Origin of the sequence: Emcibacter sp. SYSU 3D8 (genome assembly GCF_039655875.1) — a bacterium.
In the GTDB taxonomy this organism is placed as follows: domain Bacteria; phylum Pseudomonadota; class Alphaproteobacteria; order SMXS01; family SMXS01; genus RI-34.
The window spans coordinates 678890-736354 of sequence record NZ_JBBYXK010000001.1 but is presented as its reverse complement, the minus strand read 5'-3'; the positions used below and the strand labels follow the sequence as shown (position 1 = coordinate 736354).

Below are 57465 nucleotides of genomic sequence, written 5' to 3'. Positions count from 1 at the left end.
CTAGACAGCTGCGTAAGGGCAGCAGTGCGTCTACTACACACCCTGTCCACTATTCATGCTGACCGCGAAATCCGACACGAACGGGTTCCACTTGCGCTCGTTGCCGAAGGTCGACGTGCCGCCGTGGCCGGGGACGAAGGTGATGTCGTCGCCGAATTTCCACAGCTTGTTGGTGATGGCGTCGATCAGGTGGCCGTAATTGCCCTGCGGCAGGTCGGTGCGGCCGATGGAACCCTGGAACAGCACGTCGCCGACGATGGCGATGCGCGATGTGCGGCTGATGAACACGACGTGGCCGGGCGTGTGGCCGGGGCAATGCACCACGTCCAGCACTTCCTCGCCGACGGTGACGGTGTCGCCGTCCTCGAGCCAGCGGGTCGGCACGAAGGTGCGGGCCTCGGGGAAGCGGTATTGTGCCGCCGACTTGGGCAGGGCGTCGATCAGGAACTGGTCGCGCCGGTGCGGGCCTTCGATGGGCACATTCAGTTTCTCGGCCAGATCGGCGGTGGCGCCGGCGTGATCGAGATGGGCATGGGTGATCAGGATCTTCTCGATGGTGACGCCGTTTTCCTCGGCGACCGCGAGGATCTTGTCCAGGTCGCCGCCTGGATCGGTGACCGCGCCGCGCATGGTTTTCTCGCACCAGATCACACAAGAGTTCTGGGCAAACGGCGTGACGGGATTGATGGCGACCTTCATGGCATTGTCCTGCGCGTATCCGTTGTTTAGACACACATAGCGCCGACGGGGGCGCAAAACCAGAGGAAGCGATGCTTGCGCTGCTGCAACGGGTGACGGAAGCCGCCGTTTCGGTGGCCAATCCAGAAGGTAAATGGGAGACGGTCGGGGCGATCGGTCCGGGCCTTCTGGTGCTGCTGTGCGCCGAGCATGGCGACACCGGCGACGACGCCCGCTATTTCGCCGGCAAGATCGCCCGCATGCGGCTGTTCCCGGACGACGCGGGCAAGACCAATCTGTCGGTGCGCGACGTGAACGGCGCGGCGCTGGTCGTCAGCCAGTTCACCCTGGCGGCCGACTGGCGCAAGGGCAACCGTCCCGGTTTCTCCCGCGCTGCCGCGCCGGATGAGGCGAGGGCGCTCTACGAGGCATTCTGCGCGCTGCTGGCGGCCGAGGGCGTGCCCGTCGAGACGGGCCGCTTCGCAGCGTCCATGCAGGTGTCGCTGGTCAACGACGGCCCGTTCACCATCTGGATGGATTCGCGGGAAGCCTGAGCGCCGCCGTGTTACCGTTGACGGGCCTGAGGACACAGGGGAGACGTCGCGCCATGACCGAGACCAGCACGAGCGCGTTGGCCTACTTTACCGATATCGGCAGGATCCTGGCCATTCTCGGCGCCGTGGCCACCTTCGCCTGGGGCGTGTTCCAGTTCACTACGGTCCAGCACCAGCAGGCCGAGACGCGCCGCATCGAGGCGCGCAAGCCGTTCCTCGACAAGCAGCTTGTACTCTACACCGAAGCGACGAAGAATGCCGCCACCCTGGCCACGTCCGACGACGAGGCTGAACTGGCCAGGGCGGCACAAGCATTCTGGTCGCTGTACTGGGGCGAACTGGCGCTGGTCGAGGATCGGGGCGTGGAAGCCGCCATGGTCGGTTTTGGCCGTGGCCTTCAGGCCGGCGCGGACAAGGGCGAGATCAGGCAGTTATCGCTGAAGCTGGCCCATGCCTGCCGGGAATCGCTTGCCGAGTCCTGGGGCGTGGCCGACTGGCATAAGGACCGTTAGGGAGAGAATTGTGAAAGTTTACGGCATCCAGATCCTCGTCGACGATATCGCCGCCGCCCGGGCCTTTTACGTCGATACGCTCGGCCTGAAGCTGGCCTGGGAGATCGCCGAAGTGGGCGCGTTCGGCGTGGAAGTCGAGCCGGTGCAGTTCATCGTCACCAGATCGGACGGAGAATCGGCCATGGGCGGCTCGCCCGGCCGCTTCGTCGGCGTGTCGATCATCGTCGAGGACATGGACGCGACCTACCGCGACCTCACCGCCAGGGGCGTGCCGTTCGTGGGCGAGCCCGAGACGCAGCCCTGGGGCGGGACACTCGCCTATTTCCGCGATCCGTCGGGCAACACGCTGACCTTGATGGCCTAGGATTGCGCGCAGGGAGGTTGCGAATTTCACCGCAGCGTGTAGTACCTGTTGCGCGTGCATGAGCCAGATACGACCGATGCCCCGATGACCGCCAGCGACCGCAATTCCATCGGCCAGTCCGTGATCGACGCGTGCCGCGCCATGACGGCGCTGGGCGTCAACCACGGCACGTCCGGCAATGGCTCGGCGCGCTGGCTGGCAGGCTTTCTGGTGACGCCGACGGGCCTGCGCTACGAGACGCTGACGCCCGCCGACCTGGTCTATGTCACCCTCGACGGCCATGCGCACGGCGCGCGGGCGCCGTCGAGCGAATGGCGCATGCATTGCGACATCTACCGGGCGCGGCCCGAGATGAACGCGGTGCTGCACGCCCATCCGCCCTATGCCACGGCGCTGTCGTGCCTGCGCGAAGGCATTCCGCGATTCCATTACATGGTGGCCGCGGCGGGCGGGCCGGATATCCGCTGTTCGGACTACGCGCTCTATGGCAGCGCCGAGCTGTCGTCAGCCATGGTGACGGCGCTGGAAGGCCGGAAGGCCTGCCTGCTCGCCAATCACGGCATGATCGTGTGCGAGACCGACATGCAGCGTGCCCTGTCGCTCGCCGTCGAGGTCGAGGCGCTGGCGCGGCAATATTGCATCGCCCGCCAGACCGGCACGCCCGTGCTGCTGACCGAGACCGAGATGGACGAGGCGCTGGCGCGCTATGCGACATACGGCAAACAGCCTGGGGGCACGGAATGAAGGTCGAAGGTACGCCGCAGCGGCCAATCAGATTGCATCACGACGGCTGGTCGGTGGACATCATCGACCAGACAAGGCTGCCGCACCGGCTCGAGATCGCGACCATGCGTACGCTGGATCATGCCGCCCACGCGATCGAGGCCATGCAGGTGCGCGGCGCGCCGCTGATCGGGGCGACCGCCGCCTATGGCATGGCGCTCGCCATGCGCGCCGATTCCAGCGACCTGGCCATGGGTATTGCCGCCGACCGCCTGCTGGCGACGCGGCCGACCGCGGTCAATCTGCGATGGGCGGTCGAGGAGATGCTGGGCGCGCTGTTCACCGTGCGCCCGAACGAGCGGGTGGAAGCGGCGTACCGCCGCGCCGCCGAGATCTGCGAAGAGGACGTGGCGACCTGTCAGGCCATCGGCGCCCACGGCCTGACCCTGATCGAGCAGGCCGCCGCCGGCAAGCAGGGCGCGGCGGTCAACATCCTGACCCATTGCAACGCCGGCTGGCTGGCCTGCGTCGACTGGGGCACGGCAACCGCGCCGATCTACATGGCGCACGATGCCGGTATCCCGGTCCATGTCTGGGTGGACGAGACACGGCCGCGCAACCAGGGCGCGTCGCTGACCGCCTGGGAACTGGGCCAGCACGGCGTGCCGCACACGCTGATTTCGGACAATTCGGGCGGCCACCTGATGCAGCGGGGCTTCGTGGACATGTGCATCGTCGGCACCGACCGCACGACGGCGACCGGCGACGTGGCCAACAAGATCGGCACCTATCTGAAGGCATTGGCGGCGCACGACACCGGCGTACCGTTCTATGTGGCGCTGCCGTCGACGACCATCGACTGGACCCTGGATGACGGCTTCGCCATTCCCATCGAACAGCGCGCGGGCGAGGAACTGACCCAGCTGACAGGCCGCACCAAATGGGGCGAGAACGTCACCGTATCCATCGCGCCCAAGGGCACGCCGGTGCGCAATGACGCCTTCGACGTGACGCCGGCGCGTCTGGTGACCGGGCTGATCACGGAACGGGGGATCGCCGAGGCGAGCAGGGAAGGGCTGAAGGCCCTGTTCCCGGAGCGGTCACGCTAGTTCCGGCTGGTCTGGGGCTTTCATCCCGCCGCCGCAGGCAGAACGTGTATCGGATGCCCTGGCGGGGAGAGACGCCTAGCGCGGACCGAGGGCCGCCCGGCCGGAGTCACGGTATTGCCGCGTACGCTGGTCGAGCTCCGCGTTGCAGGTCTCAGTCATGCCCGAGTCGCCGTTGCGGTGAGCCCGGACGAGCATCTCCACCAATTCCCCGCGGGTGCGCCGGGCGAACAGGTTCACGGTTCCGGGATGATTGGCGAGGTGCGCGGTCATGGGATCCACTCTGTGTTGATCTTACTTTCGCCACAATATCGCCGGCCTTCGCCTCATTCAATGGATATTTCAACTTTGAATTGAATTCATCTGCAACCGATCCCTCCCGAAGATTGCCGGGATTAACCGGCCTTCCAGCGCACCTCCGGCCTGTCGCGAAACGCGAAGCGGTCGAGGTGGCGCACGATGACATCCTGCAGCCTTCTGTTGATATCGGCGTCGGCCGCCTGGATGGAGATGGTCAGCGCCTTCTGATCGGCCTCCAGCAGACAGGTGTTGCCCTCGAATTCCATACGGCCCGCGGTCTTCGAGAACTCGACCGGTATCTTGTGTGCGAAGTGTTTGCAGAGTTGCTGCAGGTAACGGCTGGCAAATTCGGTTTCGATCGTCGCGCTGGACCGGGTCATGTGGTTCTCCTTCAGGCGCCGCGGATCTGTTTGGTTGCGGTGCGGATGATGTCGACGATGCTGTCCACCTGGGACTCGTCGAGCGCACGCTCGAACGCCCGGTGACGCAAGGCATCGCGCAATTCGTGCAGGGCGTTGCGCATCTCACGGTGGCGGTGGCGGTGCTTCCAGAAGGCGGCGACATCGCCTTCTGCTTCCGCCGGCTGGGCTTCCCTTTCGGCATGGGCCCTGTCCATGCGCGCAAAAATATCGTCGACGGTGGCCTTGTTGGCCTCGATTGCCAGCAGGCCGTCCGCCGTGACCTCGAACAATTTCTTCGTGCCCTCGCTCCGGGCCACGCGCGCCCAGCCCAGTTCCTCGAGCAGGGTGAGGGTGGGGTAGATTACGCCGGGACTGGGCGTGTAGGCGCCGGCGACCCGGTCCTCGATCTCCTTGATCAGCTCGTAGCCATGACTCGGCTTTTCCGAAATCAGCTTGAGCAGCAGGAAGCGCAGGTCGCCGTGGGCCAGGAACCGGCCGATCCGGCCGCCGCCGCGGCGCATGGCCTCCTGACGGTCCTCCCGCTGGCCATGGCGCATGCCGCGTGCGTGCGACCGGCCGAACAGGGCGTCCTTGAAGTGATGGTGCATCTGGATCCTCATCGTTATAGATATAACGATATATTCGTTATAACTAATAAACAGATATATCTGAATCAGCGCGGCGGCAAGTCCGGAATCGACCTGGGTCTTCCGGTGCCGGTTGACGTGGCGGGGGTTTGGGTCACATAGTGGGCTCGTTCCAGGGGTGCCCGCAGGGCTGAGAGGACGCGGGGAAGAGCCGCGCAAACCCTTCGAACCTGATCCGGGTCATGCCGGCGAAGGGAAGGAGCTTCCGGACACTCCATTTCCCGCACATGGCCTATTTTTGAGCGCGGAGTACCAGCATGAACGACCTCAGCGAAGCCCCGAAGATTTCCGTCACCACCGGCCCCATTCCCGGCTCGCGGAAGATTTATGTGGGCGGCGACCTGCGCGTGCCCATGCGCGAAGTGGCGCTGCACGAGACGGCCAAGGAGCCGCCGGTGAAGCTGTACGACACGTCCGGCCCGTATTCGGATCCGAACGTCAAGATCAACATCTATGAGGGGCTCGAACGGCCACGCAGCGCCTGGATTCTGGAGCGCGGCGGCGTCGAGGAATATGAAGGCCGGCACGTGCGTCCCGAGGACAATGGCGGCGCGTCGGGCAAGAGCCTGGTGTCCGAGTTCCCGAATCTGCGCCGCCCGTTGCGCGCGGTGGGCGACGCCATGGTGACCCAGCTCGAATTCGCCCGCGCGGGCATCATCACCAAGGAGATGGAATACATCGCGGTGCGCGAAAATCTGGGCCGCGAGCAGGCGCGCGAGGAGATGCTGCGCGACGGCGAATCATTCGGCGCCGAGATTCCCGACTACATTACCCCGGAGTTCGTGCGCAGCGAGATCGCGCGCGGCCGGGCGATCATTCCCGCCAACATCAACCATCCCGAAGCCGAGCCGATGATCATCGGCCGCAACTTCCTGGTGAAGATCAACGCCAATATCGGGAACTCGGCGGTCACCTCGTCGGTGGCCGACGAGGTCGACAAGATGGTGTGGTCGACCCGCTGGGGCGCCGACACGGTCATGGACCTGTCCACCGGGCGCAACATCCACAACATCCGCGAATGGATCATCCGCAACTCGGCCGTGCCGATCGGAACCGTGCCGATCTATCAGGCGCTGGAGAAGGTGAACGGCGTCGCCGAAGACCTGACCTGGGAAGTGTTCCGCGACACGCTGATCGAACAGGCCGAGCAGGGCGTCGACTATTTCACCATCCATGCCGGCGTGCGCCTGCATTATGTGCCGCTGACCGCCAAGCGGGTCACCGGCATCGTCAGCCGCGGCGGCTCGATCATGGCGAAGTGGTGCCTGTCGCACCACAAGGAGAGCTTCCTCTACGAGCACTTCGAGGACATCTGCGAGATCATGCGCGCCTACGACGTGAGCTTCTCGCTGGGCGACGGCCTGCGTCCCGGCTCGATCGCCGACGCCAACGACGCCGCGCAATTTGCCGAGCTGGAGACGCTTGGCGAACTGACCCAGGTGGCGTGGAAGCACGGCTGCCAGGTGATGATCGAGGGCCCCGGCCACGTGCCCATGCACAAGATCAAGATCAACATGGACAAGCAGCTGAAGGAATGCGGCGAAGCCCCGTTCTATACTCTCGGCCCGCTGACCACGGACATTGCGCCGGGCTATGATCACATCACCAGCGGCATCGGCGCCGCCATGATCGGCTGGTTCGGCACCGCCATGCTCTGCTACGTGACGCCCAAGGAGCATCTGGGCCTGCCTGACCGCGACGATGTGAAGGTGGGTGTGATCACCTACAAGATCGCCGCCCATGCCGCCGATCTTGCCAAGGGCCACCCGTCCGCCCAGGCGCATGACGACGCGCTCAGCCGCGCCCGCTTCGAGTTCCGCTGGGAGGACCAGTTCAACCTGTCGCTGGATCCGGAAACGGCCCGTCTGTTCCACGACCAGACCCTGCCCAAGGACGCTCACAAGGTGGCGCATTTCTGCTCCATGTGCGGCCCGAAATTCTGCTCGATGAAGATCACCCAGGAAGTGCGCGACTATGCCGCCAAGGGCATGGACGACATGGCCGAGGTGTTCCGCAATTCGGGCGGCGACGTCTATCAGGAACTGGACGAGCTGAAAGCCGTGGCCGACAGCAACAAGGCGCTGCTCGCGGGGGAGTAGGGGCTCCGCTCGCACCGCTTCTCATATCGTCATCCGGGCCTTCGCCGGATGACGACCGAGGGTGAGGCTACCAGTAATCCCGCATGATCTCGGCGGCCCAGTCCGGCTCGCGGATCTCGCCGCGCGGGGCGAAGCCTTTCATCCAGGGCTTGATGTCCAGCACCGGCGTGCCGTCGATGGCGTCCAGGCCGCGCACGGTCAGCGCGGTCCCCTGCACCCTGATCAGCGGGCAGGTGCACAGCCCCAGCCGGTTGGGCCGGTCCTTGCCGCGCTGGGCGAAGATCCCGACCTCGGGCCAGTCCTCGCGGCCTCGCGGATGCCGGGCGCCGGTGTTGACCTTCTCGTCGCTGACCAGGTGGAAGGCGAACAGCACTTCGATATGGGAGAAGGCGCCGAGGCCGGCGAGTGCGTCGGCGCCGAACCGGCCGTCGAGCACGATGCGGCTCTCGACGGCATCCCAGCCGTCGTCGATCGGCTCGGTCCGTTCGTTGCGCACCGTGCCGATGGGCTCAAGCGTGATACGGTTCATCTACGGCTCCCGGTGAGACAGCACCCGTAGTTCGACGTGGAACCGTCCGGGATCGTGTTCGAACACGATACCGGCGGTGCGCTCGGAATGCATCGGCAGAAAATCCAGCATCACCTGGCGCGCCTCGACCTCCTGTCCGTCATCCGTCATGGCAGCCTCTATCGTCACGTCGGCGGCGGTCGATCCGCCCTCATTGACCGCCTTGATCTCGGCCAGGTAGCCACCGCTGGCCGGCCGCACGGTCTCGATCGCCACCGAGATGTCGGGCGGCGTCCCCTTTTCGGTGAGCGCCAGGTGGACCATGTAGCCGATGACTACGAGCACCAGCAGCGCACCGGCGATGGCCACCGCCCATTCCGACCGCGGGATGCTGGCGGCGTCCTGCCAGGGGGATTTCTCGGCGGACATGATTGCTCTCCTAAAGGATCAGCCGGGCGGCGGCGGCGCCCATGGCGGCGGGAAAGCCGAGGACCAGCATGGCCATCGCCGTTTCCTCGAGGCCGGTGCCGTCGGTCCTTCCGAACAGCCACAACGCGATCAGGCTGACCAGCAGCGCGACGGCATAGCCCGTCATCGTGTAGCGGATGAACACGCTCCAGAACGGCACGCCCTCCGGGCGCCGCTCCTGTTGCCCGCTGAACCCCACCGCATAGGTGAACGCGTGCATCAGCGCCAGCGTCAGAAGCGCGAGGATCAGCGCGTGTACCGTGGTCATCTGGTAACTGATCAGCACCATTTCCTCGGTCGGCGCGATGTTGAAGGCGAGGAACAGGCTGCCGACGAGCATGATGAACAGCTTGCTGGCATAGCTGCGCACCCGCTCCTCCACCTGCTCGTCGTTCTGGCCCATCTGGTTCTGCGCCAGCATGGCGCCGATCGCGCCGGGGAGCGCTTGCACCGATACCTTGCCGACGATCTCGTGGACCGACATGCCCGGTTCGATCACCGAGAACAGCAGCATGATCCCGCCCGCGGCCACGAAGCCGACCGCATAGGCGACGAAGGCATCGACCAGATCATTGACCCAGCCGAAGGTCCTCTCGAAGCCGATGTAGTGCGACAGGCCGACCAGCAGCGGAATGCCGCTGGCGAGGAAGACGGCCAGCCGCAGCCGGTCCATGTGGAAGCCCAGCCACCACATCTCCATGGTCATGAACATGGGCAGCGAGAACAGGATGGCGCCGCCGAACGCGCGCGCCAGGCCAACCCGGAAACGGCTGTCCTCGCTCCGGCCGATGGGCTGCGCCGTCATCTTTCCGGCCTGGCGCAACGGTGCATCACCGGATCACGCCTTCTTGCCGCGCCGGCCGCCGATCTGGCCGACGACGATGCCGCCGATGATCAGTCCCAGCGCGACGACCGCGTTCCAGGTCAGCGGCTCGTTCAGGAAGGTGATGCCCAGGACCACGCCGATGACCGGGACCAGATAATTGGTGAAACCGGCGAAGGTCGGACCAGCGGTGCGGACCAGGTAGATCAGCACCAGGGTCGGCAACGCGGTCGAGAAGATAGCGAGGCCGAAGACCGCGGCGACCGGTGGCCACGATACCTGTTCGGGAAGGGCGCCGCCACTGTCCGCCAGCCAGATGGGCACGGACACCAGCGCGGCGATCCACATGACGCCGAAGCCGACCGGGATCGAATGAAAGTCGCTGGCCTTGTCGGCGAGGATGGTGCCGCTGGCCAGCCCCAAAGCCGCCAGCAGGATGGCGGCGGCGCCCCACGCCGCGCCTTCGCCGCCGGAAAGCTGCAGGCCGCCGAACAGCACCACAATGCCGGCAAACCCCACGGCAATGCCGATGGCCTTCCACAAGTGGAACCGCTCGCCGCGCACGAAGGCCTGGGCCAGCATGGCCGTCACCAGCGGCACGATGCCCATCAGGATGGCGGCGGTGCCGGTTTCGACCCGCGTCTGGCCCCAGTTGATCAGCAGGTAGGGGGTGACGTTGCCGATAACGCCCATGGCCGCCATCAGCAACCAGACCTTGCGGCCGCGCTCGACCCGCTTGTGCCGGATCAGCAGCGCCGCGGTGAAGAACAGCGCCGCGATCAGCATGCGGCCGGCAAGCGCCTCGACGGGCGTGAAATCACGCAGGGAGATCTTCACCATCAGGAAGGACGAGCCCCACATCAGCGCCAGCGCCACGAGCAGGCCGGCGTGCCACAAATGGCGGCGCCAGCCGGGACGCGGCGCGGACATGGGTTTCGATTCGATCGGCATAGCGCGGGATGACATGACCTCGACCCTCCGGGCAGTCAACGTACGATGCCGGGATTTGTGCCTGACCGCACCGCTCTTTGGCGCTTGTTTCACCGCACCGGGCCTGTACCATCGTTCGAAAGCGGGGAGACTGAGCCATGCGGTTTGGCGTTTTTTACGAATTGCAGCTGCCGAAGCCCTGGAGCGAGGACGACGAGCACCGCCTGGTTCACGAAGCGCTGGACCAGATCACCCTCGCCGACCAGCTCGGCATCGACTATGCCTGGGCTGTCGAGCACCACTTCCTCGATGAATATTCCCACTGCTCGTCGCCCGAGACGCTCCTCGCCGCCGCCGCCGCGCGGACGAAGACAATCAAGCTGGGCCACGGCATCCGGCAGGTGATCCCGCAATACAACCATCCGGCGCGCACCGCCGAGACCGTCTCCATGCTCGACCTGGTGTCGAATGGCCGCGCCCAGCTTGGCTTCGGCGAGGGCGCCACGCGCATGGAACTGCATGGCTTCAACATTCCCGCCAAGGAAAAGCGGATCATGGCGATCGACGCGATCGAGCAGGTCGCCAACATGATGACCATGACGCCTTATCCGGGCTATGACGGTCCTTACTTCTCCATGCCGGCGCGCAACGTGATCCCCAAGCCCATGCAGAAGCCGCATCCGCCATTGTGGATGGCCTGCTCGAACCGTGACACCATCCGCATCGCCGCCAGCCTGGGCGTCGGTGCGCTGGCCTTCGCCTTCGTCAATCCGGAAGAGGCCCGGCACTGGTCCGACATCTATTACGACACGATCATGAGCGACGCCTGCGTGCCGGTCGGCCATGCGGTCAACGCCAACATCGCCATGGTGTCGGGCTTTTCCATCCATCCGGACCGGTCAGAGGCAATCCGGCGCGGCCAGGACGGCTTCGAGTTCTTCGGCTACGCGCTTGCCTCGCTGGTCACCAAGGACACAGTGCCTGGCCGCACCACCTTGTGGCGCGACTTCCACGATATCCGCGGCAACAAGACCGAGGAGATCGTCCGCACCGCCGCGCTGGATCCGCAATATGCCGCGGGCATCGGCACCGCCGACGACGTGCGCCGCCACATGCACGAATTCGAGAAGGCGGGCATCGACCAGGTCATCCTGCTGCAACAAGCCGGCCGTAACCCGCACGATCAGATCGTCGAGTCACTGCACCGCTTTGCTGACGACATCCTGCCCGAGTTCAAGGCCAAGGCAGAGGCGCGGGAGGCTTCGAAAGCCGAGCGGCTGGCGCCGTATATCGAAGCGGCGCTGCAGCGCAAGACATGGATGGCGCCGCTGTCCGACGATGAAATTCCCGTGATCCGCGCCTCGGTCACCAGGGACAAGTTCGTGGCCAAGCGTCCGGGCAAGGTGGCCCAGAACTGAGTGGCCTATGGGCCTGCTACCGCACGAAAGCGAACGGGCTGGCTGACCGCATGAGCGTTCAGCCGCCTAACGCGGTTCAGTTGCAGGTCCGCGTATGGCATTTGACGCCTTCTTCCTCTACGGCGATCCGTCCCGCAGGCGCGGCATTGCCGGCGCCGGATTTGGCGTCCTGACTGGCGGCGCCGGGCGCAGAGCCGCCGGCCGCGCCGCGCGTGATATCTATTCCGGGTATGGGGTCTCCAGGACTCGCCCTGTGGGCGGCGGCTCCTTCGTGACCGGCGGCGTCCGCTCGCGGCTGGGCTGCGTCCCGCTCTCCGGCGCTGGCAGGCACCACCATCGCGCCCGCGGTCAATGTCACGATGGATGCGCTACGCGCCAGCCGGGATAGGGCGGCGATCGGTCGGGCAATATGGAAACGGTTTGTCATGGCATGCCTCCACTGTTCGGAAAACGGCACCTTTGTTGCGCATTTCACACCCGGTCAGCTTAACCGCTCCGGCGCGGATTGGCGACGGTTGCGGCTTTGACGTTTGACAGCCGTTGGCTGGAACCTGACTCGCTGGCCTTGTTCCGTACTTGGGCTAGTGCGCCATCTGGTCGGCTGGCAGAGCCACCGGTGCAGTGGTCGTGTCGTCATAGGGCAATATGAGTTGCTCGTCGGCCGGCGTCACGGTGGCGTGGCCTGGCTCATCGGCAGTGGCCGGCTCCAGCCCCTCCACATCAGACGCGGCGGAATCCGGCTCCAGCAATTCCGGCTCCAGCAATTCCGGCTCCGATTCCGGCAGCGCAGATGCCGGCACATCCGGCTCTGGCGCCGGGCGCGGCGTTGGCCCACGTAACGATTCCGGCTGGATCATGGGAACCCTGATCGCCGGCGCGGCGGGCGTCTCGGCTGGGACGCTTGCTGGTTCGGATGGCGAGGGACTCGGTGCAGCGTCTGCCGGCGCCGGCACGGGCGACCCGGCGTCGGCGTTGGGGACCATTGCATCGGCGGCCGCGGCCGTCGGCTCGAAAATCGGGCTCGGTGGTTCCTGCGACGGCTCATCGTCCACCGCGGCGGGTGGTTCAGGCGCGCTGTCGGGTGTCGCTGCCGGGCCGGGCTCCCGCGCCGGTTCTGTTTCGGATCGGGGCTCTGGGGTCGAGTCTGCCTGCGGGAGAGTCCCGGTGGGAACGGCGCCTGACAACGGCTCTTCTGGCAGTTCCGTCGCGGGCGCTGCGGAATCGGTTGGGACCGGGGCGGTCACATCCGGCGCGGCCTCGGGCTCCGGTGCAGCGGGTTGCTCGGCCTGCTCCTCGAGATAGCGGGCACGCGCCCGCTGCAGGGCCTCCTCCTGGGGTGACGGCGTGGCTGGCGGTGGCGCGGCATTGGGCGCTTCAGCCGGGGCCGCCGGCTCCGTCAGTGGTTCAGCGGACGGGGCGGTCCCGGCATCCGGCGTGGCAGCCGGTTCCGCCGCAGATGCAGGAGCCACTTGATCCTGGGCGGGCGCCATATCGGTCACCGCCGGCTCAGCAGGCGTATCGGGCGCCGTTGGCTCGGTGGCAACGGCCGGGGGCTCGGTTTCGGGGGCTGGCACAGGTGCTTCCGGCTCGGGCGGGGCGGCCGAAGGCGCGGATTGGGCGCTCATTGGTTCGGATGACGTCGCTGCTGTTGCAGGCGGTTCAGCGGTTACCTCTGGCGGGGCAGGGACTTCGGAATCTGGCGCGGATTCCTCCAGCGTTGTCCTGGGCTGTACAGGCTCGTCCTCGGGTCCGGCGCCCGGTGTGACGGTCGGCGCGGCCAGTTCCGGCGCGGCCAGGGATGGTTCTGGCGCAGCATCCGGTTCCGCAGCGGCGGGCGATGCCGGCGGGGACTCCGGTGCAGGCGGCTCGATTGAATCCGGTCCGGCGGTCTCCGACGGTGTCGGCGCCGGCGTTGCCTGAGGCTCTGGCGGCGCCTCGGCCGTTGGCGCCTGGGCGGCGTCATCGGTGGGCGTGGCCGCCTCGGCGGCGGGCGCCGGCGGTGTATTGGCTTCCAGATATTTGATGCGGGCGCGGCGCAGCGCTTCGGCATCTTCGGCCGATACCGTCGATTTTGGCGCGGGCGCGGGTGCGGGTGCAGGTGCAGGTGCAGCAGCCGGGACGGGCTCGCTATTCTGCTCCGGGATCGCCGGCGTCTCGGCAAGGGTGGGCTCGGGCGCTGACTCGGCCGGCGTCGTCTCCGGCGCCGCGATCGCCGGCGGGGTGGCGGGCGGCAGGGGCGCCGGTTCCTTCATCACGCGCTCGGGAGACGGCGCGGCGGGTGCTGGCGGCGCCTGTCTGGCCTGGGCCGGCGGCGGTGCGGTTTCAGGTGCGCCCAGCAGCCGCTCGGGCGGCAACTCCGGCGGCAGGTCGGGCTCGCGCACCTGTGGTTCCTGGTCCTGTTCCGGGGGGAGTTGCAACGCCGCGGCCTGGCTGGCGATGCGCATCATGGAAGACTGGATGGCGCGGGCGTTTTCCATCACCTGGTCGTCGTCCCTGGCTTCCCACATCACCGAAAAATCGTAAACCAGATTCCCTGCCAGATAGACCTGTCCGTACGGCATCACCGGCTGACCCTGTACGGTGGTGCCGTACTGACCCAGCGTATTGAGCGCGTAGTACTTGAACAATTCCTTGTCGTAGATCGGCCTGCCATCGGATGAGGCGACCATCACGTCGAGCAGCCGCACCTCCACATTCGACAGCTTGCTGGACAGGTAATAGAGAATGCGGCGCAGGATGGCCTGCTGATAGTTCGAATAGCGGCCGCCGTCGTAATAGAAGTTCACCACCAGCAGGGCGCGTTGCGAGTCGGCGATGGCCGTCGCCACGTCGAGGAACGGCATCTCCATCTGGGTGGAGCGGTCCATGCGGAAGAAGAAGTAGGGCGAGCGCCACTGACCGTAATCGTCGATGTTGCCGCCGACGCGGGGTACGTCGGGCGCCCGCGACGGCGCTGGACCGACGGGCTGGGCGTGCGCGGCCGGCGCAAGCGCGATCATGCCCGCCAGGCAGCCGGTCAATATCGCTGCCAACTCACGTCTCATGGATGCCCCGATCTCCTTGATGCGCCCTGTGCATGTTCTCGTATGCCTGCTCGCCGGATGCAAGGACCCGGCGCGCTAGACCCCGGCGCGGGCGGGAAAGCCCCCCGCATGGCCGACCGCGCTGTCGGTCCGGCGGCCCAGAATGTCTTCCAGCCAGGCCGCGCCCTCGACCAGCGTGTCGAGATCGAGACCGGTAGCGACGCCGCCGCGCTCGAGCATGTAGACCACGTCCTCGGTGGCGACGTTGCCGGTGGCGTTGGGCGCAAACGGGCAGCCGCCCAGTCCCGCCATGCTGGCATCGATGGTGTCGACGCCGGCCAGCCACGCCGCCCAGGCGTTGGCGACGCCGGTGTGACGGGTGTCGTGGAAATGGACCCTGGTGGGAATATGGGGGATTGCATCGTTCAGTCGTCCCAGCAGGTCCGTGACCTGCGGCGGGATGCCCACGCCGATGGTGTCGGCCAGTCCGATTTCGGCCGGCTCGCCCTCGGCCAGCCGCTTGGCGATGTCGACGACATGTGCCGGGTCGACCTCGCCTTCGAACGGGCAACCGAACGAGACCGCGATCGTCGCCTGGGCACTGATGCCGTCCTGCCGGGCCAGCCTGAGGATGTCGAGGCCTTCGCGGACGGAGTCGTCCGAGGTCTGGCCCTGGTTGCGCTGGCCGAACGTGTCGGTGGCGATGGCGACGAAACCGACCTGGTCGACGCCGCGGCGGTTGCCCTCGCGCGTCGCCAGCGCCCGCAGATAGCCGCGCTTGTTCAGCACCAGGCCGATATATTGCACGTCGGCGATGTCGGGCAGGGCCGCGACCACGGCCTCGGCGTCGGCCATGCGCGGCACCTTGCCCGGATGCACGAAGCTGGCCACCTCGATGCGCCGGGCGCCTGCAGCGATGGCGCGCCGAACCAGCTCCACCTTCTGGGCGGTGGAGAAAACGACCGGTTCGTTCTGCAGTCCATCGCGCGGGCTGACTTCGAGAATGGTGACCTGGCGCATGCTCTTATGTATATCGGTCACAGGGACTTGGCGGAAGTCGTAACAGGAGCAACCATGGGGCATGATGAGGCATTTGGCGCCCTGCAGGGTCTGCGGGTGATCGAGTTGGGCCAGCTGATCGCCGGGCCGTTCTGCGGCCAGCTGATGGCCGATCACGGCGCCGAAGTGATCAAGGTCGAGCAGCCGGGCTTGGGCGATCCGATGCGCGAATGGGGCCGCAACAAGCCGGTATGGTGGTCGGTGATCGCCCGCAACAAGAAGTCGGTGACCCTTAACCTGCGCACGAAGGACGGCCAGGACCTGTTGCGCGAGCTGGTCGCCAGGACCGATTTCCTGATCGAGAATTTCCGCGCCGGCACGCTGGAAAAGTGGGGCCTGGGTTATGACGAATTGTCGAAGATCAACCCGGGCCTGATCATGATCCGGGTGTCGGGATATGGACAGACCGGTCCTTATTCACCCCGCGCCGGCTATGGCTCCATCGGTGAGGCCATGGGCGGCATGCGCAACCTGGCGGGTGATCCCGGCACACCGCCGTCGCGTGTCGGCCTGTCGATCGGCGATTCGCTGGCCGCCACCATGGCGTGCCTGGGCGCGGTGATGGCGCTGCACCGGCGGCATCTGACGGGGCGCGGGCAGGTGATCGACAGCGCCATCTACGAGGCGGTGCTGGCGATGATGGAATCGACCATTCCCGAATACACCGAGGCCAATTTCATCCGCGAGCGCACCGGCGCCGTGCTGCCCAACGTGTCACCGTCCAACGTCTATCCCACCAGCGACGGCGACATCCTGATCGCCGCCAACCAGGACAGCGTGTTCGGCCGGCTGTGCGAGGCCATGGGCAAGCCCGAGCTTGCCGTCGATCCGCGCTATGCCACCCATACGGCGCGCGGCAAGCACCAGGAAGAACTGGATGCGCTGATCGGCGAGTGGACGAAGGATTTTCCCGCGAAGTACCTCGCCGACCTGATGGAGGAGAACGGCGTGCCGGCGGGCAAGATCTACAAGGCGCCCGACATGATGGCGGACGAGCACTTCAAGGCCCGCGACGCCATCGTCCACATGCCCCATCCGGACTTCGCCAACATCCACATGCAGAACGTGTTTCCCCGGCTGTCGGAAACGCCCGGCAAGATCGCCTGGGTCGGCGAGCCGCTGGGCGCCCACAACGAGGAGATCTATGGCGGGCTGCTCGGCAAGTCGGATGAAGAACGTGCAGCGCTGGAGGCGGCGGGGACGATCTAAGTCCCCTCATCCTTGATGCTGGTCTTGCACGCCCAAGGGCACCTTCCTGCCATCCGGTGACGGGTGTCCGGCATCCCGGCTTATCGGCCGCAGGTAAACCAGCCGAACACCATGCCGGCGGCCAGCATCACCGTCAGGTTGACGGCGGTGGACAACAGGCCGACCAATAGGCGGTCGCGCAGGGTTCGCATCGGGCCGGCGACGGCGCCGATGGTGGCGAAGGCGGGGGCGGCGAGCAACAACCAGGCGCCAGGACCGCGTTCGCAGGCGATGCCCGCGCCAAAGCCCATCGCAATGATCGCCGAAGCCGCCGCGGGCAGGATCAGGCTGCGCCACGCAAGGCTGCCTGATTGCTTGCCCACGAGTTCCGGCTCGGGGATTTCGTCGTCGTAGCGCTGCATTTGACCGTGCCCCTCTGTGGACGGCCAGCGTATCACATCCGCGCGGCGATGCCCGCGCATAGCGCGGACGTGAAGCCGGCCGTTCCCAATGGACCGCCCAGATCGGCAGTGTGGGTCGCGGGATCGGCGATCAGCGCATCGATTGCCGGCTCGATCAGCGCGCCGGCAGCCGTCAGGTCCGGCCTGCCGCGCATGCGGCCCAGCCAGCCGAGCAGCAATCCGGCCGACAGGATGAGCGATGCCGGGTTGGCCGTGTCCCGGCCAGCGATGTCGGGTGCCGATCCATGCTGGGCCTGGGCCATGCAATGGCTTTCTCCGGCATTGATGGAGCCGGCCAGCCCGAGACTGCCCGACAGTTCGGCGGCCTCGTCGGACAGGATATCGCCATACATGTTGGTGGTCACGATCACGTCGAAACGGGCGGCGTCACGCACCAGCATGGCGGTCATGGAATCAACGAGTTGTTCGTCATAGGTCACGCCTGGAAAGCGGGCGGCCATGGCGCGCGTCTCGCGCAGGAACAGACCGTCGGACACCCGCAGCACGTTGGCCTTGTGGACGGCGGTGACATGCCGGTTGCGCTCCATGGCCAGTTCGAAGGCTGACCGGGCGATGCGGGCGCAGGCCTGCGCGGTAATCTTGCGCACCGCCAGCGCCATGTCGGGCGTCGGCATGAACTCGCCGGGTCCCATATGCATGGAGCGGTCGGCATAGAAGCCTTCCGTGTTCTCGCGCACGATCACCAGGTCCATCGGCGTGCGGCCCCAGAATGTCACGCCCTCGCGGGAGCGGGCAGGGCGGATGTTGGCATAGAGGTCGAGCGACAGCCGCAGATCGCCCGATACGTTGACGCCGCCATCGGCTGTTGGCGGATAGTCGTTATGCGAGATCGGGCCGAGGATGATGCCGTCGGCGGCCATGGCCGCATCCCTCGCGGCCCTGGGGAAGGTCGTGCCATTGCTCGCCAAGGTGGCCAGGCCGATGCCGTGGCTCTCGAAGGTCAGGCCAAGTCGGAGACGGTCGTTCAACAGCGCGAGCACCGTCAGGGTCGCATCGCAGATTTCCGGACCGATGCCGTCGCCGGGCAGGACTATGAGGTGCATCGACGCCTTCTTCTCTTACTCGTCATTCCCGCGCACGCGGGGATGACGATAGTTTTTAGAGTTTTCAGATAGTTAGAGCGGCGGCAGGATCTTCAGCGCCCGCAGCCTGTCGAACCAGTGGGCGAACATGTCCTCGGTGTCGATGCAGTCATGGAAGCCCATCTGGCGTGCCTTGATGGTGCTGACGATGGCGGGCGGCGGCGCGCGGTCGCGGCCGGTGGCGCCGATACCGTCGACATAGTGGAAGGAGTCGCCGACCAGTTCTTTGATGGAGTGCGGCCTGAGGCCGTGGCGCCGCACCAGGTCCTGCCAGACGGCTTCGTATTTCGGCATCTCCTCGGCGAGGAACAGGCTCTCGGGTTTGCCGGGGTCCATGCCGAAACAGCGCGCGATGGCGGGCCAGACGCCAGGCCAGGTGAACACGTCGCCGTTGGTGACGTTGAATATCTGGTTGCCGCAGGCAGGCTCGTGCGCCGCCCAGGCCAGCATCCGGGCGACAATCCGGGCATCGGCCGCTTCCATCACCACTGGCGGGCCGCCCGGATAGGACAGCGGCAGCCCCAGTTCACGGCGGATGGCGGCATAGACGCCGATGGCGGCGATGGGGTTCATCGGCGCGCCGACGGCGTGGCCGAACACGATCTGCGGCCGGATCACCGTCCAGGTCCAGGCCTTGCCGGGCTGGCGCTCGCGCAGGTAGTCCTCCTGCAGCCAGTAGAAGTTCTCGTGGTTGTCGCGCGGCCGGTTCTCGCGGGCAGGCACCTCGATGGGCTTGAAGTGGGCGCCATAGGCCTTGGTGCCTTGCAGGATGGATACCTGACGCAGGTCCTTCGCCGCCCGCTCCAGCGGCTCGAACAAATTGGCCAGCATGGCCAGGTTGGTTTCCATCTGGTCGCGCTCGCGCCAGCCGGCGAACAGGCCGGGCTTTTCGTAGAGCGCGGCGAAAACCAGGTGCGTGACGTCCGCCATCGCGCCAATTGCGCGGGCGCAGGCGTCACGGTCGGTCAGGTCGACCGAGATCAGCTCGGCGCTCGCATCGAGGTCGTCGGGAATGCGCCGCGAGACACCGACCACATCCCAACCCCGCGCCGAGAACTCCTCGATCGCGGCACGTCCCACCAGGCCGGTCGCGCCGGCCACCAGCACCTTGTTGTTTGCCATCTGGTCTCTCCCTTTGGATGCAATATAGTCGGGGCCTGTCCAAGAAGGGGAGAGACGAATGGACGCGGACATCCAGAAGGTGATCGACGACTACAAGATCCGGCAGGTGCTGTACCGCTACACGCGCGGTATCGACCGGGGTGACGCCGAGCTGGTCAGCTCGGTCTATGACGAGGAATCCACCGACGACCACGGCGGCTACAAGGGCCCAGGCAAGGCGTTCGGACCCTATGTGACCAAGGCGCTGGCCGAGCACACGGAATCAACCTCGCACACGCTCAACCAGTCGATCATCGATATCCATCACGAGACCGCCAAGTCCGAGACCTGGTTTGTTGCCTATCACGTGCGCAAGGATGGCGACACCACCTATCTGGACCGGTTCGGCGGCCGGTACCTGGACAAGCTGAAGAAGCGTAACGGTGAGTGGCTGATCATCAAGCGGGTGGTGGTGCGCGACTGGAGCACGACCGAAAAGGTGGAAGGCTCGTACTACAAGGCCGAGGATTTCGAGCCCGGCAAGCGCTCGAAGGAAGACCTGGCCTATACCCTGTCGTGACCGCGCGGCGGCGGCGCATCCTGCTCGGGGTGCTCGCCGCCCTGGCCGCGATCCTGGCGCTCGCCGCCTGGAAGCTGCCCGGTATGGGCCAGCTCGCCATCGACACCAGCGCCAAATGGGCCTGCCAGTGCCGTTACATGGATGGCGGCGGGAGTGAGTTCTGTGTGGCCGAGGACCCGTTGGGCTTCGGTGGCACCGGATTCAGGTTTGACCCCGACAACCGGCAGGTGACCGCGTCGATCTGGGGATTGGTAGAGGCCACTGGCCGTTACGAGCCGGGCCGCGGCTGCATGGTGCGTTGATGCGGTTGCTGGCGGCAGTGCTGATCCTGATGCTGGCCGGGGCTGGCCCGGCGCAGGCGCTCACGCCGCTGCCACCGCAACGGGACGATGTGCCCTGGCCCGCCATGGACTGGCCCGAAGGGCCGCCACAGCCTGATGTGGATACCGCGACACTGGATGGTCTCCTTCGCCGCGCATGGGCCGAGAGCGAGACCGTGCCGGGCCTGCGGGCGGTGATCATCATCCATCGCGGCGTGCTGGTCGCCGAGGGCTATGCGCCCGGGTTCGACCGCAACAGGAAATTCCTGTCGCAGTCGGTCGCCAAGACCGTGCTGGGGGCGCTTGCCGGTATCGCCGTGGGGGGCGGAACGCTTGACCTCGACGGCCCCGCGCCGGTTCCGGCCTGGGCCGATCCAGGCGACCCACGCCATGCGATCTCTATCCGCAACCTGCTGCGGATGAACGACGGCCTCGACTTCAACGAGGCCTATTTCAACCCGTTCACCTCGGACGTCCTGCCCATGTTGTTCGGCAGGGCGCGGGGGGACATGGCCGGTTTCGCGGCAAGCCGCCCGCTGAAGACGCCGCCGGGCACACGGTGGTCCTATTCCAGCGGCACGGCCAATCTGCTGTCGGGCATCGTGCGCGATGCGGCCGGCGGCACGCGGGAGGCCTATCTGGCCTTCATGAAGCGCGAATTGTTCGATCCCATCGGCATGGCCAGCGCCGAGCCTGAATTCGACGCGGCCGGGACTTTCGTGGGCTCGTCCTGGCTGCATGCGACGGCAAGGGACTGGGCGCGTTTCGGGCTTCTGATGCTGCGCGGCGGGGTGTGGGACGGCCGGCGGATTTTGCCGGAAGGCTGGGTCGATTTCATGCGCACGCCGCAGCCGGACGGCGATTACGGCGCCATGACCTGGCTGAACACCCGGCAGCCCATGCGCCTGCCGACCATTCCCGCCGACGCGTTCATGGCAAGCGGCCACCGCGGGCAGGTGATCGCCATGATCCCGTCGAAGGATCTGGTGGTGGTGCGGTTCGGGCGCACCGGCTATGCCCGCTACGAGGCGCTGTACAACTGGCTGGGCCAGGTGATGGCGGCGTTTCCGGATGTCTCGCAATCTGGCGTAAATCCTTGAAAATATCGTTATCCCCGCGCCTGTGGGGATGACGATCGATGTTGTTTGGTGTCGCACCCGGTGTATGGTCGCGCGCGCAACCGAAAGGCCGATCATTGATCCCCTGGAAACACCTGGATACAGCAACCATCCCCGGCGGCGACGAGCTGCGCCTGAACCAGCGGGGCGCCGAGTTCTCGATCATGCTCGGCCGCATGGAGTTGATGAACAGCCGCCTGAGCGGGTCCGAGGAAGCGCTCGCCACCATGTCGGCGGCGCGCATCCGTTCGCGCGCCAGGCCGCGCGTCCTGATCGGCGGGCTGGGCATGGGGTTCACCCTGCGCGCGGCGCTGGCGAGTTTCGGCCCCGATGCGCGGATCGATGTGGCGGAACTGGTGCCGGAAGTGGTGGCATGGGCGAGGGGCCCGATGGAAGCGGTGTTCGGCACCTGCCTGGACGATCCAAGGGTGACCATTCATGTGGGCGACGTGGGTGCGCTGATGCGCGCGCAGCGGTCCGCCTGGGACGCCATTCTGCTCGACGTGGACAACGGCCCAACGGGCCTGACCCGCGAGTCGAACGACGATCTCTACGACATGGGCGGATTGAACTGGGCGCGGGCCGCCCTGCAGCCCGGCGGCGTGCTTGCCGTCTGGTCCGCCGGGCGCGACGCCAGGTTCAGCCAGCGCCTGCGCAAGACCGGGTTCGATGTCGAGGAGGTGATGGTCCGCGCCAGAGTCGGCAAGGGCGCGCGGCACACCATCTGGTTCGCGACGGCCTGACGTCTATTCCGCCGGCATTGCCGCGCCGCCGGGCGTGACCTTCGCGGCCGGTTCCGGCTTGCGCCGTGACAGCAGGGTGTAGAACGCCGGGACGATGAACAGGGTAAAGGCGGTGCCGAAGGTCATGCCGCCGACCAGCGCCCAGCCGATCTCGTGGCGGCTTTCGGAGCCTGCGCCGGTGGCGATGGCAAGCGGGACCGCGCCCAGCACCATGGCGCCCGTGGTCATCAGGATGGGGCGCAGCCGCAGCACCGCCGCCTCGATCACCGCCTCGACCTTGGGCTGGCCCTGCTCGATCTGCCGGTTGGCAAACTCGACGATCAGGATGCCGTGCTTGGTGATCAGCCCGATGAGGGCGATCAGGCCGATCTGACTGTAGACGTTGAGGGTGCCGCCGGTGAGCTTCATGGTGGCCAGCGCGCCGCCGATGGCCAGCGGCACGGTCAGCATGATGATCAGCGGGTCGATGAAACTCTCGAACTGGGCCGACAGGAACAGGTAGATGAAACCCAGCGCCAGCAGGAAGGTGATGGCCATGCTGGCGCCCGATTGCTTGAATTCCCGGGCGTTGCCCTTGTAGTCGATCTGCATGCCGGGCGCGACTTCACGGGTGGTTCTCTCCAGCACGTCCAGCGCATCGCCCAGATTGTAGTCCGGCGTCAGATTGGCTGTGATGGTCGAGGATCGCAGCTTGTTGAAGTGATTGAGCTCGCGCGGCGTGACCGATTCCGTCATGTCGACCAGGCTCTCCAGCGGGATCATCTGGCCGTCCTGGTTGCGCACGAAGATGGTCCGCAGGTGCTCGGGATTGCGCCGGTCGACGTCCTCGATCTTCAGCACGACGTCGTATTGCTTGTTGCCGCGCTTGAAATGGGTGACCTCGCGGCTGCCCAGCATGGTTTCCAGCGTCCGGCCCACATCGTCGACGCGCACGCCGGTGGCCGCCGCCTTGTTGCGGTTCACGTTGATTTTCAGCTCGGGCTTGTTGAGCTTCAGGTCATTACGCAGCGCCGAGAAGCCGGGAACCTTGGATGCCCGCTCCATGACCTTGTCGGCCACCGCATTGAGTTCCTCATAGCTGCCGGTGGTCTGGATCACGAAATCGATATTGGCGTCCTGGGGCGAGCTGCCGAACGAGCCCGGATTGTTCGGCAGGGCGATCACGCCCGGCACTGCCGCCATTTTGGGCGCCAGCTCCTTCTGGATCTCGAGCGAGCTGCGGCCACGATCCTTCCACGGTGTCAGCAGCACGAAGGAATAGCCCTGGTTGATGGTCGGGCGGCCCACCGCGGTATAGAAATTCGACTGGATGTCCGGGCTGCCGATGTAGAGCTTCTCGAGTTCGGCGGCGTATTTGTTCATGTATTCCGGCGTCGCGCCCTCGGGGCCGAGGAAATAGCCGACGAAGAAGCCGCGGTCCTCCTGCGGCGACAGCTCGTGCTTGAGCGTGGAATACAGGAACGCCGTGCCCGCGGCGATGCAGCCGGCCAGCAGGAAGATGGCATTACGCCGCTTCATGGCTGCCGTCAGCGCGCGGCGATAATTGGTGGTCAGGGCGCTGAACACCCGGTCGATACGGCGCGAAAGCCAGCCGCTTTCGCGCTCCTTCATGCTCAGCATCTTCGAGCACATCATGGGCGTGAGCGTCAGGGCGACGAAGCCCGAGATCAGTACCGCGCCGGCCAGGGTCAGCGCGAACTCGGTGAACAGCTTGCCGGTGCGGCCGGGCGTGAACGCCACGGGCGCGAACACGGCGACCAGGGTCAAGGTCATGGCAATGATGGCGAAGCCGATTTCCTTGCTGCCCTTCAGCGCCGCCTCGCGCCGGGGTTCGCCGTTCTCCATGTGCCGGTAGACGTTCTCCATCATGATGATGGCGTCGTCGACGACGAGGCCGATGGCAACCACGAGGGCGAGCAGGGTCAGCGAGTTGATGCTGAACCCGAAGGCGAAGATCAGGAAGAATCCGCCGGTCAGCGCGATCGGAATGGTCAGCAGCGGGATCAGGGTCGCACGCCAGGACCCGAGGAACAGGAAGATGACCGCCAGCACCAGCACGAAGGCCTCGATGATGGTGACGTAGACGGCGTCGATGGACGCCTTCACGTAGACGGACTTGTCCCAGTTGACCTCGCCGGTGATGCCGTCGGGCAGCGACTTCAGCAACTCGGGCAGGATGGCGTGGACCTCGTCGGCCACCGCCAGCGGATTGGCCTTGCCCTGCTTGACCACGCCCAGCGCGGTGGCGGGACGGCCGGAATAGCGGGCGATCTCGCGATTTTCCTCGGCACCCAGCTCGACCTTGGCCACGTCCTTGATGCGGACCAGGTAGCCGTCGGCGTCCTTGAGCACGATCTGCTCGAATTCCTTGGGCGTGTTGAGGTCGGTCTCGGCGAGCACGGTGAACTCGCGCTCGTTGCTCTCGATGCGGCCGGCCGGAATCTCCACGTTCTGCTGGCGCAGCGCGTCCTCGACGTCGGCGGGTGTCAGCCCATAGGCGGCGAGGCGGGTCCGGTCGAGCCAGATGCGCATGGCATAGTAGCGCGGAGCGTAATAGATCACCTTGGCGACGCCGGGCAGCACCTGCAGCCGGTCTTTTACCAGCCGGTCGGCCGCTTCAGTGACGACGAGCTGGTCGAATCTGTCGCTGTAGAACACCACCCAGATCAGCGCGCCGGCGTCGGCCTCGACCTTACCGATCACCGGCTCGTCGATGTCATTGGGCAGCTGGCCGCGGGCGCGGGAGACGCGGTCGCGCACGTCGCTGGCGGCGGCATCCTCGTCGCGGTCCAGCTTGAAGCGGATGGTGATCTCGCTTTTTTCCGCCCGGCTGATCGAACTGATGAAATCGATACCCTCGATGCCGGCCAGTTCTTCCTCGAGCGGAATGGTCACCTGGGATTCGATGACCTTGGCGCTGGCGCCGGGATAACGGGTCTCGACGCTGACCACGGGTTCGTCGATGTCGGGGTATTCGCGCACGGACAGGCGATCGAAGGCGATCAGCCCCAGCAGAACCACCAGCACATTGATCACGGTCGCAAAAACCGGCCGGCGGATGCTGAGTTCCGAAATATTCATGGTCAGTCCGCCGAGGCGCTCCTGACATTCACCGCCGCGCCGTCATGCAGCTTGAGCTGGCCGGCGGTCACCACCGTGTCCGCAGCGCCCAGGCCGGACACGATCTCGACCACGCCGTCGCGGCGGATGCCGGTCTTGACCTGGGTCATGGCGGCCTTGCCACCGGTCACCTTGTAGACGAAATGGTCGGTGCCCTGCGGGATAATGGCTTCTTCGGGAATCAGGATGGCGTTTTCGTGCCGTGCCAGGCCCAGCGAGGCGCGGGCGAACAGGCCAGGGCGCAGTGTCCGGCCGGAATTGTCGGCGCGGGCGCGGATCGCCAGGCTGCGGCCGTCGACATCGACCTGCGGATCGATGGCGTAGACCTCGGCCTTGAAGGTCTGGCCGGGCAGGGCGTCGAGCTGGAACGTCACGGTCTGGCCCATGGCGACGTGGGCGAGATAAATCTCCGGCACCCGGAACTCGAGCTTGATCGGGTCGATGACATCGAGCGTCACCAGATCCTGCCCGGGCGTGACGTAGTCGCCGACGGCCACCTTGCGCAGGCCGGCCACGCCGTCATAGGGCGCGGTGATCCGTGTCTTTGCCAGCCGCGCGCGGGCAAGGGCAAGGGTCGCTTCGTCCATGCGCATCTTCGACAGGTTTTCGTCGCGGGTCCGCTGCGAGGCGGCGCCCTTGGCGAGGAGTTCGGCGGTGCGATCGTTGTTTGCCCGGCTCAGGGTAAGGCTGGCTTGAGCCTGCGCCAATTCGGCCTCGTGGATCGAGCCGTCGAGGGCGACCAGCAGCTGTCCCTTGCGCACCGGCTGTCCTTCCTTGAAGCCGATGGCCGTCACCACGCCTGCCAGTTCGGGCCGCATGACGATCGAATCCTCTGATCGCAAGGTGCCGATGGCGTTGACCTCCTGCTGTACCGGCCGGACCTGGACCGGCGCCGCCTCGACGATGACCGTCCTGCCGGCGGCCGGAACCGCGCTGGCCGGGTCGCCGTCGCGCACCATGCCCCAATAGACGCCGGCGGCCACGACCAGCGCGGCAACGGCAGCGACGCCGATTTTCCTGATGTCCCGCATCCGTTCGCCGGTTGCCTTTCGTATCCCCAAGATCCGGCGGCCGCCATTAACCAGCACACGCGCAGATTTATTTCGAACTCTATGCCGTGCGGGGCGGTTTGTCACCTGCGGCGCAGGCATCTGGCGGCGCGACAGGCAAAAAAAAGGGGGCCTTGCGGCCCCCAGTTCTTCCACACGGGAGAGCTTGTCTAGAGGTCGAAACTCAGTTCCAGGCCCCAGTGGCGGCGCTGGTTCGGTACGCGGAACTCGAACAGCCCGCCCACATTGGTCGTGGCCTGATTGTAGAGTTCGTTGGTGATGTTCTTGACGAAGAACGACACCCGGTAACGGTTCTGCATCTCGCGGAAACCGATCGATGCGTTGATGATCCAGTTGGCCTGGCGGTAGTGGTCGAGGAACGTGCCGTTGAACTGGTGCACGCCGTCCAGCTCGGCCGCGGTCGAGGCCGAGATGAATTGCCTGGTGCGGTACAGCGCATCGGCGGCGAAGGTCAGCGTGCCGAGATTGCCAACCGGCACATCGTAGCTGGCGCCGAAGGACAACGTCCACTTGGAGGTGCGCGGCCCCGGGACCAGATTGGAATTGTCGGTTGGCACCAGCCAGCCGAGGAACTGGCCGATCTCGTTGTACACGGCTTCCGCGTCGGCGCACTGCTCGAGGAAATCGAAGGGCGGCGGCGGCGGATTGTTGGGATCGGTGCCGCTGAAGCCGTCACCGTCGGTGCAGTACCCCTTCTGGTTGGTATCGAGGAAGCCGATGGAGCCGAAGATATTGAGGCCCTCGACCGGGATGGTCGACCATTCGACCTCGAAGCCGCGATTGGTCACGGAACCGATATTGGCGACGACGGTCTCCTGGCCGCCAGCGCCTTGCGACGGACGGATGAAGCCCTGCTGCAGGCCATTGGTGATGGTCCAGAAGCCGTTGAGGTTGAGCTGCAGCCGGTTGTCGAACCATTCCGACTTCATGCCGACCTCGAAATTATCGGCGCGTTCGGGATTGAACGGTCCGATGGTGGTGGGCGTGGTGGCGCGTCCGTTGAAGCCGCCGGACCGGAAGCCGCGACTCCAGGTTGCGAAGGTCATCAGGTCGTCGTTGAATTCGTATTTGATACCCACCCTCGGGCTGAAATTGCTCCACGACGCCTTGCCCTGCAGGCGGTTGTTACAGAAGATCTGGCCATCGGCCGGGTTGCCGGTCATCACCGGACGGCATCCGCCCTCCAGGCCGCCACTGGCGTCGAAGCCGTAGGCGGGGGCCAACGCCAGGCGCGGTGTGCCGGCACCGGCGATCAGGAAGGTCGGCTGGGTCAGGTCCGGCGTCCATGTCGGCACGTTGTTGCAGCCCGAGGCATCGTGGACAAAGTCGGCGGTCGGATCGCCGGCGCCGACGCCACAATGCTCGAAAGTCTTCGATTCATGGGTGTAGCGGACGCCTGCGGTGAGGGTCAGCTTGTCGGTCACATGCCAGTTGCCGGTGACGTAAGCGGCGTAGGACTCGTTGACCTGGTTGCTCCAACCGCCCTGGCTGTTGGAGTCCGGGTGGGTGAATGTGGTGCCCGAGAACGGCCCAAACAGGATGTTGGGCTCGAACAGCGTCCCGTAGGACTGCTGCAGCATGGTGTATTCCTGCTTGAAGTAGTAGAGACCGGCAACGAAGTCGAAAACCTCGGAAAAGTCCGACGCGAAGCGCAGCTCGTGGGTGGTCTGGAAATGCTCCTGGTCGCGCGTTCCAGCGAACATGTCCATGGCCGAGGTCTCGATGATGAAGCGGATGCTTTCCTCGACAGAGCGGTAATTGCCCACATAGGAGATCGTGCCGATGTCGGGGATGATGTAATTCATCTCGCCGGTGATTCCCCAGATGTCGTTGTTGGCGAAGTTGCCGCGCTCCTCTTCGTTATAGAAGGTGTATTCCTCCTTCACGGTAACGTCTTCGATGGGCTTGCCGCACAGCGCGTCGGCCTGGGCGGCAGAGGTCAGGACGTCCTTGCCCTGAACCACGTTGGCGAACAGGAACTCGCCCAGAATGACCAGGTCGTTGGCCGCGTTGGGGCCGAAACCGCCGTCGCCGAGCGCCTGGAGCGTGCTCTGACGGCAGTAATTGTGCGACTGGGTCGGGTAGGAATCATCGCGGATACGGCTGTATTCGCCGCGAACGATGACTTCCAGGTTGTCGTTGGGGGTGAACCGGATCGACGGGTTGAAGGTCAGGCGGTCGTTCGCGCCGCGCTTCTCGTTGTTGAACGAGTTGAGCCAGAAGCCGTCGAAATTCGTGGACTTGGCGGCGACTCGGACGGCGGCCTTGCCCTCGACGAGCGGCACATTGACCACGCCCTTGACGTCCATGCGGCCGAACTGGCCCACCAGCACCGAACCGGAGATGCTGGCGTCTTCGGTGTCGGGCTTGTTGTGCTCGACGACGACGGCGCCGGCCACCGTGTTGTGGCCAAACTCGGTGCCTTGCGGCCCGCGCAGGATCTGGACCTGCGACACGTCCAGGAAATCCGAGAGGGCGGTGGAGACGCGCGCCTGATAGACGCCGTCGATGAAGATCGACACTTTCGGGTCGGAGGCGGATTCGATGTCGGCCGTGCCTTGTCCCCGGATATAGAACGAGGCCGAATTCTGGAAGATGCCGACCGGTTCAAGCGACACGTTTGGCGCGAACTGGGTGACGTCGCGTAGATCCTGCGCAAAGGACTGCTGTAGTTGCTCGCCGGTGACCGCGGTCATGGACACCGGTATTTCCTGAACGTCCTGCTGACCCTGCTTGGTGGTGACGACGACCTGTTCGATGACTGAGCGGCCGCTCGATGCCGGGGCGGGATCCGGCGTATTCTGGGCAAAGGCGCTGCCGGCGCTTAGGGCGATGCCGGAGACGGCAAGTAATGTAGGCGAAATCCAAAGCGTCTTGAGCAAGCCATGATCGATGGCCATGAGACTTTTTCCTCCCCTGTTGACAGACAATACTCTCCCGGTCTCCCGGAACACATCGGGAGCCGTAATTTCATACAAGTGCGAGCTGAACCCTTCCCCGTTTCAGCTGCGTATTACCACCCCGTAACATCACCCAAAATGAGACGGATGTGAATGCCTAATATTCAGGCAGCAATACTGACCTTACCTGGAGGTAATATCCGGCCACAAAAAAAAGGGGGAGCCCGAAGGCTCCCCCACTGTCTGAATCGACCTGGTGTTTAGAAGTCGAATGCGACCTTTACACCGTAGGTGCGCGGGTTGTTGTCCTGAATGAAGTTGAACAGGGCGGCCACCGCAGTCAGCGACTGCATGTAGTGGACGTTGCCGATGTTCTTCATGAACAGGGAAACCCGGTACCGATCCTCGATCTCACGCCAGGTGATGCTGGCATTGAAGATGTGAGCGCTGCTGCGGATCGGGGTAACCAGCACGCCGTTGTAGTTGAGGAGACCGGTGGTCACGCCGGCCGGAACGCCGTTCGAGGCCTGGTTGTTCTTCGACTGGTAGCGCCAGTCCGCGGCGAACTCGATGGTGCCCGCATTGCCGACCGGAACCTCGTAGGCGAAGCCGGCGGCCAGCGTCCACTTCGGCGCACGCGTAAGCGGGACGAGCACCTGGGTGGGGTAGATGTAGAAGGTCGTGCCATTGTCGATATACGAGAAGGCATTGTCAGGATCGCACGAACCTGACGCGGGTCCCGGATCGACCGTGGTCGGACCATCGATGTCCGTGCAGAAGTCGCGGCTGCTCTTCAGCCAGCCCAAGGATCCCCAAATCGTCAGGCCATCCGCCGGAAGCGTCGTGACTTCCAGTTCGATGCCTTTGGACTTGGCGTTCGCCGCGTTGTCGGTGACGGTCTCCTGGCCGCCGCCCGAACCGGACGACTGACGAATGATGGAAACCTGCTGATCCTTGTAGTCGATGTAGAAGCCCGTCAGATTGACGCGCAAGCGGTTGTCGAGGCCATCCCACTTGGCGCCGATTTCATAGGAATCGGCGGTTTCTTCGTTGTAGGGCTGGCAAGTGAAGGTCGAGCCGCAGCGGCCGTTGAAGCCGCCCGACCGGAAGCCACGCGTCCAGCTGCCATAGAGGAACAGGCTGTCGTTGACTTCCCAGCTCAGGCCGACCTTGGGGCTGATATTGCTCCAGTTGTTCTTGCGGCCGGCTGCGGTATCGATATCCACATCGCTGTCAAAGTAGTTGCCGACCAGCGGATTCAGGTTGCACTCGCGGTTGACGCCATCGTTCACCGGCGACGGCGCGCAGGTCTCGATGTTTTTCTTTTCGTCGTTGTAGCGCAGGCCGGCGGTCAGGGTGATGCCGTTCCAGATATGCCAGTTGGCGTTGACGAAAGCGGCCCAGGCGGTGTTGTCCTGGATCGTCTCGCCGAAGCCTGAGGCATTCGGGTTCAGCGCATCAAGCGCCGCGCCCGGATTGGGAGCGCCGGTCAGACGGCCGCCAATGGCCGAGCCAAGCGCCGCGCCGAAGCCCGGATCGAACAGCCACCCGTAGGTGTCCTGCCACATCGTGTACTTCTGGTGGAAATAGTAGAAGCCCGCGACGAAGTCGATCGTGTCCGAGAAGTTGGACGAAAAGCGGAATTCGTGGCTGGTCTGGTAGTGCCACTGCTCGCGCTGGGTCATGAAGATCGGCAGATCGGTCGTGTCGAAGTCGTTGAAGACGTTCTCGTGCACGTCGCGATAATTGCCGACATAGGTGAACGTGCCGACATCGGGCAGATCATAGGTGATTTCGCCGGTGATGCCCCAGATGTCGAAGTCGGAGCCGCGGCCGCTGGTGTTGTCGGCATGGACGATGAAATCGTTCTTGCCGCGTTCCTGGGCGCAGACCTTGTCGATCTCGGCCTGGCCGCCATAGGCCCAGGCGATCAGCGGCACTGTCTGCGTATTGTTGCCGGGAACCGAGCCGTAATTGTCGGCGGCGAATGGGTTGAACACGCCGTTGGAGCCGCCGCAGGCGCTGTAAGGCGTATTGCCCCATGAATCGTCGCGCTCGCGAACGATTTCGCCGCGGATCACGATGTCCAGATTGTCGTTGGGCGTGAAGCGGATCGACGGCAGGATGGTGATACGGTCGGTGCTGCCGTAATTGGTGCCATCCGTGGCATTCTTGTAGAAGCCGTCATTATTGGTCGACTTCGCGGCAATGCGCAGCGCGGCCTTGTCGGCGACCAGCGGGACATTGATCATGGCCGACACGTCGATGGTGCCGTAATTGCCAGCGGTGATCTCGCCCTTCATGTCGAACTCGGTGGGGTCGGGCTTGCCATGGCTGACCAGCACGGCGCCGACAATGGTGTTGCGCCCGAACAGCGTGCCCTGGGGGCCGCGCAGGATTTCGACGGTGGTGATGTCGAGGAGATCGCTCAAAGCCGTCGAGCTACGCGCCTGATAGACGCCGTCGATGAAGACGCCGACGCCCGGATCGGTGGCGGATTCGATGTCCGCGCTGCCGAAGCCGCGAATGAAGAAGGCGGATGCGTTCTGAAACGCGCCGACTGCTTCAAGATTGACGTTCGGCGCCGCGGCTGTCAGGTCGCGAAGATCGGTCGCGAATGTGCGCTCGAGCTGCGCGCCGGAAACCGACGTGGTCGCGACCGGCGTTGTCTGGGCCGACGTCTCGGTACGGGTCGCCTGGGTGACGACCGTATCCAGCTGGGTCCTGGGACCAGTGCGGCCGGCGTCGTCGACCGCTGCCGGCGCGTCCTGCGCGGCTGCGAAGCTGGCGGAAAGCGCCACGACGGAAACCGTCGCAAGCGCAATCGGCCATTTCGGCGCGATCAAAAATCTGGATTGCTTCATGTGTTACTCCCCTGAACGATCAAAATCGTGCGGTTTTGGGTGCCCGCTGGAAACAGCGGGGCTGGTTAGTGCCGGCGGCCTGCGGATGTAGCATGTGTTCCCCCGTGGACCGCCCCATCAGCTTGAAACTGCTGATATGCAAGGGCCTCGCGCTGTTTCCGCGCGGTAATAGGTAACGCCAGCCGCGCCCGCCAACGCAATTGAAAAAAGCAGCGAAGGTGACGGGATTGGCATTTCGATTCTGGGTGTGTCTAAAAAATCACATAATCTGTGGCCTGTGGCCATTTTGCATGCATGGGTGACTTTTCCTGGTGCGCCGCATGAGGGCCCGCAGGCAAAAAAAATCGGGGAGCCCGCAGGCTCCCCGACCGGTCGTCGTCGCTGATCAAGGATCAGAAATCGAGCGAGACCTCGACGCCCCAATGACGCGGCTCGTTCACCTGCATGAAGTTGAACAGGGCCGCGACTGCGGTGATCGACTGGATGTAGTGCTCGTTGGTGATGTTCTTCATGAACACCGACACACGGTAGCGGTTGTCGATCTCGTTGAAGGTCACGCTGGCGTTGAAGACGTGCGCCTTGTCGCGCCACGGCGTGATCAGGGTGCCGTCGTAGTTCATGATGCCGGCCGTGCTTCCCGGGGGAATGCCCGCGGCGGTCTGGACCGAACGCGACGTGTAGCGCCAGTCGGCGGCGAATTCGAGGAAGCCCATGTCGGCAACCGGGACTTCGTAGGAGACACCGGCCGACAGCGTCCACTTCGGCGCGCGCGGCAGCGGCAGGCCCGAGGCATCGACCGGATAGTAGCCATAGCCGCCATTCGGGAAGTTGGCGTTGGCGACCTCGATCTCGTCGGCGGGGTTGCACGAGGCGCCCGGCGCGCCGGGGAACGCACCGATGCCGTCGACGTCGGCGCAGAACTGGGTCCGCTTGGCGTCGAGGAAGCCCAGGGCCCCCCACAATTTGAGGCCTTCGGTCGGCACTGCCGTCACTTCCAGCTCGATACCCTTGGCGCGGGCCTGGCCGGCGTTGGCCGTGACCGTCTCGTTGCCGCCACCCGAGGCTGCCGGCGACTGGCGGATCAGCGTCACCTGCTGGTTCTGGTACTCGAGCCAGAAGCCGGTCAGGTTGATGCGCAGTTCCTCCAGCGGATCCCACTTCATGCCGATTTCATAGGAGTCGGCGGTTTCCGGGTCGAACGGCGCGCATGAGAACGGCGTGCCGCAACGGCCGTTGAAGCCGCCCGAGCGGAAGCCGCGCGTCCAGCTGGCGTAGAGGAACATGTCGTCCGTGGTCTGCCAGTTGAGGCCGACCTTCGGGCTGACATTGCTCCAGTTGTTGTCGCCGGCGGCCAGCGAGATGTCGCTGTTGTAGTAGGTGGAGCCCGGCAGGTTCGGCGTGGTGTTGCAGGCCCGGTTGGCGCGGTCGTTGATCGCCGACGGCGCGCAGGTCTCGAAGTTCTTCGTCTCTTCCGTGTAGCGCAGGCCGGCCACCAGGGTCAGGTTGTCGGTGAAGTGCCAGTTGGCGTTGACGAAAGCCGCCCAGGACGTGTTGCTCTGGGTGGTGGCGCCGAAGCCGCCGGCGCTGGCGTTCAGGTCGGTGAGCTGAAGCCCCTGCGCGCCGGTGATGGCGTTGACGAAGGCGGTGGAGAAATTGGAGTCGAACAGCCAGCCGTAGGTGTCCTGCTCCATGTAGTACTTCTGCTTGAAGTAGTAGAGGCCGGCAACGAAGTCGAACGTGTCCGAGAATTCCGACGCGAAGCGCAGTTCGTGGCTGGTCTGCCAGTGATCCTGCTGGCGGCGGGTCATGTAGATCGGCAGGTCGGTGGCGTCGAAGTCGTTGTAGACGTCTTCCTGCGCGTCGCGGTAGCCGGCCACATAGGTCAACGTGCCGACATCCGGGATGGTGTAGTTGAATTCACCGGTCAGGCCCCAGATGTCGAAATTCGAGCCGCGGCCGTTGGTGTTGTCGTGCTGGACGGTGTAGGCGTCCTTGCCCGGCTGCTTGCCGCAGGCGTCGGTCAGGCCCTGGGCGCCCTTCACCAAGTAGTTGATGCGCGGCACCATCTGGAATGCCGCCGTGTCTGGAATTGACGGATCGGCTGCTGTGCCCGGGCACTGGCTGTACTGGACGTTGGCGTAGCTGTCGTCACGGATGCGGCCGATTTCGCCGCGGATGGTGGCATCCCAGCTCTCGCCTTCCACGCGGAAGCTCGGCAGGATGGTGATCCGGTCGTTGGTGCCGTAATGGGTGTGGTCGGTCTCGTTGGTATAGAAGCCGTCGAAGTTGGTAGACTTCACCGCGAGCCGCATGGCGGCGACGCCTTCGACCAGCGGCACGTTGATCACACCCTTGACGTCCAGGCGGCCATAATTGCCCGCCAGGACCGAGGCCTTCATGTCGAAATCGTTGACGTCGGGCTTGTTGTGGTTGAGCAGCACGGCGCCGACGATGGTGTTGCGGCCGAACAGGGTTCCCTGGGGACCGCGCAGCACTTCGACCGCCTCGACGTCGAGCATGTCCGACAGGCCGGTGGACGTCCGGGCTTGGTAGATGCCGTCGACGAAGATGCCGACGCCCGGATCGGTCGCGGATTCGATGTCGGTGCTGCCGAAGCCGCGGATGAAGAAGGCCGAGGCGTTCTGGAAGGCGCCGACCGGTTCCATCATGACGTTCGGCGTGTTCTTGCTCAGATCACGCAGATCCTGCGCGAACGACCGCTGCAGCGTCTCGCCCGAGATCGACGTGACCGCGACGGGGGTCGACTGGATATTGGTCTCGATCTTCTGCGCCTGGGTGGTGATCGTCTCGATGGTCGAGGAGGGCCGGTAGCCGGCGTCGGCCGGCGGGCTGGTGTTGTCCTGAGCGAAGGCCGCGCTTGTCGCCAATGCGACGGTCGAGACGGCCAGCAGCACGGCCGGACCTCTCAAGCGTGACCGGGAGTCGGTTGTTTTCATGGGGAACCCCTTCGGATTGGCCCGGCATTCACTGTCCCTGTCGGACCGGCGTGGACATACGGAGACCACCCCGGTGACCGCATGGCAGCAGCCGGGCGCATTGTTTCGGTAGTGACTTGCAAGTAGCTGATATGTAACCGGCTTTTACCGTGTTACCCGCGTCGGATTAAAGAAGTTGCATTTGTCGCGCAACCCCAAAGTGCCGGCATTCGGGCGCTTCTTTCGCTGGTGTTGCGCCATGGCAACATACGCGTCACGCTTGACGCCGCCAGACGCCGCAAGCGAAACATCGCCTGGCCATAGAGAGGATTTGGATATGTCATTCTGCGAAGGTGTCTGGCAGCAGGCGTTACCGCTGCGCCGGGCGATTCTCGATCTGCCGTTCAACCGCGATCTCGCGGCGGGCACGCTGCCGCGCGAGACGTTCCAGTTCTATATGCTGCAGGACAGCCTCTACCTCGACGGCTACTCGCGGGCCCTGTCGCTGCTGGCGGCGCGCGCCCCGGAAACCGACATGATGCTGGAGTTCGCCCAGGCGGCGCAGGTGGCATTGGTGGTCGAGCGCTCGCTCCATGAGAGCGTCTTCAAGGAATACGGGCTTGACCGCTCGGTGATCGACGCGGCCGAGCCGTCGCCGACCTGTCTCGGTTACATCAATTTCCTCATCGCCGCTGCACATCAGGCAAGTTTCGAAGAAGCTGTCGCCGCCGTGTTGCCCTGCTTCTGGGTCTATGAGGAGGTGGGCAACACGGTCCACGACCGCGCCACGCCGGACAATCCCTACCGGGCCTGGATCGATGCCTATGCCAGCGAGGAATTCGCGGCGGCGGTCAGGCGGGTCATCGACATTACCGACAGGCTGGCACTGCATGCGTCGCCGAAGGCCGTCGCCGGGATGACCCAGGCGTTCATCCGTTCGGTGCAGTATGAGTGGATGTTCTGGGACAGCGCCTATACCCGCCAGACCTGGCCGGTATGAGACGGACCGGGCGGTAACGCCGCCTCGACATCGACCTGCACCCCTGCTTTAATCGCGGCAAATGGGAGATTTGGCATGAGCTACGACATCAAGATCGTTGGCGGCACTATCGTGGATGGCACCGGCGCGCCGCGTTACCGGGGCGACGTGGGAATCAGGGATGGGCAAGTCGTTGCGCTGGGCGATGCGCCCGAGGACGGCCGCATGGTGGTCGACGCCACCGGCAAGATGGTTTGCCCCGGCTTTGTCGACATCCATACCCATTACGATGCCCAGGTGTTGTGGGACCGCATGCTGACCATCTCGCCCTGGCACGGTGTCACCACCGCCGTGGTCGGCAATTGCGGCTTCGGTATCGCGCCCACCCGGCCGGACCATCGCCGGCTGATCCTCCAGACTCTGGAGAATGTTGAGGGCATGTCGCTTGACGCGCTCGAGAAGGGCTTGGGCGACGACTGGGGTTTCGAGACCTTTCCCGAATATCTCGACGCCCTCGAGCGCCACGGCATGGCCATCAATATGGGCGTGCTGCTCGGTCATACGCCGCTGCGCATGTATGTGATGGGCGAGGATGCCGTCGAGCGCGCCGCGACACCCGAGGAAGTGGCGCAGATGCGCGAGCTTGTCCGCGAGGGGCTGGAAGCCGGCGCGGTGGGGTTCTCGACATCCAAGGCGATCACCCATTGGGGCTATAACGGCAAACCCGTGCCCAGCCGGCTGGCCGAAATCGACGAGATCGAGGAACTGGCAAGCCCGGTGGGCGATGTGGGCGGCATGCTTCAGGTCAATGTGGGGCCCGGCTTTTACCTCAAGGAACTGGCGCCCATTGCCCGGCGCACCGGCCGGCAGATCAGCTGGACCGCCATGCTGACCGGGCTGTTTGGCCCCGGCGGCCACCGCAAGCAGCTGGATCGCACCGCCGAGTTGGCCGAGGAAGGTCTCCGGATCGTGCCCCAGGTGGCGTGCCGGCCGCTCAATTTCGAATTCCAGTTCGAGGCGCCGTTCCCGTTCGAGGCCATGCCCATGTTCTCCGAACTGGGTGCAGGCACCCGCGCGGCGCGGCTGGCGAAATACGCCGATCCGGCGTGGCGCCAGCAGGTGCGTGACACCCTGATCCCGGTGCTTGTCGGCTGGGCGGACCGTACCACCATCGCCGTCTATCCGCCCGAACCGGCGCTGGAGGAGCGCAACCTGGCCGAGGTCGCCCGCGAGCTCGGCGCAGACCCGACGGATCTGGCATTCGATATGGCGCTGAAGACCGATCTCAAGGCCCGCTTCCGCACCGCCGTGCTGAACACCGACGAGGACGCCATCGGCGAGATGCTGCTCGATCCCAATACGGTGCTGGGCCTGTCCGACGCCGGCGCTCATGCCAGCCAGCTCTGCGACGCCTGCTTCTCGACCCATCTGCTCAGCCACTGGGTGCGCGAGAAGGGCGTGCTGACCATCGAACAGGGGGTGCGGGCGCTGACGTCCCGTCCGGCCGAGGTATTCGGCATCGACGACCGCGGCCGGCTCGAGATCGGACTGCCCGCCGATGTGGTGGTTTTCGACCCGTCGACCATTGCCGCGGCGCCGATCAAGCGCGTCCATGATCTGCCCGGCGGGGCCGACCGTCTGCAATCGGACGCTGTAGGCATCGACGCGGTTATCGTCAACGGGACCATGTTGCGGCGGAACGGCATCGACCAGGTCGATCCGGCGGGGGCGTTGCCGGGGCGCCTGCTGCGCCGGGGACGTGTGCCGCAAGCGGGCCGGCTGGCGGCGGAATAGAGAGGCCCAAGTCAAGCCGGTCATGTACGGCCGGCCGGGGCGAAGACGACCTGCATCCTGCGGTTGAATTCTTCACGTCTGCTTGTTGTTCCACGCAGCGTATGAGAGTACCGTTGCCTGTATTGGGGCTATCAGGGGGGTGGGGGCGTCACCGCGCGCAGGAAAGGCTTCCGGTTCGGCGAGTGGGGCCCTTTGTGGGGCTATGATTCGATCTCTGGACACTGCCGGCGGGGCTATTCCTGACCCGATTACGCGGCGCACTCGGCTGGCGCATCAGCGGCCGGGCGAGCGCCGGTGACATTTTCCCGGCAGTTGATGCTGGCCATGGTTGTGCTCGTGGCCGCGACGGCGCTCATCGTCAGTGCCTTCATCTATCGTGATCTCGACGAATCCGTTGTGCCCGTCGAAATGCGCCGGCTGGAAACGTCTACCGGGCTGCTCGCGAACCGGCTCGACGCCTATGCCCTCAGCGCCCGCGCCGATACGCTGGTGCTGCGCGGCGCCGCTGGTGTGGACGGCGTCATGCGCGGCCGCCTGGCGGGCGGACGCGATCCTGAAACCGGCATCGCCGAGGAGGCCTGGAAGGATCAGGTGGCGGAACTGTTCGAGTCGATGGCCAGGTCCAAGCCGAATTACGTGAAGATACGCCTGATCGGAGTTGCGGACGGCGGCAGGGAAATCATCCGGGTCGACCGGCTGGGCGACGGCGGCGCCGTCCGGCGCGTACCCGAGGAAGAACTGCAGCGCAAGGGCGGTCGACCGTTCGTGCCCGATACGTTGGCGCTGCCGGATGGCCAGGTTTATGTGTCACGTGTCGACCTCAACCACGAGGGCGGCTCCGTTGCCATGCCCGTCATGCCGGTCCTGCGCACGGGTACGCCGATCTTCACGCCGGCCGGCAGGCCGTTCGGACTTATCCTGATCAATCTGGACATGCGCTCGGCGTTCGCCGACCTGCGGGCGTCGATGACCGATGGCGCCAGATTGTTCGTGGTCAACGAGGATGGCGATTATCTGATTCACACCGATCGCCGGCGCGAATTCGGTTTCGAATTCGGCCGCCGCTTCCGGATACAGAGCGACATGCCTGGAATCCGGGCCGGCTCCGGCGCAGGAAGCCAGAAGACCAGCCTGGGCGGTGAGCCATATGCCGTGGCCCACGTCGCCACGCGGCTGGCCGGGGGACCGTCACTCACCGTGATCAAGGCGGTGCCTTATGAACAGATCGTCAGCGCCATGGCGCCGATCCGCCAGTCGGCGCTGGTCGCCGGTGCGCTGGCCACGGCGCTGGCCGTGATCGTGGCCATCGGGCTGGCTCGCTCCCTGGCGCAGCCGGTGCGGCGCATGACCGACGCTGTCAACAGCCTCCGTTCCGGCGGGACCGGTCAGCTTCCGGTCGATGCGCCCGGAGAGGTCGGTGTGCTGGCGCGCGCGTTCCAGCATTACGCGCAGCGCGAGAGCATGTTCGCGGCCGCGCTCGAATCCTCGGAAGACGCCGTGATCGCGACGACGCCCGAGGGTATCGTCACCGGCTGGAATCCGGCTGCCGAGGCGCTCTACGGCTATACGGCCGAGGAGGTGCTCGGCAAGTCTTCCCGAATGCTTGTGGCCGAGGACAGGCAGGGGGACTACCGGGAAAATCTCGAGATAATCGCCAGTGGCGGCGGCTTCCACGATGTGGAAGTCGTTCATTTGGCCAAGGACGGCCGGCGGCTGCTGCTGGAGGCACGGGTCTCGCCGGTGCGCGGTCCGACCGGTGACCTGATCGGCGCAGTCGCCATGCTGTCGGACGTATCCGAGAAGCGGCAGCTGCAGGCCAAGTTCCAGATGGCGTTCGAGGCGTCGCCCAGCGGCATGATCATGATCGACGAGAGCGGCACGATCATGCTGTCGAATTCTCAGATCGCACGCAATTTCGGCTATGAAGCCGACGAACTGATCGGCCAGCGCATCGAAGTGCTGGTGCCGGACAGGGTTCGTGCCGGGCACCCGGAGCATGTGAGGTCATTTCTCGCCGATCCTTCGGCACGGCCCATCGGCGTTGATCGGGAACTGCGCGGAAGGCGCAAGGACGGCAGCGAGTTCGCGGTCGAGATCAATCTGGCGCCGATCCGCACGGAAACCGGTCTGCTGGTGCTCGCGGCGGTTCTCGATGTCAGCGAGCGCAACAGGGCCGCGGCGGCGTTGCTGGCCAAGACGCGGGATCTCGAGCGGTCGAATGCCGAGCTAGAGCAGTTTGCCTATGTCGCCTCCCACGATCTGCGCGAGCCGCTGCGCATGGTTGCCAGCTATACGGAACTGCTGGCCGAACGCTATGGCGGCAAGCTGGACGAGCGGGCCGACAAATATGTCGGTTACATCGTCGACGGCGCCCGGCGCATGCAGCGGCTGGTCAGCGACCTGCTGGCCCTGTCGCGCGTCGGCACCCAGGGCAAACCGCTGGAGCCGGTCGATTCGGCCAAGGTTGTCAAAAACGTGATCCGCGCCATGACGCCGACGATCCGCGAGAGCAATGCCCAGGTAACGGCAGGAATACTGCCGGTTGTAGCGGCGGACGAGGTTCAACTGGGCCAGCTGTTCCAGAACCTTATCGGCAACGCGATCAAGTTTCGCGCGCCAGACCGTTCTCCTTCGATCATAATTGATGCTACACGGTCAGACGGCGCCTGGCTGTTCGCCGTGCGGGATAATGGGATCGGCATCGAAAATCAGTATTCGGAGCGTATATTCCAGATGTTCCAGCGGCTCCATGGCCGGGATGAATACGAAGGCAACGGAATAGGCCTGGCGATTGCAAAGAAGATTGTCGAACGCCACGGCGGCGCTATTTGGTTGTCATCGACTGTCGGGGAAGGGACGGTGTTCTATTTCTCCCTGCCGATTGCAGAAGAACGAGGTATTGCATGAAGCCTATCCAGGTGTTGCTTGTCGAGGACAACGAGGCGGATGTGGAGCTGACCCGGGAGACTTTCCTGAGTAGCCGGCTCAACGTCGAGTTGTCCGTGGCGCAGGACGGGGTGGAGGCCATCGATATGCTTACCGGACGCACGAGCACGCGGCGGCACGTTCTGCCGGATCTGATCCTGCTCGACCTGAACCTACCCAAGATCGATGGCCGGCAGGTCTTGTCGAAAATCAAGCACGACCGTGACCTGAAACAAATTCCTGTCGTGGTTCTGACCTCGTCGGACGCGGAATCCGATGTGGTGACCAGCTACCAACTTGGTGCAAACTGTTTCATTACAAAGCCGGATGATTTCCGCAAATACCAGGATGTCGTGCAGGCCCTCGAGGGGTTTTGGTTCGCCGTCGCGACGCTGCCGAAAGTTACAGTCGACACTGCCGGATAGCATTTTTGGACGCCTGATTTACGTGGGAGGTGGGGGTATTTATGGTCAAGAAGGAGCAGTTCCGGCTTCTGCTCGTTGAAGATAATCCGGGCGACGCCGACCTTGCGGCCGAGCGTCTGTCGGAGATGCCGGATCACGACATTACGGTCGTCGACCGCCTCACACGAGCGATCGAAGTGCTGGAGGAAACCCGCATCGACGCGGTCATCCTCGACCTGAACCTGCCGGATTCGACGGGGATCGAAACCTTCCGCCAGCTGCGACGGGTCAGCGAGTCCGTGGCGATCGTCGTCTATTCCGGTGACAACGATCCCAAGTTGCGTCTGCAGGCACTGGCCGAGGGCGCGCTGGATTACGTGGAGAAGAACGCGCCCAGCTACGGCGTGCAGGTGCGCGGCCTGCTCTATTCCATCGAGCGCTACAAGGCCCAGACCACGCAGCGCCAGATTGAATCGATCATCTCCGCCAATCCGGACGCGGTGATTGTCACCGACACCGAACAACTCGTGCAGTTTGCCAACAATGCCGCCCTGGAGTTGTTCGGCAAAACCGAAGACGAACTGATTGGAAAATCGCTGGATTTTCCGCTGCGTCAGGACGAGGTCACCGAGATAGAGGTCGTGCGCCTCGGCGCCAAACGGCGGGCGGAAGTGCGGGTCGCGCGCATCGACTGGCAGGCAAGGCCCGCTTTGCTTGCCTCGATCCGCGACATGACCGACAGGCGCCTGATGGAGGAGAAGCTCTTCCAGTCGCAGAAGATGGAGGCAGTGGGCCAACTTACCGGCGGCGTTGCCCATGATATCAACAACCTGTTGCAGGTGATCATCGGCAATGCCGAAGTGTTGATCGGTCACGAAACCGATGAAGAAGTCCGCAACAATGCCCGCTACATCCTGCTGGCGGCCGAACGCGGCGCCGAGTTGACCCGACGCCTGCTGATCTTCGCCCGTCGCCAGACGCTGAGCACCAAACCCGTGGATGTGGGCCAGTTGCTGCGCCGTATCGAAGGGCTGGCGCGCCGGACCCTGGGCGAGAACATCGAGGTTTCGACAACCATCGAGCCCAACCTTCCCATGGCGACGGCCGACGAGGCACAACTCGAGAGCGGTATTCTCAACCTGTGCCTGAATGCCCGCGACGCCATGCCGGAGGGAGGGCATCTGACCATCGATGCACGGTCCGAGAGTGTCGCCACCGCGCACGGCGATGGCAACGGCGACAACCTGACGCCAGGCCAGTATGTCTGCATTTCCGTTGCCGATACCGGCACCGGCATGCCTCCCGACGTGGTGCAGCGCGCTTTCGAGCCATTCTTCACCACGAAGTCTCAGGGCAAGGGCACCGGCCTTGGCCTCAGCATGATCTACGGATTGATGAAGCAGCTTGGCGGCGGCGCGCGGATCGCCTCGACGGTCAATCAGGGCACGACCTTGACGCTCCACCTGCCTGCGGCGATCCAGCGCGAGGTGGCCGCCGAGCCTGAACGGGTCAGGCCGAAATTTCGCGGCGGCAGCGAACGCATCCTGTTCGTCGAGGACAACGACCTTGTCCGCTCGTCGGTCGAGGCCTTGCTCAAGCGTCTCGGGTACAAGGTGGTTCCGGTCGTCGATGCGCACGAGGCGCTGGAGACGCTGAACCACGACCACGCATTCGATCTGCTGTTCACCGACATGGTGCTGCCCGGTGGCCTTAACGGACGCAAGCTGGCCAATGAGGTCAAGGAACGTTGGCCTGAAATCCAGGTGCTGTTCAGCTCGGGCTACACCGATCTGGAGGCGCTGCAGGTGGACGTCGGCGAGGAGCCGCTCGATCTGCTGCCCAAGCCCTACCGGCAGGAGGAACTGGCCGAGCGCATTCGCACCATTCTCGACCGCAAGGCTGGCAAGGCACGCTGACGGGCCAGCTGTCCCAGCGGACCTATTCCCCGGTGGGCGCCCGGCGCGGCTGGTAGTCCCGTGCCGGTTCGAACACGATCAGCGCATTACCGTCCATGTGGCCGCCGAGCAAGCTGCCCGACGTCACGAACAGCCTGCCATAGGCGGCCGTAGGCCCGCCGCCATGCATGGAGCCACCGCGAACCGATCCACCGTTCGGGGTCGGTTGCTCGGCTGTCGTGTCGAACGACCAGATGATCTCACCGCTCGCGGCGTCATAGGCGCGCAGCTGACCGTCCTGTCCGCCGGCCAGAACCGCACCGGGGAGGGCGGTGACGGCCGCGATCAGCGCTCCGCCGCAACCGGGCTTGTGCTCTGGCTGGCAGGCGTCGGGCGTGGGTGCGAACCAGTGCTGTCCGCCGGTTACCGCATCGAGCGCGAGCAGGCCCGTGCGCGTCGGCGCGTAGAGCATGGTGCCGTCCGCTGCCATGCCACCGCGCACGCCGCCCACGTTCCGCCGCCACACCGCTGCGCCAGTCAGGGCGTCGAGCGCCAGGATATGGCCCGATATCTGCGCTGCGAGAACCAAATCCCTGCCGCCGGGCAGCGCGACCAGCATCGGCGGCGCGGCGAAATCGGCGCCGGTGCCGCTCGGGGCGGGGCAGTTGGTCTTGTCCTTGCTCAGGCACGACATGGTCCAGGCGTCTCCCGGCACGGCCTGATGCCGCCACAGCTGTTTGCCGCTGTCCAGGTCGAGTGCGATGACCGAGTCGGTGGATTCGGCGGCAGGTGATGTATAGCCGGCGCCGGTCGCCACATAGAGCCGCCTGCGCGCGGGGTCGAGCGCCGGACTGCCCCGGATCGCTGCGCCGGCGGGTTGCCAGAGCGGGGTGCCGGCCGCGTTGGTGTCACCGGTAAGCCGCGGCTCGCTGGTGATCGGCCAGCTGGTCCAGATGCGGTTGCCCGTCGCGGCGTCGAGCGCCACGACACTGCCGCGGAAGGTGCAGCATTCATAGTCGGGATCGGCTGCCGCCACCTGCTCGGTCGAGGCAACCGGCACATAGAGCCGGCCGTCGTGGAGCACGGGTGTGCCGGTAATGGCGGCGCTGGCATGATCGTCGGCGCTGACCTTCCAGACGAGTACGCCGGTCGCGGCGTCAAGCCGGTAGGCGTTGCCGGCGGCGTCGCCAAAATAGAGCGCCGGTTGTGCCGTCGGGTCGCCCGGCTGCCAGGGGCTGACCACGGCGGCGGCACGTATCTCGGCGTCCGCCCTGAAGGTCCAGCGCACACAGCCGCCGGCCTCGTCGAGGGCAAACAGCGTGCCGTCCTCGCTGCCGGTGAACACCGCGCCGCCTGCGATCGCTGGCTGGGCAAGCACGCGCGTCGCCCCCGGGAAAGCGAATGCCCATTTGACCTCAAGGCGCGGCAGCTCCGCCGCGCCCAGGCGCGCCACAGCGCCGGTCAGGCGGGTGTTCGAGAAATCCAGCCCGACGCCCGTGCCAAGCGGCGGCCGGTCGACGTCGATACGGTTCTGCCACGCTTCGCACGCCAGGGGCGGCGGTTCGCTCGCGGGCAACCCCAGTTCCTTGCCGGCCAGGAACTCGGCCAGCGATGCGCGCTGGGCTAAAGACAGCCCGGCGGCCTGCCGTGCCATGATTCCGTCCATGGCGGTCATGATCGCTTCGGGCCGCATGAGGCGGAACCGGTCGCCGTAGGCTGCGGCTGCCTTGGCGCCGTCGTGGCATGACGCGCAACGCTGTTTGTAGAGCGCTGCCGCAGAGGGCGGGGACGGCGGCGCCTCCGGCGCGGGCGCGTCTGAATCGCCGCATGCGGCCAGCAGCAGCGCCAGCACCATCCAGCGTCGCCCGAACGCCATCCTCAGTCCTCCTGCATGAAAAGAGGGGGGATGCTGGCATCCCCCCTCCATCATATCAACGATGTTGGACGCTCACCTCTCGAGCAGGTCGCGGATGACGACCTCGATCTTGTCCGGGGTGGGCAGGTAGAGGGCCTCCAGCGTCGGCGATGCGGGCACCGGCGTATGCGGCGCGGTCACCTTCTTGATCGGCGCGTCGAGATGATCGAACGCTTCCGAGGCGACGATGCTGGAAATCTCCGAGGCCACCGAGCACATCGGGTTGGCCTCGTCGACGACGACCAGCCGGCCGGTCTTCCGGACGCTTTCGAGAATCGTGTTGGAGTCGAGCGGCGATGTGGTGCGGATGTCGATCACCTCGATGCTGATGCCATCCTGCTTCAGCCGGTCGGCCACCTCGTTGCAGAACTTCACCATGCGCGAGATGCCGACCAGCGTCAGGTCGCTGCCCTTGCGGGTAATGGCGGCCTGGCCGAACGGTATGGCATAGGGCTCGTCCGGCACTTCGCAGCTGTCGCCCAGCAGGCTCTTGTGCTCGCAGAAGATCACCGGATCATCGTCACGGATCGCCTGGATCAGCAGGCCCTTGGCGTCGTAGGCATTGGACGGCACGATCACCTTCAGGCCGGGGATCATGGTCAGCATGGGATAGATCGCCTGGCTGTGCTGCGGCCCGGCGCCCATGCCCGCGCCGATCATGGTCCGTACGACCAGCGGCGTGCGCGCCTTGCCGCCGAACATGTAGCGGAACTTGGCGGCCTGGTTGTAGATCTGGTCCAGGCAGACGCCGATGAAGTCGGCGAACATCAGCTCTGCCACCGGCCGCATGCCGGTGAGCGCCGCGCCCGCCGCCATGCCGATGATGGCGGATTCCGTGATCGGCGTGTCGATCACCCGGTCGCGGCCGAATTTGGTGGCCAGGCCCGCGGTGATGCCCATGACGCCGCCCGCGGCTTCCGCGCCGCCGGCCGAGCCGCCGGCGCCGCCGGCCACGTCCTCACCGATGATGATGACGCGGTCATTGGCTTCCATTTCCTGGCGCAGCGCCTCGTTGATCGCCTCGCGATAGGTCTTGATTGGCATATCGTGTCTCCCGCGATCAGTTGTACGAGACGTAAACGTCTTTGTAGAGCGACTCCGGATCGGGCTGCGGATCGGCCTTGGCTTCGGCTACCGCGTCCTCGATCAGCTGCATCACTTCCACGTCGATGGCGTTCATCTCGGCCTGATCGAGCAGGGCAGCCTGGGTTACCCGCTCGCTGAAATGCTTCAGGCAGTCGTGGTTTTCGCGCAACTCCTTGGTCTCGCCCGGCGCGCGGTAACGTTGCGGATCGCCGGCGAAATGGCCCCAGAAGCGGTAGGCCTTGGCCTCGATGGCGCTCGGTCCGCCGCCATTGCGGGCGCGTTCGATGGCCTCGCGGGCCGCTTCATGCACGGCGAAGAAGTCGGCGCCGTCCACGGTCACGGCCGGAATGTTGTAGGCCTTGGCGCGCGCCTCGATGCTGCCCGCCGTGGCATAGGACGCGGCGGTGAACTCGGCATAGCCGTTGTTCTCGAACATGAACACCATGGGCAGCTTGAGCACGGCCGCCATGTTCATGGATTCCGCCACCGTGCCCTGATTGGCCGCGCCGTCGCCGATGAAGGGGACGGCGACGCCGCCGGTCTTCAGCAGTTTGGCGCTCAGCGCGGCGCCCAGCGCCAGGGGCGGCGCGCCGCCGACGATGGCGTTCGCGCCCAGCATGCCCTTGTCCAGGTCGGCGATGTGCATGGAACCGCCCTTGCCGCCACAGACACCGTTCTTCTTGCAGTAGATTTCCTTCATCATGGCCTTCACATCGACGCCCTTGGCGATGCAGTGGCCATGGCCGCGATGGGTGGAGCCGATATAGTCGCGGTCATCGTCGAGCTGTTCGCAGATGCCGACGGCAATGGCCTCCTGCCCGGAGTACAGGTGCAGGAACCCCGGCACCGAGCCCGAGAGGAACTCCACATGCAGGCGCTCCTCGAACTCGCGGATGGTCCGCATGCGGCGGTAAGCATTCAAGAGTTGGTCGCGGCTCAGCTGCACAAAGTCTCTCCCCGATGAATAATGGATAGCGTTCTTTACTTAACTTGCATAAAGCGGCCTGTCACCTCGCATGTCGCGCAATCGCCTCGTTGGTTGCGCGCCACTCCGGGACCGGACCGCCGAGGAGATCATAGAAGACCTTGGCATTCTGCGCCACGCGGTTGCGGACGTCCTCGATGATGTCCTCCACGCCGACGTCGGCCGGCTTCACGTTGCCGGTATACAGCACGCGGCGCAGCAGGTTCTCTACTGGCCTGGGAACGTAATTCTTGCCCTCCTTCCACAGCGCCGTGTTGCGCAGCCGGCGGACCAGCGGGTTTCGCGGCATGCCGACCAGATCAGGCATCTTGTAGTGCGTCGTGGCGGTGATCCTCGCCGCGGCCGGGTCGAGGCCGAGCCACTGAAACACCCCCGCCGCTTCGTCGACCGTGTTGTCCCTGAAACGCTCGGACACGACGATCCGGACATTCTCCGAGGGAAAGCATGCCAGATAGGGGGCGATCTGCCGGGCATAGTCGCTGGTTTCCACGTAGCGCGGGTCCTCGGCGAGGGCTTCCTTGAAGTCCCGCTGGTGCTGCCCCATCCGGCGCTCATGGAAAAAATGGCTGATGATGCGCCGCAGCGGATCCCTGACCATATAGATCAGCCGGGCGTCCGGATTGTAGCTGTGGATGCGATCGGCCACGCCTTCGACTTCAGGCACAAGAGTGTAAGACGTGCTCGACTCGCCAAGATACCGAGTGTCCTTCGTGACATCGAACAGCGACATATAGGCTGCCTCGTCCTGATACTCCTTCGGCAGGCGTGTGACTCTGGACAATGTCTCTGCGTCGATGAAATGAACGGGTTCCTTGAACCGCGACATGGCGATGGCGGGATGCGTGTCGAGCACCGTATGAGCGGCGTGGGTGCCGCCTTTCATGGCGCCGAGGATGAACAAATTGACGTGCAACGCAAATTTCTCCTGACGATATTTCGGCTCCGGTTCGAAGCAGGTTAGTGGCATGTCCCATGCAGACCAAGACGCAACCGTCGACCGGCCGGAAATGTTGGGCGGCAGCGTGTTCGCCGCGACATGAAGCAAGCCCGGCCGACGGCAGGCCGCGCACGTGACGGCCCATCCCCAATCTGCAGCGCACGGCCATCGAGGACGACCGGATCACGTGGGTCTGATCTTGCCTTCGGGCTTCACCCTGTTACCGTCCGGTACATGATTCGGGAGGCATGACATGAAACTGGGTATCGTCTTCATCAATACGGGTGCGCGGTCGGGGCAGTCGATCATTGACCTGTCACGCCGGGCCGAGGCCGCAGGGATCGAGTCCGTATGGACCGGCGAGCATGTGATCATCCCGCTCGAATACAGCTCGCCCTATCCCTACAACGACACCGGCAAGATGGGCGTGCCGCCGGAGACCGTCCTGGTCGATCCACTGATCACCCTGGCCGCCATCGCGGGCGTGACCAGCACGATCAGGCTGGGGACCGGCGTGAACATCCTGCCGCAGGCCAATCCGCTGCTGATGGCCAAGCAGGCTGCCGGACTTGACTTCATGTCGAACGGCCGCCTCATGCTGGGCCTGGGCATCGGCTGGCTGAAGGAAGAATACGACGCCATGGGCGTGCCGTTCGAGCGGCGCGGCGCCCGGTTCGACGACTATTTGCAGGCCATGCGCAAGGTGTGGTCGGGCGATGTGGTCGAGCACCAGAGCGAGTTCATCAACTGGCACAACTTCAAGTCCTATCCGCTGCCGGTGCAGTCGCCGCTCCCCGTGGTGATCGGCGGCGACAAGGGCAAGGCGTTCGAACGCATCGCCAAATATGGCAACGGCTGGTACACGCCGCGCCCGACGCTCGAGGAGGTGACGCGTGGCCGCGACGAGATCGCCAGCGCCTGCCGCGCCGTGGGCCGCGACCCCGCCGAGATCGAAATCACCGCCATGTGGCATATGCCGACCGGCCTAGACAATGTTCGCCGCTACCGCGATGCCGGCATCCACCGCATGCTGGTGCCGGCGTTTGGCGATCCCGAGCAGATCGTCGATGCAGTGGGCGAGGCGGTCGCCGCGCTGTAGCTACTTGCCGTCGTAATACTGGGCGAAGAAGTTCAGCTTGAGGTAGTCGACGATCTTGTCGTCCTCGTCGAGGATTTCCAGCATCACGTCGCTGTCGCCCTGGAAGCTGCCGTACAGGAACATGCCGTCGGCGGTGGAATAGGGCGTGTGGATACTGCCGGGCGGTTCGTAGGAGAACGTGCCCGGAAAGTGCAGTTCCTCGCCTTCGCGGTAGCCCCAGAGCCCGCCCAGCGTATAGGCGATGGCGAGGCAGCGGTGGTTGTGCTTGGCGAATTCGGCATGCGGGTCCTGCTTGAACAGGAAGTCCACCCGGTTGCGCGAGGTGTCGAGCGCCAACACCTTGATATAGTTTCCCTTCTGTCCTTCCACCTCGCGCCAGTCGACGAGGTTGGAATTGACGTTCTCGATGCTGCCGTAACGGGTGCGGGCGATCGTGTCGAGAATTCCGCGGTTCATGGTCATGCTCCTCCCCAAGAGTTCAGGGAGTGTGGACCTCTGCTCCGGCTCAGGTCAACGACTGCTCGTCCACCGGTTCGATCACCGGATAATCCGCATGCCAGCGATAGCGCTCGATCTGGTAGCGCAACTCGTCCTCGCTGATGGGCGCGGCAACGCCGTCCGCTTGCGCCTGCAGGCCCACGGCGACGGCGATCTCGATGCTGGTGCGCGGCAGGTCGTCAAGCGGCGGCAGCAGGTCGGCGCTTTCGTTGGACAGCGCCGGGCACTGGGCGGCGAGGGTGCGCGAGGCGGCCATCAGCATGCCATCGGTGACCCGCCGGGCCTGCGCCGAGATCACGCCGAGTCCAAGGCCCGGGAAGATGTAGGCGTTGTTGCATTGGGCGACGCGCAGGGAGCGGCCTTCGAAAGCCACGTCGGGGAAGGGGCTGCCGGTGGCGACCAGGGCGCGGCCCAGGGTCCAATGCACCAGCTCCTCGGGCCGTGCCTCGGCGCGGGAGGTGGGGTTCGACAGCGGCATGATCAGCGGGCGGGGCGTGTGCGACGCCATCTCGCGGACCACTTCCTCGGTGAACAGGCCCGGCTGCCCCGATACGCCGATCAGCGCGGTCGGGCGGGCATGGCGCATCACATCGAGGAGCGAGACGCGCGCGTGCGGGTCCAGCGGCCAGTCCGACAGGCGCGCCACGGGCTGGGCGAGAGGTTGCTGGAAATCCAGCAGGCCGGCGATGCCGGTGTGCAGCAGGCCGGGCCGGTCCACCATGAAGACGCGGGCGCGGGCGTCGGCATCGGACAGGCCATCGGCGCGCATGCCGGCGACGATCTGCTCGGCGATACCGCAGCCGGCGGAACCGGCGCCGACAACGGCGACAATCTGCTCGCGGAGATTCAGGCCCACCACATTGCCGGCGGCCATCAGGGTGCCCAGCGCCACGGCGGCGGTGCCCTGGATGTCGTCGTTGAACATGCACAGCTGGTCGCGGTACCGAGTGAGCAGCGGTACGGCATTCACCTGCGCGAAGTCCTCGAATTGCAGCAGCACGTTGGGCCAGCGCCGGCGCACGGCGGCGACGAAGGCATCGACGAACCGCAGATAGTCGTCGCCGCGGATGCGCTCGTGCTCCCAGCCCAGATAGAGCGGGTCCCTCAGCAGCTCCTGGTTGTCGGTGCCGGCGTCGAGGAAGATGGGCAGCGTCGCGTCAGGGTCGATGCCGCCGCAAGCGGTGTAGAGCGACAGCTTGCCGATGGGAATGCCCATGCCGCCGGCGCCCTGGTCGCCCACGCCCAGCACCCGCTCGCCATCGGTTGCGACGATGACGTCGACCTGTTCGGCGCCCCAGTTGGCCAGAATCTCCTCGATGCGGTCGCGCTCCGGATAGGCGATGAACAGGCCGCGCGGCCGGCGGTAGATGTCGCTGAAGCGCTGGCAGGCCTCGGCAACGACCGGCGTGTAGATGACCGGCATCATCTCGCCCAGATGCGCCATCAGCAGGCGGTAGAACAGAGTCTCGTTGCGGTCCTGCAGGGCGCGCAGATAGATGTGCCGGCCGATATCCGACCCGGTAGCGTGGAACGCCTCGTAGGTGCGGGCGAGCTGCTCCTCCGGTGTCGTCACATGGGGCGGCAAAAGTCCCACCAGCCCCAGCTTTTCACGCTCCTGCAGGGTGAAGGCGGTGCCCTTGTTAAGGAGCGGCTGGCTGAGCAGTTCGGTGCCGCGCAGACTGGTCTGATAGATATGGCCGCGATGTCGGGTGTGCATGCGCGCTTCCGGATAGAGGATGGCAACGTCAACCTAGAAGGTGGCGATGACGGTCCCGTTACACGCCCAGCATAGAGCGATCACGTGGCGTCCGGCCAATACGGCGCACGCAGGGCACGTTTGATAATCTTGCCGAGCGCGTTGCGCGGGAACTCGCCGCGCGCTTCGACAGCGGCCAGACGCTGCGGTTTGGCGAGGCGCTGGTTGGCCCATTCGCGGATCGCCCCGCAGTCCAGCGCGGCGCCGGACTTGCCGATTACCAGCGCCAGCGGCGTCTCGCCCCACTTGTCGTGTGGAATGCCGATCACGGTCACGTCCGACACATCCGGATGGCCGCCGACCACCTGCTCGATGTCAGCGGGAAAGACGTTGAACCCGCCGGAGATGATCATGTCCTTCTTGCGGTCGAGGATGTAGAGGAACCCGTCTTCGTCGAACCGTCCGATGTCGCCGGACCTGATCCATACCCGGTCCATGCCGTCCGTCCAGACGAGGTCCGCCGTGGCGTCCGGGCGCTTGTGATAGCCGGCCATCACGCCGCCGCCGCGCGCGACGATCTCGCCGGTCTCGCCGAAGGGCAGCTCGTTGCCGTCGCCGTCGATGATGGCGATGTCGAAACCGATCACCGGCGTGCCGACCGAACCCCACTTCGTCTCGGCATCCTCGGGCTTGATCATGGTCGCCGCGCCTTCGGAATAGCCGTACAGCTCGTGAATGCCGCGACCCATGCGGGCGATAACCTGCTTCTTGGTGTCGACCCGCAGCGGCGAGCCGGCCGACAGCATCACGTCAAGGCTAGACAGGTCGGCGCCGTCGAGCGCCGGGTGTTCAAGCGTCACGATATATTGGGTCGGCACCATGAAGGTGTGGGTGATCCGCTCGCGCCCGACCGTTTCGAGGAAGGCCTGCGGCGAGAACGACGGCAGGATGTGCAGCGTGCCGCCGGCGAACAGGACGGGCAGTGCCATCAGCCAGGTGCCGTTGGAATAGAGTGCAGTGGTCACGAGGGCGCGACTGCGGCGCGAGAAGCGCATCTCGATGGCGTTCGACCAGGCGAAATGCAGCCTTGCCGCGTGGCTCATGACGATGCCCTTGGGCAGGCCGGTGGTGCCCGAGGAATAGATGATGTTCACCTCGTCGTCGGCGCTGTAGACCGCGTCCGGCTCGGCGGTGTCCTGTAGGGCCAGCCAGCCGGCAAGGCCGCGCCAGCCATCGGCCTCGAAGCCATGGGCGAAGAAGCCGTTGCGGCGGATGCGCTGGAGGCGGTCCATCACCGGCTCGATCAGCGGCCTTGTATGTGCGTCGGCGAACAGCGCCTGCGCGCCGGAATCCTCGATCATGCCAAGGATCTGTTCTGATGACAGCATGGCCGATACGGGCACCACGCAGGCGCCGGACTTGATGATGCCGTAGAGCACGGCAGCCATCTCGGCGGAATTGGACATCACCACGGCGACCTTGTCGCCCTGTCCCGCGCCAAGATCCAGAAGGCCGTTGGCGACCCGGTTCATGGTCTCGTTGAACTGGCGCCAGGTCCAGCGCACCGGCCCGCAGACGATCGCCTCGCGCATCGGGAAATGCCGCGCGTGGTTGGCCCACACATGGGGCAGGAAGGCGCTGGGCGCGTCGAGAATTTGCCGCATGGTCGCTCCCCGAAACCGGCTATGATGGCGAGGCAACCACAACGGGGACCGCCGGACAAGCATGTCGAACCGCCAACAGCGCAGGATGCAGGAAAAGTCGCTTCGCAAGCAGCCGGGCAATGCTCAGCAGCCGGTCGTCACCGCGGCGAATGCCGCCTCGGCGTTCCAGGCGGCGGTGCAATATCACCGGACCAGCCGGTTCCGTGAGGCCGAGTCCCTCTATCGCCAGCTGCTGGCGCTGGATGCCGGCCACGTTGGCGCGCTCAGCGGCCTGGGCATGATCGAGTTTCAGGCGGGACGTTACGAGGCAGCCCTCGACATGGTGCAGCGCGCCATCGCACTGGGTGCGGCCGAACCCGGATTTTTCATGAATCTGGGAGCCGTCTGCGTGAAACTGGGGCGGCCTGACGAGGCGGTGACCGCGTTCCGCGAGGCCATCGCCCGCGACCCGCGCTATGGCGACCCCTATTACGATCTGGGCAATCTCTATCTGGCCCAGGGCAAGGCGGGCGATGCGGTCGCCGTGTTCGATGCCTGCATGGCGGCGCGGGGCAGGGACTATCACGCGCTCGCCTATCAGGCCCATGCGCTGGCCGAAGCCGGACGGAACGACGAGGCCGGGCGGCTGCTCGATTTCGACACTTATGTGAAGACCTTTGCCTTCGAGCCGCCGGACGGCTTCGCCGACATGGCCTCGTTCAACAAGGCGCTCGGCCGCTACATCAAGACCCACCCGACGCTGCAGGGGAACGTCATGTCGACCGAGAACGGCCGGCATACGGGCGAGCTGATCAAGCCGCCGCTGGGCCCCATGGAGGGCATGGTGGCGCGCATCGACGAGGCCGTGCGCTGGTACAAGTCGCAGCTTCCAGGCGACCCGACCCATCCCGCGGTGCGCTGGGCGCCCGAGCGCTGGCGGCTTACCGCCTGGGGCGTGGTCATGCACGACAAGGGACACGAGCGGCCGCACATCCATCCCAACGGCTGGCTCAGCGGCGTGTTCTACCTGCATCTGCCGGCGGTGGTCGCCGAGCCGGCGCGGCGTCCCGAGGGCTGGCTGGAATTCGGCAGGCCAACGGCCCATCTGAATGTCTCGGGTGGCTACGATATCCGGCAGTACCAGCCGGCCTATGGCCAGATGTTCCTGTTTCCGTCCTATTTCTATCATGGGACCGTGCCGTTTCGCAGCGACGAGCGCCGGATCTGCGTGGCGTTCGACGTGGAGCCGGTGGCCTAGCGGCTACGTGGCGGCCAGGTGCCGCCTGCGTTGGGCGTCAGTTCAGTGCGGCCGAGGCAACAACGCTTTCCAGCGGCGCGGCGTGTCCCAGCGGGCCATTTCCGGACCGCACCGTCAGCCGCAGGCCGCCGTGCTGCAGCGCCGCCGCCAGAGCCCTGAGCGGCGCGCTTGCCGCGCGGGCGCCTTCCGGCGTCAGGAACCGGCGCAGCAGAAACGCCACATCGACCTTCCTCTCGGCCTGGGCCAGGGCAATGGCATCGATCAGCAGCAATTCGTCCGTGCTGACGGCCGCGCAGCAGGGCGCGTGCACGGCGATGCGCCGCGCCGCGCCGGCGGTGATGGCCCGCATCAGCAAATCCAGGTGAGCAACCGCGCTATCGGTACTGGTGCGCGCATAGGCGTTTTCCAGCAAGGCGAGTGCGCTGGGCGAACCCTTGTGACCCATCACCCATTTCCGGACCGACCACAGAACCAGCTGGTCGGCAAAAGTATGGGTTTCAGTGTCGAAAACATGGGTGATCGGTTCGGCGGTGGTATCGCGATTCATGAGGCACCTCGCTTCGGTTCGGATATGAAGCTTAATTAATAATGACTCGCAATAGCAAACAAAAATACTCACCCTGTGCTCCCGCCGGCCCGGCTGGCGTGAATCCATTACCCAATGCGCTTCCGACCAGGCGGTATGTCCGCTACTATCCTCAGGGAGCGCATGAAAACTTGAGGGGAAAGCCCATGAAATTTGCCGTTCGGTCCGCGCTGGTCGCGGGTGTCCTGTCCATTGCCGTCCTGCCCAATGCCTTCGCCGAGGACAAGGCCGAGGATGCGGTGAAGTACCGTGAGGCACTGATGGAGGTGGTCGGCGGACACACCCAGTCATTCTTTGCCCTGCTGCAGGGCAAGGTCAGCCATCCGGAAGATCTGGCATGGCATGCGGACTCCCTTGCCGAGGCATCGAAGCGGGTGAAGGGAGCGTTCGTCCAGAATACCGCAGGCTCGGGCGCCAAGACCGAAGCCAAGGACGGCATCTGGGCGGCCGGCTCGGAATTCACCAAGCTGGCCGGCGATTTCGAAACCGCGGCGGCAAACCTGTCGGCGGCGGTCAAATCCAAGGATCAGGCGGCCATCGGCGCGGCGGCCAAGGCTTTGGGCGGCGCCTGCAAGGGGTGCCACGACAAGTTCAAGGAAGACTGATCAGGGCAGCCACGCCAGCACGGCGGCAACCGCGCCGCCGGTGACGGCCAGGATCACAAGAGCCATCCACAGGGGCCGGAACCGCAGGGTTTCGGCCCCTTCCACATTGTCGCGGCCGGTAATCATGGCGCCGATCAGGTTCTGGCGCTTGACGATCAGGTAGTACAGCACGGCGGCGATGTGGATGAAGAACAGGATCATGAACAGCTCCCAGGCGTCGTGATGCCAGTGGGCGAAGTCGTCGGCGAGATCCTCGCCGGCCAGGTCGCTCAATGGTCCGGCAGGGCCTGCGCCCATCAGGTCGGCGTCGGCCGCAAACAGGCCCAGAAGCGGCATCACCAGCAGAAAGCCCAGCATGAGCACCACCGACAGGGCGCCGAGCGCGTTGTGTCCGGGTGCATGGGACGGATTGCGTGAGAGCAGGGTCCGCAGCTGTCCCAGAATGGCGCGCGGCCCCTTGAGGAAGTGGCTGAACCGCGCGGTGGTGCTGCCGGCGAAGCCCCAGATGATACGAAACAGCACCAGCGCCAGGATCGAGCTGCCGCTCCAGATATGCAGGTCGAGCGGATCCAAGCCGCCGGCCACGACCGATTTGTCGAGGTTCTCGCCGGTCCACCACTGGACTGCCACCAGCAGGATGATCAGCACATGGAACAGGCGTATGGGAAGGTCCCAGACCTTGGCTTTCATGGGGGCTCCTCAGGCGTTGGTCAGTGAACGGTTCACGGCCCGCGTCCAGCCGTCCAGCATCCGCTCGCGTGTGCCGGCATCCATGACTGGCTCGAAGCGTGCCTGCCGCTGCCACAGGCTCACGACCTCTTCCCGTGAGGAAATCAGCCCATGGCCCAGCGCGGCGAGCAAGGCAGCGCCAAGCGCCGTGGATTCGGTGGTCCGGGGACGCTCGACCGGCGCGCCGACGATGTCGCTCAGGAATTGCAGCAGCCAGTCGTTGGTGGCCATGCCGCCGTCGACCCGGATGGCGGCGACAGTGCCGGGATAGTCCGCCCGCATGGCCGTCAGCAGATCGTGGGTCTGGTAGCAGGCGGCCTCCAACGCAGCGCGCGCCATGTGCGCCCGGCCGGTATTGCGCGTCAGTCCGGTGATCAGGCCGCGGGCGTCCGGGTCCCACCAGGGTGCGCCAAGCCCGGTGAAGGCGGGCACCATGTAGACGCCCTCGTTATCCTCAAGCGAGCGGGCAAGCACGGCGCTTTCCGACGATGATTCGATGATGCCCAGGCCGTCGCGCAGCCACTGGATGGCCGCGCCGGCAATGAAGATGCTGCCTTCCAGCGCATAGGTCACCGCGCCGTCCAGCCGGTAGGCCACGGTGGTGAGCAATCGGTTGTGCGACCGTATCGCCTGCTTGCCCGTGTTGAGCAGGGCGAAGCAGCCGGTGCCATAGGTGCTCTTGATCATGCCGGGATGCAGGCAGGCCTGTCCGACAGTTGCCGCCTGCTGATCGCCGGCCATGCCGCAGATGGGGAGTGTGCCGCCCAGCAGCGTGGTCTCACCCAGCGCGCCGGCGCAGTCGGTGACTTCGGGCAGCAGGGCGCGGGGCACGTCCAGCAGGGCGAGCAGATCGTCATCCCATTGCTGGGTGTGGATGTTGAACAGCAGGCTGCGCGATGCGTTGGTTGCGTCGGTGCCGTGCCGCCCGCCGGTCAGCCGCCACAGCAGGAACGAGTCGATGGTGCCAAAGGCCAGTTCGCCGGCTTCGGCGGCGGCGCGTGCGCCGGGCACGTTCTCGAGCAGCCAGGCGATCTTGGTGCCGGAAAAGTACGGATCGAGCAGCAAACCGGTGCGTTCGGCGAACAGGGATTCGTGCCCGCCGTCGCGCAGCGCCTTGCACAGCGGCGCGGTGCGCCGGTCCTGCCAGACGATGGCGCGGTGGATCGGCTTGCCGGTTATCCGGTCCCAGACGATCGTGGTCTCGCGCTGGTTGGTGATGCCGATGCAGACCGCGGTGAAACCCCTGGCCGACGCCTCGGCAAGCGCCTGGCGGCACATGGCCAGAGTATCGTCCCAGATTTCCTCGGCATCGTG

General features: G+C 65.3%; 48 protein-coding genes and 1 riboswitch (1 of these 49 running past the window's edge). Of the genes, 20 read left to right on the top strand and 28 right to left on the bottom strand.

The window, feature by feature from the left end; all coding sequences use genetic code 11:
* Positions 1-33: 33 nt before the first annotated feature.
* Positions 34-699: an MBL fold metallo-hydrolase gene (locus tag WJU21_RS03535; protein WP_346321995.1), complete on the bottom strand. Its 666-nt coding sequence runs from the start codon at positions 697-699 to the stop codon at positions 34-36.
* A 71-nt stretch (positions 700-770) separates the two neighbouring features.
* Here WJU21_RS03535 and dtd point away from each other — a divergent pair, with 71 nt between their 5' ends.
* From dtd to mtnA, 5 genes are all read left to right on the top strand, one after another.
* Positions 771-1232 carry a D-aminoacyl-tRNA deacylase gene (dtd, locus tag WJU21_RS03530; protein WP_346321994.1) on the top strand — a complete coding sequence of 154 codons (462 nt, stop codon included), beginning with the start codon at positions 771-773 and terminating at the stop codon, positions 1230-1232.
* 53 nt (positions 1233-1285) lie between these two features.
* Positions 1286-1744 carry a hypothetical protein gene (locus tag WJU21_RS03525; RefSeq protein WP_346321993.1) on the top strand — a complete coding sequence of 153 codons (459 nt, stop codon included), beginning with the start codon at positions 1286-1288 and terminating at the stop codon, positions 1742-1744.
* A gap of 10 nt (positions 1745-1754) precedes the next feature.
* Complete coding sequence (locus WJU21_RS03520) at positions 1755-2108, top strand: VOC family protein (protein WP_346321992.1); 354 nt, start codon at positions 1755-1757, stop codon at positions 2106-2108.
* Positions 2109-2192: 84 nt separating this feature from the next.
* Positions 2193-2852, top strand: coding sequence for a class II aldolase/adducin family protein (locus tag WJU21_RS03515; RefSeq protein WP_346321991.1), 660 nt, complete (start codon positions 2193-2195; stop codon positions 2850-2852).
* Complete coding sequence (mtnA, locus tag WJU21_RS03510; RefSeq protein ID WP_346321990.1) at positions 2849-3940, top strand: S-methyl-5-thioribose-1-phosphate isomerase; 1092 nt, start codon at positions 2849-2851, stop codon at positions 3938-3940. The genes WJU21_RS03515 and mtnA overlap by 4 nt, the downstream gene beginning before the upstream one ends.
* A 75-nt stretch (positions 3941-4015) precedes the next feature.
* On the opposite strand, the gene WJU21_RS03505 is transcribed toward mtnA, so the two are convergent.
* The 3 genes from WJU21_RS03505 to WJU21_RS03495 all read right to left on the bottom strand — a co-directional run bounded on the left by WJU21_RS03505 (position 4016) and on the right by WJU21_RS03495 (position 5246).
* On the bottom strand, positions 4016-4210 hold the full coding sequence (locus WJU21_RS03505; RefSeq protein WP_346321989.1) for a hypothetical protein: 195 nt from the start codon (positions 4208-4210) through the stop codon (positions 4016-4018).
* A 122-nt stretch (positions 4211-4332) separates the two neighbouring features.
* Entirely contained in the window at positions 4333-4617 is a 285-nt protein-coding gene (locus tag WJU21_RS03500) for a DUF2218 domain-containing protein (RefSeq protein WP_346321988.1), read from the bottom strand.
* 11 nt (positions 4618-4628) lie between these two features.
* The gene (locus WJU21_RS03495; protein WP_346321987.1) at positions 4629-5246 is read right to left on the bottom strand and encodes a PadR family transcriptional regulator; all 618 of its coding nucleotides are present in this window, start codon (positions 5244-5246) and stop codon (positions 4629-4631) included.
* 143 nt (positions 5247-5389) lie between these two features.
* Positions 5390-5500: riboswitch (TPP riboswitch) on the top strand.
* 42 nt (positions 5501-5542) lie between these two features.
* Here WJU21_RS03495 and thiC point away from each other — a divergent pair.
* Complete coding sequence (gene thiC, locus WJU21_RS03490; protein WP_346321986.1) at positions 5543-7384, top strand: phosphomethylpyrimidine synthase ThiC; 1842 nt, start codon at positions 5543-5545, stop codon at positions 7382-7384.
* 67 nt (positions 7385-7451) lie between these two features.
* Here thiC and WJU21_RS03485 read toward each other — a convergent pair whose 3' ends face one another.
* Genes WJU21_RS03485 through WJU21_RS03470 form a run of 4 tightly spaced genes read right to left on the bottom strand, consistent with a single transcriptional unit; the run spans position 7452 to position 10149 of the window.
* Positions 7452-7913, bottom strand: coding sequence for an SAM-dependent methyltransferase (locus WJU21_RS03485; protein WP_346321985.1), 462 nt, complete (start codon positions 7911-7913; stop codon positions 7452-7454).
* A complete protein-coding gene (locus WJU21_RS03480; RefSeq protein ID WP_346321984.1) occupies positions 7914-8321 on the bottom strand; it encodes a hypothetical protein in 408 nt (135 codons plus the stop codon).
* A 10-nt stretch (positions 8322-8331) separates the two neighbouring features.
* Entirely contained in the window at positions 8332-9165 is an 834-nt protein-coding gene (locus WJU21_RS03475) for a TIGR02587 family membrane protein (RefSeq protein ID WP_346321983.1), read from the bottom strand.
* Positions 9166-9198: 33 nt separating this feature from the next.
* Positions 9199-10149, bottom strand: a complete 951-nt coding sequence (locus WJU21_RS03470; protein ID WP_346321982.1) for a DMT family transporter — start codon at positions 10147-10149, stop codon at positions 9199-9201.
* Between the two features lie 122 nt (positions 10150-10271).
* Between WJU21_RS03470 and WJU21_RS03465 the strand changes: the two genes are divergently transcribed.
* Positions 10272-11531 carry an LLM class flavin-dependent oxidoreductase gene (locus WJU21_RS03465; RefSeq protein WP_346321981.1) on the top strand — a complete coding sequence of 420 codons (1260 nt, stop codon included), beginning with the start codon at positions 10272-10274 and terminating at the stop codon, positions 11529-11531.
* A 581-nt stretch (positions 11532-12112) separates the two neighbouring features.
* Here the strand turns inward: WJU21_RS03465 and WJU21_RS03460 are convergent.
* Positions 12113-14575: a hypothetical protein gene (locus WJU21_RS03460; protein ID WP_346321980.1), complete on the bottom strand. Its 2463-nt coding sequence runs from the start codon at positions 14573-14575 to the stop codon at positions 12113-12115.
* A gap of 75 nt (positions 14576-14650) precedes the next feature.
* Positions 14651-15595 carry a hydroxymethylglutaryl-CoA lyase gene (locus WJU21_RS03455; protein WP_346321979.1) on the bottom strand — a complete coding sequence of 315 codons (945 nt, stop codon included), beginning with the start codon at positions 15593-15595 and terminating at the stop codon, positions 14651-14653.
* Between the two features lie 33 nt (positions 15596-15628).
* On the opposite strand from WJU21_RS03455, the gene WJU21_RS03450 reads away from it, so the two are divergent.
* Positions 15629-16822 carry a CoA transferase gene (locus WJU21_RS03450; protein ID WP_346321978.1) on the top strand — a complete coding sequence of 398 codons (1194 nt, stop codon included), beginning with the start codon at positions 15629-15631 and terminating at the stop codon, positions 16820-16822.
* Positions 16823-16902: 80 nt separating this feature from the next.
* Here the strand turns inward: WJU21_RS03450 and WJU21_RS03445 are convergent, their stop codons facing one another.
* The 3 genes from WJU21_RS03445 to WJU21_RS03435 all read right to left on the bottom strand — a co-directional run bounded on the left by WJU21_RS03445 (position 16903) and on the right by WJU21_RS03435 (position 19487).
* Positions 16903-17223 (bottom strand): hypothetical protein, encoded by a 321-nt coding sequence (locus WJU21_RS03445; protein WP_346321977.1) that lies wholly within the window; start codon positions 17221-17223, stop codon positions 16903-16905.
* Positions 17224-17255: 32 nt separating this feature from the next.
* A complete protein-coding gene (locus tag WJU21_RS03440) occupies positions 17256-18326 on the bottom strand; it encodes an isocitrate/isopropylmalate family dehydrogenase (protein ID WP_346321976.1) in 1071 nt (356 codons plus the stop codon).
* A 72-nt stretch (positions 18327-18398) separates the two neighbouring features.
* Complete coding sequence (locus tag WJU21_RS03435; protein WP_346321975.1) at positions 18399-19487, bottom strand: SDR family oxidoreductase; 1089 nt, start codon at positions 19485-19487, stop codon at positions 18399-18401.
* Between the two features lie 58 nt (positions 19488-19545).
* Between WJU21_RS03435 and WJU21_RS03430 the strand changes: the two genes are divergently transcribed.
* The 4 genes from WJU21_RS03430 to WJU21_RS03415 all read left to right on the top strand — a co-directional run bounded on the left by WJU21_RS03430 (position 19546) and on the right by WJU21_RS03415 (position 22227).
* Positions 19546-20046, top strand: a complete 501-nt coding sequence (locus WJU21_RS03430) for a nuclear transport factor 2 family protein (RefSeq protein WP_346321974.1) — start codon at positions 19546-19548, stop codon at positions 20044-20046.
* Positions 20043-20348, top strand: a complete 306-nt coding sequence (locus WJU21_RS03425; protein WP_346321973.1) for a hypothetical protein — start codon at positions 20043-20045, stop codon at positions 20346-20348. Before WJU21_RS03430 ends, WJU21_RS03425 begins: the two co-directional genes overlap by 4 nt.
* Positions 20348-21466 (top strand): serine hydrolase, encoded by a 1119-nt coding sequence (locus WJU21_RS03420; protein ID WP_346321972.1) that lies wholly within the window; start codon positions 20348-20350, stop codon positions 21464-21466. Before WJU21_RS03425 ends, WJU21_RS03420 begins: the two co-directional genes overlap by 1 nt.
* 95 nt (positions 21467-21561) lie before the next feature.
* Positions 21562-22227 carry a hypothetical protein gene (locus tag WJU21_RS03415; RefSeq protein ID WP_346321971.1) on the top strand — a complete coding sequence of 222 codons (666 nt, stop codon included), beginning with the start codon at positions 21562-21564 and terminating at the stop codon, positions 22225-22227.
* Positions 22228-22230: 3 nt separating this feature from the next.
* Here WJU21_RS03415 and WJU21_RS03410 read toward each other — a convergent pair whose 3' ends face one another.
* The 5 genes from WJU21_RS03410 to WJU21_RS03390 form a co-directional block, all read right to left on the bottom strand.
* Positions 22231-25308, bottom strand: a complete 3078-nt coding sequence (locus WJU21_RS03410) for an efflux RND transporter permease subunit (protein WP_346321970.1) — start codon at positions 25306-25308, stop codon at positions 22231-22233.
* A gap of 2 nt (positions 25309-25310) precedes the next feature.
* Positions 25311-26378 carry an efflux RND transporter periplasmic adaptor subunit gene (locus tag WJU21_RS03405; protein ID WP_346321969.1) on the bottom strand — a complete coding sequence of 356 codons (1068 nt, stop codon included), beginning with the start codon at positions 26376-26378 and terminating at the stop codon, positions 25311-25313.
* Positions 26379-26566: 188 nt separating this feature from the next.
* Positions 26567-29317 carry a TonB-dependent receptor gene (locus WJU21_RS03400; RefSeq protein ID WP_346321968.1) on the bottom strand — a complete coding sequence of 917 codons (2751 nt, stop codon included), beginning with the start codon at positions 29315-29317 and terminating at the stop codon, positions 26567-26569.
* 260 nt (positions 29318-29577) lie between these two features.
* Positions 29578-32181, bottom strand: coding sequence for a TonB-dependent receptor (locus WJU21_RS03395; protein ID WP_346321967.1), 2604 nt, complete (start codon positions 32179-32181; stop codon positions 29578-29580).
* 392 nt (positions 32182-32573) lie between these two features.
* The gene (locus tag WJU21_RS03390) at positions 32574-35138 is read right to left on the bottom strand and encodes a TonB-dependent receptor (protein WP_346321966.1); all 2565 of its coding nucleotides are present in this window, start codon (positions 35136-35138) and stop codon (positions 32574-32576) included.
* A 316-nt stretch (positions 35139-35454) separates the two neighbouring features.
* Between WJU21_RS03390 and tenA the strand changes: the two genes are divergently transcribed.
* The 5 genes from tenA to WJU21_RS03365 all read left to right on the top strand — a co-directional run bounded on the left by tenA (position 35455) and on the right by WJU21_RS03365 (position 43135).
* The gene (gene tenA / locus WJU21_RS03385) at positions 35455-36117 is read left to right on the top strand and encodes a thiaminase II (RefSeq protein ID WP_346321965.1); all 663 of its coding nucleotides are present in this window, start codon (positions 35455-35457) and stop codon (positions 36115-36117) included.
* 75 nt (positions 36118-36192) lie between these two features.
* Positions 36193-37890, top strand: coding sequence for an amidohydrolase family protein (locus tag WJU21_RS03380; RefSeq protein ID WP_346321964.1), 1698 nt, complete (start codon positions 36193-36195; stop codon positions 37888-37890).
* A 294-nt stretch (positions 37891-38184) separates the two neighbouring features.
* Positions 38185-40797: a PAS domain S-box protein gene (locus tag WJU21_RS03375; protein ID WP_346321963.1), complete on the top strand. Its 2613-nt coding sequence runs from the start codon at positions 38185-38187 to the stop codon at positions 40795-40797.
* On the top strand, positions 40794-41240 hold the full coding sequence (locus WJU21_RS03370) for a response regulator (RefSeq protein WP_346321962.1): 447 nt from the start codon (positions 40794-40796) through the stop codon (positions 41238-41240). The genes WJU21_RS03375 and WJU21_RS03370 overlap by 4 nt, the downstream gene beginning before the upstream one ends.
* A 41-nt stretch (positions 41241-41281) precedes the next feature.
* Positions 41282-43135, top strand: coding sequence for a response regulator (locus WJU21_RS03365; RefSeq protein WP_346321961.1), 1854 nt, complete (start codon positions 41282-41284; stop codon positions 43133-43135).
* A 22-nt stretch (positions 43136-43157) separates the two neighbouring features.
* Here WJU21_RS03365 and WJU21_RS03360 read toward each other — a convergent pair whose 3' ends face one another.
* The 4 genes from WJU21_RS03360 to WJU21_RS03345 all read right to left on the bottom strand — a co-directional run bounded on the left by WJU21_RS03360 (position 43158) and on the right by WJU21_RS03345 (position 48013).
* Positions 43158-44990 carry a PQQ-binding-like beta-propeller repeat protein gene (locus tag WJU21_RS03360; RefSeq protein WP_346321960.1) on the bottom strand — a complete coding sequence of 611 codons (1833 nt, stop codon included), beginning with the start codon at positions 44988-44990 and terminating at the stop codon, positions 43158-43160.
* A 72-nt stretch (positions 44991-45062) separates the two neighbouring features.
* Complete coding sequence (locus WJU21_RS03355) at positions 45063-46073, bottom strand: alpha-ketoacid dehydrogenase subunit beta (protein WP_346321959.1); 1011 nt, start codon at positions 46071-46073, stop codon at positions 45063-45065.
* Between the two features lie 16 nt (positions 46074-46089).
* Positions 46090-47019, bottom strand: coding sequence for a thiamine pyrophosphate-dependent dehydrogenase E1 component subunit alpha (locus WJU21_RS03350; RefSeq protein WP_346322446.1), 930 nt, complete (start codon positions 47017-47019; stop codon positions 46090-46092).
* A gap of 103 nt (positions 47020-47122) precedes the next feature.
* Positions 47123-48013, bottom strand: a complete 891-nt coding sequence (locus WJU21_RS03345) for a sulfotransferase (protein WP_346321958.1) — start codon at positions 48011-48013, stop codon at positions 47123-47125.
* A gap of 277 nt (positions 48014-48290) precedes the next feature.
* Between WJU21_RS03345 and WJU21_RS03340 the strand changes: the two genes are divergently transcribed.
* Entirely contained in the window at positions 48291-49136 is an 846-nt protein-coding gene (locus WJU21_RS03340; protein WP_346321957.1) for an LLM class F420-dependent oxidoreductase, read from the top strand.
* Here WJU21_RS03340 and WJU21_RS03335 read toward each other — a convergent pair whose 3' ends face one another.
* The 3 genes from WJU21_RS03335 to WJU21_RS03325 form a co-directional block, all read right to left on the bottom strand.
* Positions 49137-49592 carry a cupin domain-containing protein gene (locus WJU21_RS03335; protein ID WP_346321956.1) on the bottom strand — a complete coding sequence of 152 codons (456 nt, stop codon included), beginning with the start codon at positions 49590-49592 and terminating at the stop codon, positions 49137-49139.
* Positions 49593-49641: 49 nt separating this feature from the next.
* On the bottom strand, positions 49642-51351 hold the full coding sequence (locus tag WJU21_RS03330) for an NAD-dependent malic enzyme (RefSeq protein WP_346321955.1): 1710 nt from the start codon (positions 51349-51351) through the stop codon (positions 49642-49644).
* A gap of 80 nt (positions 51352-51431) precedes the next feature.
* Positions 51432-52994, bottom strand: coding sequence for an AMP-binding protein (locus WJU21_RS03325; RefSeq protein ID WP_346321954.1), 1563 nt, complete (start codon positions 52992-52994; stop codon positions 51432-51434).
* A 61-nt stretch (positions 52995-53055) separates the two neighbouring features.
* Here WJU21_RS03325 and WJU21_RS03320 point away from each other — a divergent pair, with 61 nt between their 5' ends.
* Entirely contained in the window at positions 53056-54231 is a 1176-nt protein-coding gene (locus WJU21_RS03320; protein WP_346321953.1) for a putative 2OG-Fe(II) oxygenase, read from the top strand.
* A 37-nt stretch (positions 54232-54268) separates the two neighbouring features.
* Here the strand turns inward: WJU21_RS03320 and WJU21_RS03315 are convergent, their stop codons facing one another.
* The gene (locus WJU21_RS03315) at positions 54269-54778 is read right to left on the bottom strand and encodes a hypothetical protein (RefSeq protein ID WP_346321952.1); all 510 of its coding nucleotides are present in this window, start codon (positions 54776-54778) and stop codon (positions 54269-54271) included.
* A 185-nt stretch (positions 54779-54963) separates the two neighbouring features.
* Here WJU21_RS03315 and WJU21_RS03310 point away from each other — a divergent pair, with 185 nt between their 5' ends.
* Positions 54964-55422 (top strand): cytochrome c, encoded by a 459-nt coding sequence (locus tag WJU21_RS03310; RefSeq protein WP_346321951.1) that lies wholly within the window; start codon positions 54964-54966, stop codon positions 55420-55422.
* On the opposite strand, the gene WJU21_RS03305 is transcribed toward WJU21_RS03310, so the two are convergent.
* Positions 55423-56112 (bottom strand): cytochrome b/b6 domain-containing protein, encoded by a 690-nt coding sequence (locus WJU21_RS03305; protein WP_346321950.1) that lies wholly within the window; start codon positions 56110-56112, stop codon positions 55423-55425. It lies immediately after the preceding gene.
* Between the two features lie 9 nt (positions 56113-56121).
* Positions 56122-57465, bottom strand: partial view of a glycerol kinase GlpK gene (glpK, locus tag WJU21_RS03300; RefSeq protein ID WP_346321949.1) — the 3' portion only. 141 nt of this gene lie beyond the right edge of the window; 1344 of the gene's 1485 nt are visible here — the last part of the coding sequence; its start codon lies beyond the right edge, outside the window; the stop codon is at positions 56122-56124.

Bases quoted from the DNA above. Each gene is read 5' to 3' on its own strand.
- WJU21_RS03310 (WP_346321951.1), top strand. From the start codon at position 54,964: ATGAAATTTGCCGTTCGGTCCGCGCTGGTCGCGGGTGTCCTGTCCATT.
- WJU21_RS03515 (WP_346321991.1), top strand. From the start codon at position 2,193: ATGACCGCCAGCGACCGCAATTCCATCGGCCAGTCCGTGATCGACGCG.
- WJU21_RS03315 (WP_346321952.1), bottom strand. From the start codon at position 54,778: ATGAATCGCGATACCACCGCCGAACCGATCACCCATGTTTTCGACACT.
- WJU21_RS03495 (WP_346321987.1), bottom strand. From the start codon at position 5,246: ATGCACCATCACTTCAAGGACGCCCTGTTCGGCCGGTCGCACGCACGC.
- WJU21_RS03350 (WP_346322446.1), bottom strand. From the start codon at position 47,019: ATGCGGACCATCCGCGAGTTCGAGGAGCGCCTGCATGTGGAGTTCCTC.
- WJU21_RS03405 (WP_346321969.1), bottom strand. From the start codon at position 26,378: ATGCGGGACATCAGGAAAATCGGCGTCGCTGCCGTTGCCGCGCTGGTC.
- thiC (WP_346321986.1), top strand. From the start codon at position 5,543: ATGAACGACCTCAGCGAAGCCCCGAAGATTTCCGTCACCACCGGCCCC.
- WJU21_RS03500 (WP_346321988.1), bottom strand. From the start codon at position 4,617: ATGACCCGGTCCAGCGCGACGATCGAAACCGAATTTGCCAGCCGTTAC.
- WJU21_RS03360 (WP_346321960.1), bottom strand. From the start codon at position 44,990: ATGGCGTTCGGGCGACGCTGGATGGTGCTGGCGCTGCTGCTGGCCGCA.
- WJU21_RS03395 (WP_346321967.1), bottom strand. From the start codon at position 32,181: ATGAAGCAATCCAGATTTTTGATCGCGCCGAAATGGCCGATTGCGCTT.
- WJU21_RS03330 (WP_346321955.1), bottom strand. From the start codon at position 51,351: ATGCACACCCGACATCGCGGCCATATCTATCAGACCAGTCTGCGCGGC.
- WJU21_RS03320 (WP_346321953.1), top strand. From the start codon at position 53,056: ATGTCGAACCGCCAACAGCGCAGGATGCAGGAAAAGTCGCTTCGCAAG.
- WJU21_RS03410 (WP_346321970.1), bottom strand. From the start codon at position 25,308: ATGAATATTTCGGAACTCAGCATCCGCCGGCCGGTTTTTGCGACCGTG.
- WJU21_RS03435 (WP_346321975.1), bottom strand. From the start codon at position 19,487: ATGGCAAACAACAAGGTGCTGGTGGCCGGCGCGACCGGCCTGGTGGGA.
- WJU21_RS03325 (WP_346321954.1), bottom strand. From the start codon at position 52,994: ATGCGGCAAATTCTCGACGCGCCCAGCGCCTTCCTGCCCCATGTGTGG.
- WJU21_RS03305 (WP_346321950.1), bottom strand. From the start codon at position 56,112: ATGAAAGCCAAGGTCTGGGACCTTCCCATACGCCTGTTCCATGTGCTG.
- WJU21_RS03450 (WP_346321978.1), top strand. From the start codon at position 15,629: ATGGGGCATGATGAGGCATTTGGCGCCCTGCAGGGTCTGCGGGTGATC.
- WJU21_RS03440 (WP_346321976.1), bottom strand. From the start codon at position 18,326: ATGCACCTCATAGTCCTGCCCGGCGACGGCATCGGTCCGGAAATCTGC.
- WJU21_RS03370 (WP_346321962.1), top strand. From the start codon at position 40,794: ATGAAGCCTATCCAGGTGTTGCTTGTCGAGGACAACGAGGCGGATGTG.
- WJU21_RS03420 (WP_346321972.1), top strand. From the start codon at position 20,348: ATGCGGTTGCTGGCGGCAGTGCTGATCCTGATGCTGGCCGGGGCTGGC.
- WJU21_RS03390 (WP_346321966.1), bottom strand. From the start codon at position 35,138: ATGAAAACAACCGACTCCCGGTCACGCTTGAGAGGTCCGGCCGTGCTG.
- WJU21_RS03465 (WP_346321981.1), top strand. From the start codon at position 10,272: ATGCGGTTTGGCGTTTTTTACGAATTGCAGCTGCCGAAGCCCTGGAGC.
- dtd (WP_346321994.1), top strand. From the start codon at position 771: ATGCTTGCGCTGCTGCAACGGGTGACGGAAGCCGCCGTTTCGGTGGCC.
- WJU21_RS03340 (WP_346321957.1), top strand. From the start codon at position 48,291: ATGAAACTGGGTATCGTCTTCATCAATACGGGTGCGCGGTCGGGGCAG.
- WJU21_RS03525 (WP_346321993.1), top strand. From the start codon at position 1,286: ATGACCGAGACCAGCACGAGCGCGTTGGCCTACTTTACCGATATCGGC.
- WJU21_RS03505 (WP_346321989.1), bottom strand. From the start codon at position 4,210: ATGACCGCGCACCTCGCCAATCATCCCGGAACCGTGAACCTGTTCGCC.
- mtnA (WP_346321990.1), top strand. From the start codon at position 2,849: ATGAAGGTCGAAGGTACGCCGCAGCGGCCAATCAGATTGCATCACGAC.
- WJU21_RS03445 (WP_346321977.1), bottom strand. From the start codon at position 17,223: ATGCAGCGCTACGACGACGAAATCCCCGAGCCGGAACTCGTGGGCAAG.
- WJU21_RS03460 (WP_346321980.1), bottom strand. From the start codon at position 14,575: ATGAGACGTGAGTTGGCAGCGATATTGACCGGCTGCCTGGCGGGCATG.
- WJU21_RS03380 (WP_346321964.1), top strand. From the start codon at position 36,193: ATGAGCTACGACATCAAGATCGTTGGCGGCACTATCGTGGATGGCACC.
- WJU21_RS03470 (WP_346321982.1), bottom strand. From the start codon at position 10,149: ATGTCATCCCGCGCTATGCCGATCGAATCGAAACCCATGTCCGCGCCG.
- WJU21_RS03400 (WP_346321968.1), bottom strand. From the start codon at position 29,317: ATGGCCATCGATCATGGCTTGCTCAAGACGCTTTGGATTTCGCCTACA.
- WJU21_RS03480 (WP_346321984.1), bottom strand. From the start codon at position 8,321: ATGTCCGCCGAGAAATCCCCCTGGCAGGACGCCGCCAGCATCCCGCGG.
- WJU21_RS03335 (WP_346321956.1), bottom strand. From the start codon at position 49,592: ATGAACCGCGGAATTCTCGACACGATCGCCCGCACCCGTTACGGCAGC.
- WJU21_RS03365 (WP_346321961.1), top strand. From the start codon at position 41,282: ATGGTCAAGAAGGAGCAGTTCCGGCTTCTGCTCGTTGAAGATAATCCG.
- WJU21_RS03535 (WP_346321995.1), bottom strand. From the start codon at position 699: ATGAAGGTCGCCATCAATCCCGTCACGCCGTTTGCCCAGAACTCTTGT.
- WJU21_RS03475 (WP_346321983.1), bottom strand. From the start codon at position 9,165: ATGACGGCGCAGCCCATCGGCCGGAGCGAGGACAGCCGTTTCCGGGTT.
- tenA (WP_346321965.1), top strand. From the start codon at position 35,455: ATGTCATTCTGCGAAGGTGTCTGGCAGCAGGCGTTACCGCTGCGCCGG.
- WJU21_RS03355 (WP_346321959.1), bottom strand. From the start codon at position 46,073: ATGCCAATCAAGACCTATCGCGAGGCGATCAACGAGGCGCTGCGCCAG.
- WJU21_RS03485 (WP_346321985.1), bottom strand. From the start codon at position 7,913: ATGAACCGTATCACGCTTGAGCCCATCGGCACGGTGCGCAACGAACGG.
- WJU21_RS03430 (WP_346321974.1), top strand. From the start codon at position 19,546: ATGGACGCGGACATCCAGAAGGTGATCGACGACTACAAGATCCGGCAG.